This window comes from Desulforadius tongensis, from assembly GCF_016907915.1.
Classification (GTDB): Bacteria; Bacillota; Desulfotomaculia; order Desulfotomaculales; family Desulfohalotomaculaceae; genus Desulforadius; species Desulforadius tongensis.
Window position 1 is genome coordinate 57,672 of record NZ_JAFBCW010000001.1, and the last position, 57,671, is coordinate 115,342.

Genomic DNA, 57,671 nt, shown 5'->3' on the forward strand with positions numbered 1-57,671 from the left:
ATTGCGCTGTGCATTTGCACCCGGCACCTTTTTGGTTCCCGTTACACCTATTTTGTTCGCTCCCACAATAACGATTAAAGACAATGCCGCCAGCACAAAAACCGCCTGGTCAGTGGTAACCACGTTTAATAAATAGGCACTGCCGCCCATAAAGGCACTAATGCAGTAAATAACCAGCACCGCCTGGCGGTGGGAAAAACCCAAAGCCATCAGCCTGTGGTGCAGGTGTTCCTTATCCGGTTTAAAAATAGGCTGATGCTTGCAGCAGCGGCGTACGATGGCAAAGAAAGTATCCAACAGCGGGATACCTAAAATAACGATGGGAATAAACACCGAAATGGCCGCCGCGCTCTTAGTCAGGCCCATAACGGCCAGCACGGAGAGGCAGTAGCCCAAAAACATGGACCCGGTATCGCCCAAAAATATTTTAGCCGGGTAGAAGTTATAGCGCAGAAAGCCCAGAATGGCGCCGGCCAAAATCACCGCCAGCACGGCCACTTCAAAATGAACGCCGGAACCGCCGTAAATAACGCCCTGTTTCCAGGCCACGGCGGCCACCGTCAGCGCGGCAATCATGGAAGTACCGCCGGCCAAACCGTCCAGGCCGTCTATCAAGTTTACCGCATTGGTAACGGATATAATCCAGAACACCGTCAACGGCACGGCAAAAATACCCAGGGTAATTATGCCGCCGGTTAACGGGTTAGTTATAAAATCCACCTGAATGCCAAAGGGTACCACCGCCAGGGCAGCAAGTATCTGCCCCCCCAGTTTCACCTTGGCCGGCAGGCCTTTAATGTCGTCCAGTATGCCCAGCAGCACTATCAGCAGACCGCCCACCAGCAGGCCGGCTAAAGGCAGGCTGAAAGGACGCAGCAAAATCACCGTCAGGGCAAAGCTGAGAAAAACCGCCAGGCCGCCCATGCGGGGCATGGGGCTTTTATGCACTTTGCGTTCGTCGGGTCTGTCTATAGCCTTAACTTTAAACGCCAGGCGCCGTACCCATGGGGTTAACAGCAGCGAAAACACCACAGCCAGCACCGCGGCGACAAGTACCTTCGTCAGCATTTTCTACCCCTCCTAACTGTACAACTGGCACAATCATACTAATTGTACAGCATGTTCAGCTCTATGACAAAGGTAAATTTTTGACATTAACCGATTGGTTAGTACAAGACAAGCCCTTGTATAACCGGTAGCTTCAAATAACTGCCATTAACGACATTTGGGAAACCGGTTTCTACTTCTCCCCAATACCGAACATCAGCTCTGCTTCGGCCGCCAAGTGATCATCCACATAAGCCTTGGCTTTGCTCTTGCCTATCCTGCCCCGCAGTTTGGTTACCTCCACCTCTATTTTCAACTGGTCGCCCGGTACCACCTGGCGGCGGAAGCGGGCACCGTCTATGCCGGCAAACAGTGCCAGCTTGCCTGCGTATTCCGGCATGCTTAAAAGGGCCACCGCCCCCACCTGGGCCATAGCTTCAATGATCAGCACCCCCGGCATCACCGGGTGGCCGGGAAAATGCCCCTGGAAGAAAGGCTCATTAATGGATACATTTTTAATGCCCACCGCACGCTTACCTTCCTCCACTTCGATAATTCTATCCACCAGTAAAAAAGGATACCTGTGGGGCAGTATCTGCTGAATTTTTTGAACATCAAACAAGATAATTACCTCCTAACTTTTATAAAGTCAACCACCAGTTCCGCGGTATGTAAAGCATCGTTTCTTAAACTCCGCACTATTTTATCCAACCGCTCCCGCTCCCCCGGCAGGTTTGACGATATTCTCTCCAAATGGGGCAGCAGATCAAAGTGCCGATCCGTTACACAGCAGGCCGGGGTCAAGTTTAAGCGCTGCAAAAAACGGTCAATTTTGGGATCGTAAGAAATGCCAACCGGCGGCACTCCCGCGGCGGCGGCTATGATTATGGAATGCAGCCGCATGCCCACCAGCATTGTGCAGGCGCTGATAATGCCGGTAAAATCCATCACTGTATAATTGCCCTTCAGTATGGACGCCGGTTTTTCCATCAGAGCGGCAATTTTTTTGCAGGCAGCCACGTCACCGGGAAAATGGAGCGGTAAAAACAGCACCTGCCAGCCCTTACCGGCATAAATATCACAGCAGCGGGCCAGTTCCCTTTGAAAGGCCTCCACGGGGCCTTTCCAATCCCGCACCGACACAGCCAGCACCGGCCTGTCAGCATCCATCCCCAGTTCCCACAGTATTTCTCTACCCCGCTGCCGTTCTTCCCCGGATACCTTAACCCCCAGCACCGGGTCAGCGGTAACGGTAATGGGCGGCTTGTTAACCCCCATTGCCAGCAGGTCCTCCTTTGACTGCTCATCCCGGACGGTAATTACCTGCACCCGGTTAACCACCATCCTCATCATCGCCCGGCCCGCCCTGCTGGTAACCGGGCCGATGCCCTGGGCGTAAAAGAATACCGGCTTGCCCAGGCCGCGGGCCAGCGTTATAACGCCCAGGTAATAGCCCAGGCTTTTTAAACCCGTTACATCCTGCAGCAGGCTGCCGCCGCCGCTAATAAACAGGTGGCAGTCTTTAACAGCCGCCGCCACTTCACCCGGCCGCCAGCGGTTAACCGCTTTCACCCGGTACAGGCACTCCGTCCGGGCCGGATTGTTTGACAGCACCGTTATTTCCAGCCCCGGCTCCTTATCCCTTAAAGCCTGGATAATGCTGAACAATATAGCTTCGTCACCGGTGTTGTCAAAACCATAATAGCCGGACAGCACAACTTTAGCCATGCAGATACCTCCGAGCGCCGCCCCGGGCGGCTTTATAAATTAATACAGCCAGTACTCCTAATAGAATGCCCAACCACAGGCCGTGGCCAAACCTGATTATTGATATTACCAGCGGCGTGTGGATATGAGCAAAGGTGTTCACCAGTGAAATCTGGCCGATAACACCCAGTATCAACAGCGGCAGGAACCTGTTATCCCGGTAGCCGAAATACAATAGCGCCAGCATGGCCGGGTGGCCCAGTAAAAACTCCTTGGTGCGGGGTCTGACCCCCAGCAGGTTGTCCAGCATAGATCTAAACTGCAGCTCCAGCGGGGAAACCGCCACCCCATCGTTGCCCGTTCTAACAACATATACGGCCACCGCCAATAACAGCAGCCCGGCCACCGCTGCGTAACCCCACGAAACAGGCCGGTTCAGCAGGTTGGAAATTCTTTCCCGGGGACTTTCCCCCGTTGTTCCCAGGTAGCCGAAATAAAGGGCAGCAATGGCCAGCGGCACCACGTGAGCCAGTTTAACACCGGCAAACTGGTCCAGTTTTAACATGAAGCTGGTGTCGGCCAAAAGCCCCACCATCAGCAGTGCCCCCACCAGCGATAAAAAGGACATGGCTGCCAGGCTCATTACCGCCCGGCCCAGCGGCCGCTCCTTTCTATCGATGAAAATCAGTACCGACAGCGTGGGGAACACCATCACCGCTGCCAGTGCCATCAGCTTTCTGGCCAAAACAGGCTGCAGGTACAAAAGCCCGGCCCATATAACCAGTGCGGCTGCAAATAAAGGCATGGTTCCTTTTTTAAAGCCCAGCCGGCGATACAGCAGCAGCCCGCCGCCTATCACACCCAGGCCCACTAAAAATATTACCGGCTTGGATACCGGAACGGCGGGAAACCGGCTGGCTTCCCCCAGCTCCAGACCTTCCTGCTGCAATGCCGCCGTCAACCGGTCCAGAAACCGCTCCTGGGAGGCCAGGTTAACCGGTATAAACGGTCTCACCAGCAGCGCCCGGTGGTTTCTCTCCGCCGCCGCCAGCACAAACCGGTCTATGGCAGTCTCCGGGGTGTATTTTCCCATTTCCTTCTCAGCAATGGAATGAAGCCTGATTATCTTTTTATCCAGCAGCTTTCCTAAACTGGTCAGCCCCTTTTGGGGTAAAAATTCCACCACCGCCACGGTGGCCCGGGGTGTTTGTTTTATCTGCTCGGCCACCACCGGCAGCAGATGCTCGGAATAACCGGGCACGCTTTCATCGTTAAACAGCACCGCCGAAATACGGGGAATATTTTTGATCGGCTCAAAAACCGTTTTCAAATCTTCCACCGTGGCCGCCGAAACCTTGGACCAGGAACGAATCTGCACCATGACGTACAGGCCCGCCTGATCCACCAGCTGTATTTTATCCGCCGGAAAACCCAGGCCGATGTTTTTATCCTTTAAGATATTATACGCCATGGGTATTTCAATTAAGTAGGTACCGGCACCGGTATAGGTATTGATGCTTAAACTTTTCAGCTTGGCGACAAGCTGCTTTTTCACCCTGTCAAAGGCCGCCCGGTTATCAAAAATAAGATATGTATGATCCGCCCGGATATTGTTGGCCTTAACCAGGCCTTGAATTAAAGGATTATCAAGCCATTTTAATTCGGCCCCGGGCAGCGCTTCCCCTTTACTGCGCAGGTTTTCCACGGTGGGTTCCTTAAACAGCACGGTGGTTAAGCCGTGCTGTTTAAGCCTTTTAAGCGTTTCCGCTTCGGGCAGGCCGGCCCAGCTGCTGATCTCTTCTATATCTCGATATGTGATAACAATTTCTGTGCGGGTAAAATTCTTTTCATGCTGGTAGCGGTTCCAAAAAGCCAGGTGCCCCGCCGCCAGCACCCCTGTGATTACCGCGGCAATGAGCACGATAATTACCGTCTTTCTAGCCACAATTATTTAGCCCCCTCTTTAATCTACCTGCCGGCCTGCTGAACGTAGTTCTTCAGCAGTACAAAGGCAGCCCCCCGGGTTATACCTTCATCATTTTCTACAATCTTTTCCCATACCGGCTGCTTCTTAATCCATTTTTCAGAGAAAATATCTTCTAAATCGTCAACGGTTAACTCTTTATCCACACCGGCATACCGCTCTATTTTTTCCGGCAGGTCAAAGTTATAAATTTCCCCCAGCTTGAGCAGTATTTCTGCAAATTCCGCCGCGGTTACAGGCTCATCCAGGCGGTAATCATTAAAGTATTCTCCGCTGGCCAAACCGTGCCGGCGCACAAATTTCAGCCCCTCATAGGCCCAGTGCTCCCGCAGCGGGGTTTTAACTGCAAAGGGTTTAATATCCATTCCCTGTTTATTTAATATATCCTGCAGATCAGACATGATATATTTTTTCTGGGCCATTTTTCTAAAGGATATGTCTTTATCAATACTGATGGCAGCAGCAGCCCCGGCGGCCTGGCCGGTGGCCATGCCCACCGGAATAACCCGGGCACTGCCGTGGGCCAAAGAGTCAAAGCCGGCTGACCTGCCCACCACCAGCATGTTGTCTACTTTCTTGGGAACCAGGCAGCGGAAGGGAACGGCATACTGCTTGGGATTGCCCACTACAAAACCGGTGTTTTCCCGGTCTGTGGCCTGCACGTCCACCGGGTAAGAGCCAAAGGCCACCCGGTCATAAAAATCCCTGTTTTCCAGCACGTCGTCCACCGTCAGGCGGTATTCGGCATAAATATGCCTCGACTCCCGCACATACAGTTCCGGCGCCACCTCCGCCAGGTAGGCATTTTCAAATCCCGGCACATTTTCTTTTATATATTCCACCAGGGCGGGCAGCTCTTTCAAAGCTATAAGCCTGGCCTCTTTACGGGCTTCGGGGTCCAGCGGGTCTACATGGTAGATGTGCAGCGCGTTTATCAGCACGCTGCCGTCATTCTGCCGGCCGATGTTTAACCCCCGCACCCCCAGGCGGGGATTTTTAAATTGATATTTTTCCATTATTTCTTTAAATCCCCAGGCGCTGACGCTGTTGGCCCCGGTGTGTATGTCGTCATCGGTATTTAAGACCCGGCGTATTTTCAACCAGTCCCGGTCGGTAATTCCCGCCAGCTTAAATACCAGCGTCACGGCCATGGTTTTACTTTTATAACCCATATCCTCCTGGCCGAAGCTGAAGGGAACCCCTGCCCGGGCCGCAATGTCGGCATCCTGGGTGGCATCAATCAGCCTTTTACAGTAATACCTCTCGGTTTCGCCCTCTGCGTTCACCACTTTAATCCCTTCAACCTTCGCCCGGCGGTATTTTTTAGTAACTATCGGCTCAATCTGCCGCGCGTTCAGCAGCAGCCGGAGATTATCTTCCCGGGCTATCATGCGGTTAAAAACCCGCCGGGCGGTGTTAACGTCAAAGGAATCCCCCTCTACCTGCTTATAAAACTCCAGAAAGATACCTTTGTTCAGTATTTCATACTTGGGGCCATAGGGGTTGGGGGCGTAGTTCATATCGATGGTATTCAGCCAGCCCCTGGTCATCAGCCCCCCCACTTCCGGGCGGGTATCCACCAGCAGGGTGTCCAGCCCGTTCCTGGCCCCGGAAATCGCCGCCGCGATTCCCTCCGGATCACTGCCCACCACAATCAGATCATATTCATGCTTGGCCCCTTCAACGGGAGATATACTCATCGCCAGCAGCATCACCGTACAGAGCATTAAAATGCCGGTGCTAACTGCAATTCGTCTTACTGTCACCACTTAACACCTCACCCGCCTCTATATAATGCTTTAAAATCATATAAGCTGCACCGCGGGTTATTTTCCCGCCATGGTTTTCCACATTCTTCAGCACCTGCCGGTCAAAGAAGTTTAAACCCCTTAGATACCGGTAGGCTTCTTTCTTGGTCAATTGTTTTCCCTGATATTGAGTAATCATATACGAAACGTCTTCTATGGTCAGGGCGTTGCCTTCGGTATAAAGCACCGGTTTTTCAGCGCTGTCCCGCCCGGCAAGCCTGGTTATCCATGACAGCAGGTTGATAAAATTTTGTTCCGGCATTTCTTCATCCAAATTATACCGGTTGGAGTAACCGCCAAACACCAGGCCGTAACGGCGCACAAATTTTAAACCCTCATAGGCCCAGTGACCGGCTTCGGGGACCGGGTAGGAAAAGGGTTTTATCTCCATTCCCTGCCGATTCAACCTTTCCCTTAACTGGGTGATTAATTCCCGGTTATAGCACATATCCCGCAGGCTGGTGTTCTTTTCCAAGCTCAGCGCCGCTGCCGCCCCGGCGGCCTGACCGGTGGCCATGCCCACCGGAATAACCCGGGCACTGCCGTGGGCCAAAGAATCAAAGCTGGCTGACCTGCCCACCACCAGCAGCCCGTCCACTTTTTGGGGAACCAAGCACCGCAACGGAATGGCATACTGTTTGGGAACCCCCACCACCGCCCCCTTAAATTCCCTGCTCACCGCTTGAATATCAATGGGATAGGACCCAAAGGCTATGCCGTCGGCAAAATCCCTGTTTTCCAACACGTCATCCACCGTCAGCCGGTATTCACCGTAAATATGCCGGGACTCCCGCACATACAGTTCCGGCGCAGCGGCCGCCAGCTGAGCATGTTCCAAGCCGGGGATGTTCTGCCGCAAAAACTGCACAACACGGGGCAGTTCCCCTTCTGCCACCCGGCGGGCTTCCTGCAGCTGCTGTTCATCCAGCGGGTTAATCCCGTATACATGCAGGGCATTAACCAGCAGCGTGCCGTCCTTCTGCCGCCCGATGTTTAATCCCCTGATGCCCACCTGCTCGCTGGATGACCGGTATTCAGCCATTATATCGCCAAAGCCCCAGGCGCTGACCATGTTTATTCCGGCCCGTTCACCGGAGGCCCTGTTAGAAGCCAAACTAAACCCCATTTTCAGCCAATCCAAAGCGGAAACGCCCTTTAACTGGAACACCAGCGTAACGGCCACATACCTGTCTGTATAGCCCATGTCGCTTAAAGCAATACTGTAGGGCACACCGGCTGCCGCCGCTATGTCGGCATCCTGGGTGGCATCTATTACCACCCGGCCGTCAATTTTTCTAACGGTATTATCCTTCTCCACCACTTTAATGCCTGTTACCGCCGTTTTACCGGCGTTCATTACCGGCTTAATTTCCTTTACATCCAGCAGCACGCTTAAATTATCTTCATTTTCCACCATACGGTTAAAAACATTGAGCGCAGTGTTAACATCAAAGGAATCTCCCTCCACCTGCTTATAAAACTCCAGGAAGATACCTTTGTTCAGTATATCCCCGTTGGGGGCGTAATTCATATCAATGCTGTTTAACCATCCCCGGGTCATCAACCCCCCCAGCACCGGGCGGGTATCCACCAGCAGCGTGTTCAGCCCGTTTCTGGCCCCGGAAACCGCCGCCGCGATCCCCTCCGGGTCGCTGCCCACCACTATCAGGTCATATTCCGACAGCGCGGCAGGGGGTTTTTCCGGCGGTTTGGCCGCAAAAAATTTAGGTTCCGGCCTGTCCGTAAGATAAAACATGCCAAAACCCAGCAGCATTATCAGCAGCACTATTAAATAGCGTTTCATTTTTTATACCTCACCCGTTTAATTACCCTGCTATTCAACAACCCCGGTTCCCCTGTACATTATAATTATGGCGGTGTCTGCTTTTAACCCCCGGCCGTCATTTCTGGGAATTACCAGCAGGTGATTGGGGGGCACCTTCTGCCCGTTGACCACATTACCCCCTTTGGTCAGGTCTAAAATACCGCTGGTGGTGGGGTCTATGCAGGTGGCCTTTCCCGAGCGCAGCACCACTTCGGTACCGCTTCCCCCTTTAAAAACACCGCCGGGCTTAATTTCTTTAATCAACCACTGCCCGGCCCCCTGGCCCAGCTTTTCATTTACATATTTTTCAACATAACTTTTGGTAACCAGGGGGTCTGCTGAAGTACCCGGTTCCCCCGCACCGGCCCACAGCATTCCGGCATAAACAGTAACCAGCAGAACAGCCAAACCGATTACTACTGTTAGTCTTCGCGGTGACTTTAATTTATACAATTTTTATAGACCTCCCCAGTGAACTTATTTATGTATAAGACGGAACTATACATCCTTTCGTTTCGACGAACAGTTGAAAAAACCTGCCATTATTTACATAAAGTAAAATAAAAACCCCCTGAATGTTTGTTAATGTACTTCAGGGGGTGGTTTTTTAGCCCGCGCTATTTGTTTTCTTTAGCCTGAGCATTTTTAAGCAGTTCTACAATTTCGGTATGCCCTCTACTGGCCGCATAATCCGCTGCCGTTTTTCTGATTTCGGTTTTTATATTCACGTCGGCGCCGTTATCCAGCAGCACCTGTACAATTTCCCTGTGCCCTTCTGTGGCCGCGTAAAACAGCGCTGTTTTACCCAGGTTATTTTTAACATTAACACCGGCACCCTGTTCTAACAACTTTTTCACCGTTTCTACATGACCTTTTTTAGCAGCAAAAATTAATGCCGTATTACCATTTTCATTTTGAACATTCGGTTCCATGCCGGCCTTTATAAACAGCTCTATATTTTCCGCTGCCCCATTAGCCCCCTGCTCTATAAAGGACTCTTTAGTGTAGGAAATATTTTTTTCCTCCAACTGTTTTCGGGCATCTTCAGGTTTTTCCCCGCAGGCTGTCAGTAAAACCAGCGCTAAAACCATTACCAGCATCATTTTTATACTTAATTTAACTTTCATCTTACTGCAACTCTCCCCTTTAATTAAAAGTTTTATTTTTAAGCAGCCATTTTTCAATTATATACCCGCTGATTAATAATTTCTACACTGTATATCTTCCATTTATTGCCTATTTTAGTTAACCCGTATTTTTCAGTAACTTCAACCTGCAGAGAGTCCCCGCCCTTTAACTTAACCTTGGTTTTACCGGTTACCTCTGCCAGCCTGCCGCTTTTAAACTGCACTTCCGGCTCCTCGGCCTGCCTTACATATTTGATACCCGCATTTAAAGGAACCGCTTCAAGCAAACCCAGGCCGCCCTTTTCCAAAGCCAGCGCCGCCCCGCCGGTGGTGTGGGGTTTCAGGTCACTTAAGCTGCCGTCACCCGCCATAACATCTTTTAAATCTTCAAAGTAATCCTCCACCACAGCCGTTAAATCTTCGTCCTCCGGCGGGTTTGAACCGGCACTCTTTAGAAAACGGTGCAGAATCACTATCACTTCCGCCCTGGTGGCTTTGCCGTGGGGTTCAAAGGTAGAAGCGGTGCGGCCGCTGATTAACCCGGCCTTTTTAGCCTGCAGCACAGGCTCTGTATACCACTTACCCATTGGAACATCTACAAAAGACAGTGTATACGGGGGAATAGGTTTTTTTTCCACCGCGTTCATTATAATGGCGGCAATTTCCGCCCGGGTGATGTTTTTATGGGGCTGAAAATACATCTTACCGCCGGGACCGGGCACACCGTTTACTATTCCATCGGCTTTGAGGGCAGCCACCGCCCCCCTGGCCCACCGGGGAACATCCTGCCAATCGGCAAAATCCGGCTGGCTGTCTACCGCCTCCAACTGCAGGGTTTTGGCCATTAAAGCGGCAAATTCCACCCTGGTAATGGGTTTGTTGGGCTTAGCATAATACCTGTTGTTAACGGCATAACCGCTTAAAATATCCAGGTTAATCATTGCCGTCAGTTCCTCTTGGGCCCAGTGTTTTTCTATGTCCGCAAACTGGTGCGGCAGCGCTGCCGCCGCCATGCCGCGGGCAGGCACAGCAGTTATTAAACTAACCACCAGGAGCACCACCGGCAAATATCTGCGCATGTACATTCCTCCACCGTCATAATTAAACGACTATAAATATTCGCCGGCGGTGCCGTTCTCCCTTTAGTTAAATGATGGTTCAATTGCTAGTTCTGCTCAGCTTCAGGTTGATTTCAAATGTCCGGTTCCACGGGAAGCTGACAGTTAATTTTTCAATGTTGAAATCCTTTAAATAAGCCTCGGCAAACTGCAGCAGCCTGTATTCCACTTCACTTTTCACCAGGGCGCCGTTGGCCCCCAGGTTAAATTTATTCACATTTGAAGAGGCGATAACCTCCCGCTGTACTTCACCCCGCACATTGGCCTGGTAACCCCAATCATCCAGCAGCCTAACGGCCAGTATATTTAAAACATCTTTTTCATTCATATACTGCGCCAGTATTCCCTGGCCCAGGGCATAGCCCAGGCTGTTGCCGGCGGTGTTCCACCCCGCGTAGGCCGATATTTTATTTAACAAACCGCCGTGGGCCAAAGCGGCCATTAAACCGTTATCACTGCCGTTGGCATAGGAAATATCCGCCACGGCCACTTTTTTCCCCCCGGCTATGTCTGCCGCCATTTCTTTTACCAGCGAGAATACCCCCCAGGTGCTTTCCGCTGCATTTTGTTCCGTTCCCGCTTCCCGGGTGACACCGTTTACCGGGGTGTTCACCGCCAGAATCAAATCGGCATCCTCCGGGGAGTACGCCGGCACGCACCCGGCGGCATTTAAATGGTCTCCGACGTTTTTCCACACCTCGTAATCTTCATACTTGGGGATGGTCATGCCCCCTACCCCCCTGGCATAGCGAACAAAAACAGCGGGCTGGGCGGCATTTAAATCGTTTACAGCCCGGGTTAAAAGCACCAGCCCCACTTCATCCGCCCCGGATAAAGATGTAAATTTACCGGCCGGCAGGTTATAAGTTTTTGCTGATAACAACCGGAACTCCCTGCTGGACTGGGAATAGTAAGAGGTATCATCCCGGCAGAGAACAAAATGGTCTATTACACCGGCAGCGGTTTTGTCCAGCAGAGTGCTGTTAACGGAGAAATTCTTCGCTCTCCGGTTCATGTAATCGTTCAGCACATCCTTGGGGACATCTTCCAACAGCTCTCCCAACTGCATCTTCTCCCCCGGGGAAAGCCCATCAACCTCATCTTTATCCCGCAGGGCGGTAATCTGATAAATTTTTTTTCCATAGGTACCGTAATAGTCAGGTTCCGCCAGGCTGGTATTCTGTTTATGAGTGCGCATAATAGTGCTAAAAACATACAGCTTAACTTCCGGGTTTAACTCTTTAATCCGGTCAAAGTTTGACAGCAAATTATCCAGGGTATTTTTATCCAGGTTATGGATGCGAGAAGGGGTTAAACCGCCATAAATCATGGTATCGGCAGATAAAACAATATAATCCGCCCGGGGGCAGTTTTCAAAAACCCACTGCCACAGCTTACCGGTATGGCCCGGCGTTTTCTGCCGGGGCAAATATTCCACCGGGGGAATAAGCAGGTTCTCTCCGGTGGCATTTATAATTTCCGCCGCATAGTCCAGGTTGACCGGCCGCTCGTCCAGCGGTACATAAAGGATGGTGCTTACTTCCTTCCCGCTGGTATCATCCGTACAGGCTATAACAAGCAAACAAATTACCAGTAAGGTATAAACGGTTCTCTTCAACTTTTAAGCCTCCATTGCAAAATATCTAATTAAAAGCCCAGGCCAAAGTTTGCCTGGGTAAATATTTATTTTATATACCGGTGTTTGCCGGCACGGCAGCGTTTTCCGCCACATCTTTACCTGCCTCATCCTGCTGGCCGGAATTGGTTGGTACGGGCTGCTGCCCATCTTCAGAATCCTGGGGCAGCCACGGTGCGGCATCACCGCTGCTGCCGGTATTATTATCCTGCTGATTACTGCTCTCCTGCTGGCCTGCGGCTGCATCTGCACCGGCTTTACTTTCATCCGGTTCACCCGCCGCCGGGCTGCCCGACCCGGTATCCTGCTGTTCCGGCCCGGTATCCTGCTGCTGCTCACCAGCGGCGGTATTATCTTCCCTTTCTTCTGCAGCCGGTTCCTCCACAGCCTCTTTTTCAGGCTTTTTGGTATTCTTTACAATGGTACCTCCCTGCACCACATCCATCGTTTTGCCTTCAAAAATCGAAGCCACTGCCTTTTGAGCCACTTCCGGTTCCACATGCCAGTAACTGATGCCGTCTATAGTCATAAATTGACCGGGCAGGGTTTGGGTTATAATTTCGGCACTGCTTAAATTACGGGCCGCCTTGGCCAGGCTGGCCATCTGCACCAAACCCAGGTTGGTATCCACCGCCCTGTTAATGCTGGGCACCAGCTTATGCAGCTTGGTTACCGTGCTGGGCTGCAGCACCTCTTTAGCCAGCGCCTTTAAAAACTTCTGCTGGTGAACGGTGCGGTCGATATCGCCCCTTACATACCCCCGGTAACGGACATACTGCAGCGCCTTTTCACCGTCCAAACGCTGCCGGCCCTTTTTTAAATCGATCAGGGTGCCGTCAGCGGGGTCTTTGTAGCGCATGTCCTGCTCCACATCAATTTTCACTCCACCCACGGCATCCACTATATCTTTAAAACCGTCAAAATTGGTCAGCACATAATAATCTATGGGTACGTTTAAAAGTTTGGATACCGTTTTACTGGCCAGTTCCGGCCCGCCGTAAACATTGGCAGCGTTAATTTTATCCACGCCGTGACCGGGTATCTCCACCCTGGTATCCCGGGGAATGGACATCATGGCAATGCGGCCGGTTTCTTTATCTATACTGACAAAAATCATGGTGTCGGTGCGGGCCTTGGTTTCACCGGGCCGGGCATCCATACCCATTAATAAAAAGTTCAGCCGCCCTTCAATATCCGGTATATCTTCGTCATCCTTACCAGCGCCGGCCGCACCAACTTCTTGGGCCGGGTTGGGCAGCAGAAGTTTACTGGCCAGCGCGTAACCCGATGCAAACAAAGCCGCCAGCAGTATACAAAAAATAACCAGCGGAAGTTTTCTTTTTAATTTGCGTCTGCGTTTTTTAGCCATTATTTCACCTCTCTACCAGGTCAATTTTATCGCAGGTCAGTTAACAATTCAACTGGTAGTTATAATCAGCCTTATATATAATGACGGGCAGCCACGGAAAATAGTTTCTAAAAATTTAAAAAAAGGCCACAAAACAATGTGGCCTTCTATTTAAACCAAATAACGCCGCAGTACCAGCAGGGCAAACTTGGGCAGCACCAGCTGCCGCTTAAAACGGGAAGGTTCTTTAATCAGCCGGTACAGCCATTCTATTTTTAACCGCTGCATCCACCGGGGCGCTCTCTTTTTGCGGCCGGAAATCACATCAAAACTGCCGCCCACACCAATGGCCACCGGCACACCTATCCGGGGCTGGTACCTGGCAATCCACTGTTCCTGCCTGGGGGCACCCAGGGCCACAAAAAGAATATGCGGCCCGGCCCGGCGAATCATTTCCACAATCCGCCCGCTTTCAGCGTCGGTAAAGTAGCCGTGATGGGTGCCGGCAATTACCAGGCCGGGATTCTGCTGCTTTAACCTTTCCGCCGCCTCTTCGGCCACCCCCGGTGCCGCCCCCAGCAAAAACACCCGCCAGCCTTCATACCCGCCCCGGGCACACAGGTGCAGCATCAGGTCAATACCGGTAACCCGCTCTTTTACCGGGCGGCCGGCAATCTTACAGGCCCACACTATACCCGTACCGTCAGCGGTAACCAAATCGGCACTGTTAACCAAATCCAGCAGTTCTCGCCGGGCCTGCGCCCGGTACAAATACTCGGGATTCAAAGTTATCACCCGGTGAGGCCGGCCCGAGCGTATGAACTCTGCCGCCTTTTCCACCGTTTCATCCATATTTAAATCATCAATGTATGCACCCAATAATTCTACCCGCACTACAACAACCTCTTTATACTGTTTTATCTAATTCAGCCAGCAGCCTTTCTTGATAGTAAGAAGCATACATTTTATTATATTCACTATACAGCTGCCTTTGGAACTGGCGGTAAGCCTGTCCACCGTCATAAATTACTCCATCCAGCAGAGTTTTTTTCTCACCTATCTCGTCACCGCGTTTAAGAACAGTTTTTGCCGCATACCGGGATAAATTTCTGCTGTAGGCATCTCCCACCTCGGGATCCTGCCGGCCACCTTTTGTTTTATGCCAGTGCAGATTGGGTACAAACACCTGCCACACCACTTGGCCGTCTTTCCCTAAAAATTTCAGCATGCTGTCTTCAATCTTCCGCCCGTATACATCTGTAGAACGGCTGACCCCTTCTGTGGGCTTAGTTAACTTATACCCTTCTATTCCGGTATCTGGCAGAGCATTAGGATTTTCCAGCAGCTTTTTTATGTATTCGTTGTCTGCTTCATAAAATTCTTCTCTGCTTTTATAACCAGAGCGATCCGGTTCTTTAAGATATATTGTTTTATTCAGCACAGAATTAAATGAGTCATTAGTACTTTTTAAGCTTTTGGTAGAAATACTATTGTTATTAACAGCTGATTTATTATTTGCAGCAGCTGCCATATTACCATAAGTAGTGCTCATAATATCCCCTCGTTGACCTTTATATTATACTATTTGCACCTGAAAATCACATTAAAACTGCCGCTATAACGCCAACGGCCCCAGCACCCCTTCTTGTGCTGGCACTCAAGAAATCCACTGCTCCTGCTCAGCATGCCCAGAGCCTAAAATCATCTCTACTTTCCACCGTAAATATTTATATAATAGTTAATAGTATCCCTAAGCCCATCATCTAAAGACCAAACTGGTTCCCAATGTAAAATTTTTTTAGCGTTGGTATTATCTAAACAGCTGTGCAGAATATCCCCTTTCCGGCTCTCAGTATATATAGGCTCTTTCTCTTTTTTTGTTAAATATTTAATTCGCTCAAATAATCCTTGTATTGATATTTGAGTCTTTGAGCTAATATTTAAAACAGCATTATCACCTTTCTCCAACGCCATTATATTTGCATGAGCTGCATCTTTTACAAAAATAAAATCTCTTGTTTGTTCTCCATTTCCAAAAATAAATAAATCTTTATTGCTCAAAAGCTTATTTATAAATATGGCTACAACCCCACCTTCTCCCCCCGCATCTTGACGCGGCCCATACACATTTGAATACCTCAATACAGTATAATTTAAACCGTACAGCTGGTGATATATCCCTAGATATCTGCTCATTACTGATTTTGTAAGACCGTACCCCGATTCGGGATTAAGAGGATGGTTCTCATCTATGGGTAAATACTTCGGTTTTCCATATACAGCAGCTGATGATGCACATACTATTTTCTTAACATTACTTTTTACACAGCATTCTAGTACATTGAGAAATCCCAGTATATTTACTTTTGCATCAAAAATGGGATCTTTAATAGATGCTTGAACATCTACCTGCGCAGCTTGGTGAATAACATAATCAGGCTTCTCTTTAGTAAAAACACGTATCAAACTGCTATCTACTATATTCTGCTCATAGAACTTTGCTTTGGGGTTAATATTTTCTTTTTTGCCCGTCGATAAATTATCAACTATCACTGCTTCATAACCTTTACAAACTAATTCATCTACAATATGAGAACCAATAAAACCTGCCCCACCGGTAACTAAAACCTTCATCCATTTATCTCCTTTTCCCTTACATGTACTCTTTGGGTATAATTCTAAAAGTTTTTCGATCTTGCTGTAAAATAACTTATTTTTATTAAAACTTCCTCACTGACTGTAAATGTTCTACACACTTCCTTTTTTTCCTCTAAAGTTATCGTGCAAATGATGTAACCCTGTTGGTTTACCAGTCCCACAGGGGTACTAAAAAGTTTTAGCTGTTTATTCCCATAGCAATTGGGATATTTTTCCCATTGACATTGAGACGCCCATTGGCTATTATTATTATGCAATGTTTGTTGATACAAACATACAAACATGATAAAAAATTCCCCTGCTGGTATACAGCAGCATTAAACATAAACTCATCACTTTGGGTAGCTGCAGTGCCATAGTAACCTTCATAACCTTGTGCCAATTTATACTGAAGCTGTCCAAATTGAAGTTTATAAATGCTGCGTACCAGCAGGGGATTTATATTTTGCTGACTAATTTTCACCTTCGGTTATAATTATAACGGTTTTAGTATCACTTCTCCATTCCACTTCAGCTCCAAAGGCCTGAGCTACAGCGCGCAGCGGCACCATTACTCTACCGTTATAAACATGAGCTGCTGCACCCGTTTCAATTTTCTTACCTGCTGCATAAACTGCATTTTCCCCCAGCTTAACTTTAATTTCCGTGTTATTTTTATATAATTTAGCTGTCTGGCTTTTTTTATCCCACGAAATATCAGAATCTGCACCCAATGCAAGCCCTGCATATCTTAAAGGTAAAAATGTTCTACCTTGATCAACACGTAAAGAAGAGTCCATTTTATATATTTTATTATTTACATAATAGAAGTTTTTCCCAAGTTGAAATACTACAACCCTCGTGTCAGGTATGTTCTTTTTTATTTCAAGATTTACTGCTACGACAGCGTTAGCGGTACCTGCTGCCCACTCTGTGCCGCTATTGTTCATTTCTTTTACTGCTGGTCCTCCAATTTTTACTTTTACATCTCCATCCGGTGCCGCATTATCTATATCATATTTTATATTACTAATTTTTATTGTACTGGCTGAATAACTAGATACATTAATAGGAATAACCAGCCTTTGTTTTTCACCCAGCTCTACAACTTCCGGTTCACCTATTACCAAGTCACCTGAGGTAACATTAACTGATGGAGTTTCACATAAAGAAACGTGATCCGGGAACTCCAGCCAAAGCTCTCTTGCCAGCAGGGCCTGACCAGCAGTTTCTTTAATTTCGATATCACCTGCCTGCTGTCCCTGCTGACCTAAAGTTAGTTCAGGCTTACTTAACGAAACTGCAGTAAAAGGCACACTTACAGTGCCCACTGTAAGCTCCCCAGATGCCCCAGCTCTCCCGCCCACAATAATTTTTAAGTCTCCTTGGGCAGTCATGTCGACACTAACTTTAGGTTTTTTTATTATTACCTTTGCTGGTTTGCTTTTACTTTCTTTTTCAATATAGAAGCGGGCAACCCTTCTATCGTCATCTGTAATAATTGCTTTACCGGCACTTAAGCCCAGCTCAAGCTCTGTTGTACCTTCAATTTCAACGTACGGCTCCTCTGCCCACTGGGCCCAGGAAGGAAGTACAAGATCTACATACCTGCCGCCGTCAATTAACGCCCCCGGTGCGTTTTCTTTAATTGTAATTTCCGCAATTTCCTGGTCAACTAACCCTGGAGATAAGTGCTTAGGACTTCCTGCAGATACAGATACTTTTTGTTCATTATAATCAGCTACCTTTAAAGTATCTTTATCCGGATCAGAACTTCCTGATATCTGAACCTTGACATCCCCGTATGACGCAATATCTTCGTCCACATCTACATCACACTCAATTCGTAATGTTCCCCTATGAGTTGATTTCTCACCTATTAATTCTACTTTAAGAACAGAACGCCCATATTTATTTTTATATATACTCACTTTATAGTCACGCTCTTCTACTCCATCCCCGTCGTAGTCACGAACAAGTCCCAGCCCGGGATCTATAACTGCAGAGTCCTCCCATTCAAATCCAGATGGCAGACTAAATTCAATATAATCAAATGCGCGGCTCATATTCTCTGAAACAACAATGGGACCAATTCTTTTATCCACCACAATGTAAGGTACTTTTTCAGCACTTACTTTTAACTCACCCTCAGCAACTTTGGCAATCTTTGCCTTTCCGTCAGAGAAACCTGAATAATCACCGCGCTCAATTGTAACGTAAACATCCCCTGTGTAGCCGGGTACCACATATACGTTATTAAAGTAAAGTATAAGTTCAGGTTTTTCCCCATCTGCACCGGACTTACTGTTTACTATTATTTCAAAACCATTATAATAACCAGGATTGTACGGGTCCTCCGAAATAGGATGTATAGTTACGGCAGACGGGTCATCTAACCCTCGTACAACTCTAAACACTACGCCGCAGTCATCGTCTGCACTGCCATAAAGCCCCGCCGATGTAATATAACAATCGGGGGGAAGGCGAAATTCGGCCCTGTCATTTTCCCCGGAAAAAGTTAAAGTTGTTGTGCCTGTTATCACAATCCTGCCCATTTTTACAAACTGTCCATCCTTAACAGTACTTATACCCACCGAGCTGTATTTTGTATCCGCTTCCACCGGCGCTGCCCCGAAAAAAACAGCAAAAACAAATATTAAAGCACCCAGCTTTAACACTTTTTTAATCATCTATTTCCCTCCATTAAAATAATTACTAGTAAATTATACCACATGATATATTCAAAATTAACCTTTATATGCCAAGTGTTGACAATTTTTACTTAACAATTAGCTTTTTGCTGTTGCGTTTGTGATTTTTTTCATGTAAATTTTAATTATATAAGGGTTGATGAAGATATTGACCCCGGCCGGTGGATAAAGGGTAAAACCTATGAACATACCACCCAGCTTGATTTTAGCGACCTGCCGGAAGGTCAGTATCGTTTGGCAGTGGGAATTATAAACACTAAAAAACAGCCTAATTCAGGAATAAAGCTGGCCGTCAGAGAACCCAAAATAGAACATGATAATAATTACTGGTATTTAATCGGCAGCTTAAAGAAAGTACATAAAAAACAGCCCCAACATGTTGAACTTTTAGTGAATGGAAAGAATTTAAATTATAGGCATGCTGTATATGCAAAATATATTAACGGAAGAAACTGCTGGCAGGATGCTGTATCGGCATCAAAAATTGTTTCCATCAATACACCAGAACCTAAGTAAGCCCTGGTTTTTTATTGCAGTCTTCGGTTGCTGAAGTTTTTATATAGATGCATAACCAATAAGTTAATAAGTTAGGTGTTTAGCACCGTCTCCTGATGTTACAAAGAATCACTAATGAAATTTTAACTACCAAGGATGTTGGCAAAAAAACTACATTTTTTATTGCCATTTCATGCAATTTTTACTTGCCAAATACATTGGATGAAGAAGAACAATGAGATACGTTTTTTATATGAATAAGGTTGTGGATAAAAATTAATATAATTAAGAAGGTGAATTAATGATAGAAATAATAGGAGAAAAATTTTTAAATTTATCCAGTAAGATTGTTGAAGAAAAAATTATTGAAAAAATCAATAATTTTCATAATATCAAAGCATGGTGTAGAGCATTCGAAAAAGCTGTTATATACTCAGAAGAATTTGAACCAGGATTTGGAAACGAATTAGCAACACATCGTACTATGATGAGATTTTATTATGAAACGTTTGACATAAGTAAAGAAAAAATCTCATTTAATGACTTTGTTTTATCAATTGGAATGGAATTTTTAGATTTTCAATTAAAGATTCCTCCTGAAGTTACTATATCTTTAGCTGATGCAATAGTTAATAATTGGTATAAAGAATTACAAACAAATAAATCCTTAAAAAACAAACTAAAAACTGTAAACAAGCAACTTCCTGAAATAGAAGATTGGGATGTAGAAGAACTTAAGTTAATACTAAAAGATCATGAAAAAATGAGAAGAGCTTATTTTAAAAGTTTCGAACATGTTAACGGGGTAAAGACTATAAGAGTTTGGTATCCAGCTCCAAATGAAAATTGGATAAGATGGGATGAAAAATATAGTATTGATATAAAGGTAAATCCAATGTTAGGAATGGCTCTAGGATTTTTTAGAAAAGGTTATGATTACTCTTTAATTGAAACAGATAAAACCCATAGACTAAAATTTGCAGCAATATCATCTTCAAAGGAAAGAGAAACCGCACAGTTTAAAACATCAACTTTATGTATCGGTGAAAAAGGCGGAAAAGTATTCTGGGCATGGTAAGTTTAACCTATTTACACAAAATAATTTACACTCCCAATGCATACCCAATAAGTTAGGTGCCTGGCAATGGCACCGGCTCACCGGCTCACCGGCTCACCGTCTCACTAGCAAATGCCTGCCAAGCGATGGTTTTGAGCTTTCTCAAGGGCCGCAGAAATTAGAATCCATGGGGAATGTTTACTCCAGCCAGATATGAATAAACTTGAACCGTTTTCGGTATGCAGAGAAACTTCCTTTAGAAGAAAAAACCCGTACTTCTTTTTAGAAGTACGGGTTACAACTTTCATTTTAAAACCTATTGAACATCCACAGTCAGTTCATAAAGTCCAACTGTTTCATTTGAAGCATTTAGTACTTTAATTATAATTGTACCGGAATCATTTATAGCAGGATCAGTTTCTGTACCACTCTCTCCATATATAATATTCCCACTATCATCAAGTTCAACACTTGCCCAATCTACGGTAACAAAACTAACTTCACCTACAGTTAAGCCAGAACCATCAACTTTAGTATTTACTGTCCCATCATTTTGTAGATAGAGATCATTACCATTTTCATCTTTTATTTCCGTAATTACATTGCTTAGTGAATATGCGCCAGCTTCTGTAATAGCTGCTGTATCATCAAATGTAACAGATGTTAAAACAGGAGTTGTATTAATAACCTGAACTTCATAAGTAGCTCTTGTAAGAGCACCTTCCATAATTTTTATTGTAGCAGTTCCTTCAGCTTCAGCCTTTACTGTTATATCACCATTTTCAACCAAAACACTAGCCACTTCATCATCACTACTAACTACTTTATAAGTTTCAGTACTGTAATCAATAGCATCTTCAATGTCAGTCTCTTTCGCAATGAATTGCCCCTGGTCGTTATACTGGTTATAATTTAATACGATTTGATTATCTGTTGCGCCAGGCTTGGCATCAATTACATTATCTTGAGCAGTTGTTTCCAGTACTCTGTAAGCCACTGCGCTTCCATCGCCTACTGTAACAGGAATAGTTAGTAAGGTCTGATCATTATCCTTAACTAAAAGGGTTCCTTGTCCGGTATTAGTACCTTCGGGCTTAACAGTAATTGTCACAGTAGCATTCCCTTCGGAATCTATTGTAGCCGCTACAGGGTCTACAGATAAAGTAATATCTTCATTATTCTCATTTTGTACTGCAACTATCTCAGATAAATCAGCTTTAATAGGATCCCCAAACTGATCTTTCAGAGTAAGTATTACATCTATACCCGAAGAAGCAGTAGTCATATCGATACTTGCTTTGCCAGCTGTAACATTACTTACATATCTATCATTAGCATCATCTACTACTGTATAAGTTACTTCTTTAACAGCATTGCCGGCAGTAATTTTAAATGTAACTTGCCCCTCAGATACGGGAGTTATTCTACCAGAAGAATCTATTAAAGCAACAGTTTTATTTAAAGATTCAAAAGACTCTCCAGCAATTGGTTGTTCAGTTTTTCCATCGACAAGTGTACCTTCTACAGCATCCAGAGTTGGAGTTTTATCGTTCATTTCAATAATTCCACTATTTACTACTACATCAGCATCAATGGTAAGTGTGACCTTATCTATAGTAGCAATATCACTACCATTCAGCACATTTACACTCTTGGTTTCTGAAGTTGCTACATCTACACCGTCTTTGCTAACAACCACCTGGTATTCAAAGGAACTAATGTTACTTCCTAAGAAATCGCCCTGTAAAACTGCACCGGTTGTATTTGTGTTAACTTTGTTTCCGTTTCCGTCATCCAATACATCTTTGTTAGTCAAGAAAGTAACAGTGTATCCAGCCTTTTCTAGAGCAACCAGGTCAGCTGCTTCTGATTCTCCATTTATTGCAAACTCAAGCACCTGATCTGCTGTATTGTTGAAAACATTTTCGGTAATAGCACTTACAGATTCAACTGTTAAAGCAGCAGTTACCCTTTTAGAAACTGCAACCGCATCCTGCCATGTGCTGCGGCCGTTTTCATCTTTTGCATAAACAGCAATAACATATTCTTTACCCGGTTCTACATCCAGAGTTTGAGTAGCTGCAGTGCCATAGTAACCTTCATAACCTTGTGCATCAGCATTGCCAAATGCTCTCCAGTCTTCAGGAGTACCCGGAGTTGGATCAACCCAGAATTGATAGTAAGGATTAGCGATATTAGCAGCTTCTGCTGTAATGGTAAGCTTGCCATCTGCGTATTCAGCAGTGAAATCTACTGAACTGCCTACAAAGAATACGGAACGTGCAAAAGCATCACTCTCTACAGCATAAGCGTCCACAACATAAGCGCCCGGCTGAACATTTTCCAGTACCACAGGCTGTTCTGGAGCGCTTACACCCTTCCAGCTGTAAACACCATTTTCTTTAACCCAAATTTGGGATTGAACATCGGTTTCAATAGTTACGTTTTCACCTGCTGTAAAAGCTTTTCTCACGTCATTTCCTTGGCCGTTAATGGTCAAGGTTACGCCATCGGCAAATGCTGCCACCGGTAGCATCAGACCGACTATCAGCGTAAGTACTAGTAAAATACTCAGCTTTTTATATGCTTTTACCATACTACAACTAAAACCTCCTTAAATTAGTCTTCGTGGTTGTGATATTCATCACTTTTTTCCGTTTTGCTCCTTCCAGGTATCTTTACGTGGGTCCTGGTTTGTCTGAAAGTAATACCTGAGAGCACTTTCTACAATGGCCCCCTGGCTGACACCTGTTTCATACGATTTTTTTGCTAATTCTTCTTTAAGTTCAGGACTCAGCCTCACCTGGAAAGAAACATAAACCTTGGGGCGTTTTACTGTTTTAGTCAAGATCTACCACCTCTCACCTCCTTAGAAATATCATCTCTATAGACATCACCCCCCTAAATAATCGTATTGTTTATTTTTGTTAATAAAATAACTAACTACTAAAGTAAAATACATTAGTAGTTAAGTCATTCTACGCATATATTCATTTTCCTTCATTTTTTGTTAATTCAATTATTTAATTTAATAAATGTTTGTATATTTGTATATATAAATTACATACTACAAAATTTTGGTTTTCCCTGCAAAAGCAGCAAATTTTTTAATATTTCTTTTCATTTTCCATGATGCACCAGCCCCTAAACATTTAGATGCATATTCCTGCTGTTTTGTTCCCCCGTAAGTTTAAAATATATGCTCTCATAAGCAGCTGTCATTCTTTCCCGGTCAAACTCCGTTTCTCCTTTTTTATGTGCTTTTTCAGCCATGTTGAATATGTCACTTCTATTATTAATGAGATATTGGCACTTGTCTACAAAAACTTCAATTTCGCCACTGGGTATTAAAAAGCCATTAACTCCATCGTCAACCATTTGATCCCACCCGGGCACTTTAGAGGCAACAATAGGTACTGAAGCAGCTAAAGCTTCTATACCTACCACCGGCAGCCCTTCTCTTTCAGAAGGTGCTAACAAGACATCAATATCATTAATAAGAAGACTGGCAGCATCATCCCTAAAGCCAAGCATTTTAATATGCTCATTAAGCTTATTCCTGTTTATGTAGTTCTGAACTTCCGTACGCATTTCCCCATCGCCAATTATTAAAAATCTCAAGTCTTCCTTTAAATTAATAAGCCGGTGGGCAATTTGCAAAAACTTTATAGGCTGCTTCTGCCTGTGAAGCCTGCCAATAAAACCAAAATTTATTTTACCGTCAAGTATCCTATTTACTTTATGCTTTTTTAATTCCCGGGGAAAAGGTTTCATGTTTATACCATTAGGTATAACTACTATGCGCTGCGCTTCTTCATTAAATTTATTAATCAGAAGATCTTTAAAATAATTTGTTAGAACAACTCTTACATCTAAATATTCTTTAACCAGATCACTAACCCTGAAATAATCCCATGGCTGGTTTGGTTCATCCATGTGCAGTGTGTCTATAATTTTAACTTCCGGGTAGTACTTTTTAATTAATGGAGCCATGTAATAACCAAGTTTGGAATTGGATATATGAACTATTCTAATAGACTTATAAGCAATAAAGTCGAGAATAAATTCTTCCGCTTTTTTATAATTATCTATAAAATAAGGCAGGTGAAAAACACCATCTGCCTTATTTAAAAACTTATCCTTCCATAAATTTGTCCCATGCAGGGTAGTTATAATATAAACATTAAACCTGCTGCGATCAAGACAGGACAGCAGGTTATAAAAAACCTGTTCTACCCCGCCCACTTCCAGCCACGGTAATAATATCAGTACCGGTACTTTGTTTTTTTTAGATATTTTCCTGGGTTCAGCATGCAATTTTTTATTGATATTAATTTTTTTTTGATACCCTGTCATACTTATATAGTGAACGTCTTTTTCAAAACGCACCGCTTTAAAAAACACACCGGAAAGTCTATTAAATAATTTAGGCATCGGCAGCTTAGGTATCAAACGGTTTTTTAGTACATAATAAAGCATTTGTACCTGTATTAAAGGATTTATATAAGCAGATCGGTGTTTCTTCCTAATATATTTAACAATCTCACTGCGGTGTTTGTTGCTTTCATTAAGCATGGAAGGCCCGTGCTTTCGATAGTAAAATAATGTGTCTTTAATTCTCTTTCCCTTAAACCCATTTAACCCTAACCTAATCCAAAATTCCCAGTCTTCGTACCCCTTTATCATATTCTCGTCATAACCGCCCGCTTTTTCCCATGCTTCTTTACGCACCAAAGCTGTGGCAGGTATATAATTATACAGCAGCAGTTCAGGAAAGTTATAGTCACTGGTGTACCATATATAGTCCTGCTCACCGAATAATTTGACATCACTGTATACAAAGCTGATGTCCGGGTTTTTTTCCATCAGCCAGGTGGCTGTTTCTAAATAAGTGCTGGCAATTATATCATCGGCATCCAGGGGCAGCACATACTTCCCGCGGGCAGATTTAAAGCCCGCATTCCTGGCCCCGGGAAGTCCCCTGTTTTCTTGGTGAATAACAGCAGCCTCTCTTTCCAGCTCTTTTAGTACTTCTAATGTAAATTTGTCGGTAGACCCATCATTAACCACAATAATTTCTATGTTCGGATATGTGGAATTAAGAACACTATACACAGCCTCTCTTACATAACGGCCGTAATTATAACAAGGTATAACCACAGATACCAGCGGAAGCTTTTCTTGAATGTCCATATACTCCCCCACTACTTAAAAAATTCCTTTATCTTACGGAAGCGAGTTGCCCACTTCCATGCTTTTGAATTATAGATATTGTTTAATTCGTTAGATAACTTATACGCCTTAATGTGTGCATCATAAAACATTTTATCTTTTTTTACCAGTACCTGTGGTAAATTTTCTTGATACGTGTCCAGGTGATGTTCAATAACTTTACTGACCAAAAATTCCCTGTACTCCTGCGAGCTGCTCAGCATACTTCCCTGCCCGTGCTGGCGGTACAAAAACAGAGGTTCTTTAACGCACCAGCCTCTCCAGCCGTGCTTTGAAAGGGCTATCCAAAAATCCCAGTCTTCAAAACCATAAACCATGTCTGTATTATAACCGCCGACCTGGTCAAAGGCATTGTGCCTAAATAATGATGCCGCAGTACATAGATTGGTTACCAGCAGATGAACATGGTCATATTCAGGCGTCTGCCAAATCCCATCTGCTGCCCCAAAATATTTTACCCAGGTATAAACAAAGCCCACATCCGGGTGATTATTTAGTATATCTACAGTTTTAGATAAAAAATCTTTTTCTAGAAGATCATCCGCATCAAGGGGTAAAATATATTCTCCTTTAGCTTTATTTATACCGGCGTTCCTGGCTGCCGCCAGGCCGCTGTTTTCCTGGTTAATCACTATAACATCCGGTTCAGCATTGGAAATCTCTTTTATCACATCAAGAGTATATTTATCTGTAGAGCCGTCATTAACCACAATAATCTCCGTTTTTTTATATGTTTGTTCCCTAACGGTATTTATAGCATCTTTCAAATATTTCCCATGGTTATAGCAGGGTATCACAACAGATACCAACCCTTTTTGGTATTTCCCTAAATCAAGTCTATTTTTAGGTTCCATACTATGATTCTCTGATATTTTTTTAAAATATTGTTCTTGAGCGGTAACCGTTTTAGAATAATTAAATCTTTCCCGAACCTCATAATATGCATTTTCTGCCATCGTAATGCGTTCTCTAAATGTTTTCTTAAAAAACATTTTTAATTTATCGTACAGATCTTCTGCATTCCCTGATTCAAAACTTATCCCTGAACTGCCTTCGGTTATCATCTCCAGCATACCGGTATTGCTGCCGACTATCACCGGTACCCCCGAAGCCATAGCCTCTAAACAAACGTTGGGGAAATTTTCAAATAAAGAGGGCACTACACAGCAGCATGCTTTGCTGTACTCATTAAGCAGATCCTCCCGGGGAATACGATCAACAAAAATTATACGTTTTTTTAGGTTTTGGGGTATAAATTTCTGCAGGTGCTCTTTCATTGATGAATTGTTTGGGCCGGTATCCGTATCTCCGCCAATGAGTTTAAGCTTTAGAGAATCTTTTTCTTCCAGCAGGGGAACAGCTGCTTTAATTAAAGTCTCAACACCTTTTCTTCTCTCCAACCGGCCTACATATAAAAGGGTATTAGAATTCGGATCATAGTTAACTTTTTCCGGGAAAGAATTAAAATCCAATGGATGAGGCAGAACTTCTATTTCAGGTTCCCAGTTTAATTTTCTTTGAACAATATCTGCTAAAATCCTTGTGGGCGAACAGATATAATCTGCCATGAGCATAGTATCTATTTCATAGCTGCTTAAAATTTGATATTCGGCACTATCTTTTTTGTTGTATTCATTCAGCACAAAAAGGGGCGTATGCAGGCGGACAACAAAAGGTAATGAAGCAAATTCACCTTTATTGTGCTTCGCTTTAAAACAAGCCCATCCTTCACCCCGGTAATCAGGCCATTCTACAACATCCATACCCTTGTGAATTTCTTTTAAAAGATGATATACTTTCCTGCTGTACAGCTGCCAATAAAATAATGTATACTGGTTATGAGGTTTCTTGTTTAAATTTTCTAATTCTTCATTGGTAATGCTTATGCGATAAACATTAACCCCGTTTTCAACCTCATAAGCCGGCAGGTTCCCTGGATTAAAGGTTATAACTGTGACTTTGTGTCCTTTTTGGATCAATGCATTAGCTATATTATAAACATAGGTGCCGATACCACCACCATACTGAGGCGGGTATTCGTATGATACATAGCATATGTGCACGATTAGTCTGCCCCCTTACTCTCGGATGCCATATTTATTCAGCAGTTCTTTAAAGCGCTTGTTTTCTTCTTCAATGCGTTTTATATATTCAGTATGAACATTTATGGTATGAACATGCTGTGTCCAGGCGTCAGCCAGCCTTTTATTCTCTTCCAAAAGTTTTTTATTTTCTTCGTAAAGTTCTCTATTTATTTTTTCCAAGTCCTTATTCCTTTGGTTAATTTCTTTAACATACTGGCTGTAGGTGTTTAAAAAAGCTGTACAGGGTTTTATATTAGGCAGCTCATAATTTGAACAAACAGCCAACCAAGTATCACAATCTGCCATTTTTTTCTCGTCAACACCAAGAATATAACCCTGTCCAGGCAGACTGCTCCCCGCCTGCCTTGTCAGTTCATTATAGGTTATAATGCTTGTTCCCAAAATATTATTCTGTGAATATAATTTTACTTTCTTAAATCTGCTCTTTAAAATTTCATGAAATTCTTCTAAAGTAAACTTCTGCAGGTGGTAAGGATTATCCGGGTTGAAAACAAAATCATTGGGGCATGATATAATTAATAAACCATCTAATTTTAGAACCCTGGCTATCTCTTCAATAAAAATTTGTTCATTAGGCAGATGTTCAATAGTTTCAAAAGATACAACTATATCTACAGTATGATCAGGTAAAAATGACAGATCGCATACGTCACCTTCAATAAATTCTACGTTTTTCAGTGAATAATTCTGCCGGCAGTATTTAATTGCCTCCGGGGAAATATCTACCCCCCACACCTTTTCCGCACTGCCCTGATCGGCCAGATAATGGGTTCCATAACCATTCCCACAGGCTGCATCTAAAATTTTTTTATTTTTTACCAGCTGAGCTGCAAAAACATACCGTCCTAGATGCTCAGGATACATTAAATCATTTCTATGTTCCTTTGGATCAATACGCTCTAAAATATCCATGTACTACACCTTCTTACGGCTTTTTTCATACACATTTATTTCCATGGGCAGCAGTACCTTTGTCCATACCCTGGTATTTTTTTTCACCCCAACATGCAGTATTTTGGCATTGTTTACCCAATCATAATATGATGTATTCCATGTTCCGTCAGGTTTTATTTCCCCAATGGCCGCAGTTAAAGCATAACTGCCGGGTTTAAGAAAAAAATTTTCTACAGTAAAATCTACGTAAATAAACGATCCCGGCTCCTGTGGCGGTATAGGGTTGTTTAAATTAAGGGAGTCGTTTCCTAAAACATCAACCCCAGAACTGTCGCGCCACAATATTCCAATATTAGTATGCGGAACAGTTCGATGAAATAAAATGCCCAACCGAACGGTAATTTTGTCACCAAATTCAATGCTGTCAACAATGTTTCCTTTTTTATCTATGAAATCTATAGTAACAAACTGAGCTTCTCCGCTGCCATGGCGATCTCCGGTTTCAAAATTACATTTTAAGTCTGCAGTATTTACTATTTCCAGCCGCTTTTTAATTTCTTTTTCTTTTTTAACATTCTGTTCCAGGTGAATGGACTGGTAATACTTGTTGACAGCAGTTTCTGGATCTCCTTTATATACCACAGTTCCTTTTTCTAGAAATACTGCTTCCTGGCAAAAACTTTTAACGGCATCAGTATCATGACTTACAAAAAGAATGGTAGTACCTTTATTCTGCAAACTCTTCAGCTTGCTGAAGCACTTGTGCTGAAATGCAGCATCGCCAACACTTAAGGCTTCATCAATAATTAAAATCTCCGGTTCCATATTTATGGCTACAGCAAAGGCTAACCTTACCAGCATCCCGGAAGAATACGTTTTAACAGGGTAATTAATAAAATCGCCAATATCAGCAAAGTTTACAATATCATGATATTTCTTTTCAATTTCTTTTCTGCTGATACCCAACACAGCAGCATTTAAATAAACATTTTCCTTACCTGTGAACTCTAAATTGAAACCTGCCCCCAGTTCCAGCAGGGCGGCAACTTTCCCTTTAACTTCAACTGTACCGCTTGTCGGTTGAAGGATGCCGGCAACTATCTGCAGTAAAGTTGACTTTCCTGAACCATTGCGGCCAATTATTCCCACTGTTTTCCCCTTCTCAATAACCAGCGATACATTGTTTAGAGCGTTAAAACTTTTCTTTTTATTTTTCTTAAAAAAGTGTGTAATTGGATTTTCGTATATATAATACGTCTTGCTGACATTATTAACAATAATGGCCGGGTCAGATGGCATCAGCAAACATCTCCTTACTGCTGCAGAAAAACTTGTACCCAATAATAAAGATCACAAGTGAAATAAAAAGGTGTAATACATACCCTGTCCACACTGGTGGTTGAGCATTTAAAATAACATTCCTGCTGTTTTCAATGACACTGGTGAGTGGATTAATATACATTATAGTTTGAAATTTTTTAGGCACCGCACTGACAGGATAAAATACCGGCGACATGAAGTATACAGCATTGATTAAAATGCTTATAAAATTACTCATATCCCTTATATACACACCCAGTACTGCAATCACCAAAGCAGTTCCTGCAGTTAATAAAATAATAGGAAGCAGTACTAATGGAAGGTAGATGACTGTTAAGGATAGGTGCCCCATCACCAAAGCAGCAGCAAGCAGCACAATAAAAGCAAAACATGAATTTATTAATCCAGACATAACTATACTGATAGGAAGTACTTCTGCCGGGAAAACAACTTTTTTTATTAAATTGGGCTGGCTGGTAATAATTGTAGATGCCCTGTTTACTGGTTCAGAAAATATCTGAAAAACAATCATTCCTGTAAATATGAGCAGTGAAAAACTGGGCTGATCTGACCCAGCAAAAGCCCATTTGGCCTTAAATACCTGTGTAAAAACAAAAGAATAAATTGCAAGCATAAATAAGGGTGTCAATAAAGACCAAAGCACCCCCAAATAAGAACCTTTATAACGAATATGTAAATCCCTAAGTGTAAATTGTATTATTAAGTCTTTTTGTTTCCATATTTCCAGCGGAATATAATAAAACTTCATCTGATGCTACCTCACTGCTAGGAAGTCTGCACTGCTTATACTATCATAATACAGCTGTTTATACGACAATTTAAAATGACTAATATCAAATTTCGTAACTGCCAGTTCTCTCCCCTTATTTCCAAGCCTGTGCCGGAGTTCGATGTTATTAATTAACCTGCTTAAAGAATGAACCATTCTTTTAGCGTCACCTTGATCATGCAAATACCCGTTTACTCCATCCAGGATGCATTCAGATATACCACCAACGTTATAAGATACTACAGGAAGACCACCTGCCATAGCTTCCAAAAGCACTAACGGAAAACCTTCCCACTTAGATGTAAGTAGAAATATATCCGCTTTTGATAGAAGGTCAGGAATGTCCTTTCGGCAGCCCAACAGCCGAATATGCTTAATTAAACCCCGTTTTTCAATTTCTTTTTCTATCTCTTTTCTTAAAGGTCCATCACCTACCCAGGTAAAGCGTACCGGGGTATTAACTGCCGACAGCGTCTCTTCAACAATATCCAACCACGATAAGGGGTCTTTTTGAACCGACAACCTGCCGACAGTTATAATTTCCACTACTTCGGACGCTCTTTCTTGAGAGCAGCACTTGAATTTTTTAGTGTCTACACCGTTGTGTATCACAACACCTTTAATATTATCATGAAAAATTTTTTTGTTTTTTCCTACTATATAATCATTCACGCTTACAAATATAAGCTTATCTGTTATTGCCGCTAATATCCTTTCTAAGATTTCATAAAAATATCTAATCAAAAAGTTTGAGGCCGAGTAAAAACTCCACCCATGCACGGTAAAAAATACTGTGGGAACGCCTGCCAAAAAAGCTGCCGCTCGACCCAACACTCCAGCTTTTGAGCTGTGGCAGTGAACAATTCTGTATTTCTCCCTACGGAACAATTTGAACAGTCTATAAAATGCGAGCATATCTTGAAGCGGATTAATCGGACGGTTAAGGCCTCTAATACTGTGTATCTTTACTTCGGGAAACTCAGTATTCAATTTATTTATTAATTGACCTCCCGGACGGCAGGCCAAGTGTATTTCAAACATATTATTGTCAAGGGCCCGTATAATATCTAGTACTACGTTCTGCGCGCCGCCTGTTTCCGAAAGAGTAATCAACTGAAGCACTTTAATCTTGGGGTATTTTGTTTTTTTCAATTTGCTTAGTACCCCCCAAAGCTCCTTATGTAGAACTTTTTTTAATAAATACTACTTTAATGGTCTGCAGCATTAGTTTTAAATCCAGCCAAATAGAATGGTTTAAACCATACTCTAAATCCATAATTAATTTATCTTCAGGGCTTGTACTATAACGTCCATTAACTTGGGCAAGGCCCGTAATGCCAGCTTTAAGTTTATGACGCAAACTATAACCAGGCACGTTTTTTTCAAACTGTTTTATAAAGTACGGCCTTTCAGGCCTGGGTCCCACCAAACTCATATCTCCTTTAAGAACATTAATTATTTGGGGCAGCTCATCCAGCCTAAGGGCCCTTAAAACCCTGCCAACCTTTGTAATCCTGGGATCCCCGTCTCTAGCTTGAACCGGCCCCGTTTCTTTTTCCGCATTATTATACATAGTTCTAAATTTGTATAGAGAAAATATTTTACCACCAGCTGTAACTCTTTCTTGTTTATATAATATTGGACGGCCCGTTTCCAGGTATATACAGGCTGATACTACAATACTAATTATTGCTATTAGCGGCAGAGCAGCTGTAGAAATCGTTATGTCTATAGCCCGTTTTAGAACTTGACTGCGCAGGGTAATGTTTTCCGGATTAACCTCCATCAATTTCATGTCCTCTACTTGATTAACTAACGATAATTTTAGCGCCATGTCATACATGTCAGGGATTACATAAACCTTAAGACCTTTAGTCAATGCTTGTATAAGCAGCTGCTTCCGCATCCCCGGGGATAATGATCTCCCGAGCAGCAGTATATCTAATTTTTCGTCCGATAATATTTCGTCCAAGTTTATTTTACTGTCTGCAGCATGATGCTCACCTGCTACAGTCCAATTGTACTGCTTAAAAGGTATCCTTGATTTTATCAATTCAGCTTCATCTGATTTAGCTATTATAAAAATTTTTAGAGGACTGCTGTGTTTATTTTGATATTTCCACAGCAAACTGCGCCATAATAACAACAATAATAATTGAGGTATAACCTGCATCAGCAGTACAGTACGTGGAAATGCAAACTGCCTGCTGAAGTATGATAAAGCCATAAAAAATATATTATAAAGCAGTATCGTAATTGCAATTGATACAACCATATCCTGCCAGCGGATATTAAATTTTGCAGGCAGCAAACCATACACATATAGAAGAAAAACTGCAATCATTAATGCCCAAGGAAGCATATTAATATATGCTTGGAAATTATAATGGGGGATACTGCCTGAAAACCTCAGTGCAAAAATCAATACAGTGGCTGTGTTTATTAACAGAAGATCAATTACACCTACAGTTAAACATTTTAATAACTCTCTTACTGCTTGTGTCAAATTTTTTCCCATTTTTCAACACCTAGAGCACATTTTTGCTTAAATTTTTTTATGCCAGCGCCAAGCATCCTCTATAATTATCTCCAAATCATTATACTGGGGTGCCCATTTTAACATGCGCTGGATTTTTTGGGAAGATCCCACCAGCACTGGTGGGTCGCCCGGCCTTCTTGCTCCTTCTACGATTTTTATTTTTTGACCAGTTACTTTTTGAACAGTATAAATTACCTCTTTTACAGAGTATCCCTGTCCATTTCCCAAATTAAAGGCCTCAGAATCTCCACCGTTTTCTAAGTACTGCAATGCCAATAAATGTGCATCCGCCAGATCATTGACGTGAATAAAATCCCTTATGCAGGTACCATCTTTTGTATCATAATCAGTTCCAAAAATGGTTATATAAGGTCTACGCCCTGCTGCTGCATCCAAAACCACTGGAATGAGATGGGTTTCAGGATTATGCTTTTCCCCAATCTCAGCAGAAGGATCTGCACCTGCAGCATTAAAATATCTTAACTTAACACTTTTCAGCTTGTAAGCACTGTCAAAGTCATCTAATATCTTTTCAACCATTAATTTACTCATTCCATAAGGATTTATCGGAACCTGGGGATGCTGCTCATCAATTGGAATGCTGACAGGATTTCCATATGTGGAACAAGTTGACGAAAATACTACTTTTAACACCCCATGGTTAACAGCTGCTTCCAAAAGATTAATTGTACCAGTTACATTATTGCGGTAGTATTTTATAGGGTTTTCCACTGACTCACCTACGCAGCTGAACGCAGCAAAATGCATAACTGAATCAATACAATATTTTTTAAATACTTCGTTTAACCTCTCCCGATCTAACAAGTCTCCTTCTTCAAAAGGCCCCCATTTAACAAATTCTCTATGACCGTATACCAAGTTATCATAAACCACAGGTTCATAACCGGCTTCAGCTAAAACTTTACAAGTATGAGAACCTATATAGCCAGCTCCCCCTGCCACCAGTATTTTCTTCGTCATGTGTTACCCCCCATGTTTTATATGTTTAACGTTTTCTTCATCTGTTCACCTTTTTTTACAGTTTCTTTTAGTCTGCCGCTAACATCCAATATCGGCATTTGGTTATAAATTTTCCAAAGCTTTAACTCTACTGGGGTAATACTTTTTGCTTGGGCAAGTACCATGGAAGGTACTTTTTTCAGCTCATTTAAATATTCTATGCTCTTTTTAGTGTCACCCTGACCAGCAGATATTTCAGCAGCTTCAAGCAGCACCTCTGCATAAATTTCATATACTTCTATATTCAGCGGCTGCAGTTTTACAGCCTTTTTCATTTCCAGCACTGCCCTATGGTGATTCTTTTCTTTCATTGCTAAATTCACCATAAGAATTCTATTGCCAATACTATATTCGCCCTTTTCAACTGCTTTTTGTGCTTCACTTTTCGCTTTTTCAATGCTGCCAACCAGCATATGTCCTTCAGCTAACATATTATAATAAGTATCATCAAACGGGTTATATTTTACTGCTTTTTGAGCATGGTATACAAATTCATGGTAATTGGTGCTTTGTTTAGCTTTTCTAGCTTCTATTATACTGGTATAAGACATAAATGCTGAAACAAACACCAGCAGCGTTAGTGCGATAACTGCTGTTCCAAACCCTTTATTGACAAAAGCCGACTTTTTGTTCCGGAAAGGAGCCCCTGCAGCAGCAGCCAGCATGAGCATTTGGACAGCTACAGATGCACATGACATATTAAAATCTAAAGTACTGTGCATTAAAACAGCCAGTGCCCCAAGGCCGGCAGCCAGTATCAGCTGCTGTTCTTCATTATTTTTTTCTTGAAGCCGGTGAAACCAACTTTTAAATAACATCAGTATAAACGCAGCTATTCCTATCAGTCCAATTATGCCTGATTCAAGCCAAATTTGTATAAAAAAGCTGTGGGTTTGGCGTGAGATATAACCGAAGCTTTGAAATGCATGATAAGCCTCAATCCATCCTCCACCACCCCAGCCAAGCAACGGGCGCTGGGAAATCATAGTTAAAGCGTCCCGGAAAAAATATAATCTAGAAAGCAAATTGTGAAACCGAAGCTGCAATATACCATTATTCTGGCTGACTAAATAACTTTCAATTCCACCAACTCCACTAAGCATAAGTGTTATAACTGCAATGAACACAAAAAATACACTCATGATAATATATAAACATTTTCTAATTTCTAAGCCTATCAACAGCCTGCCGCGATTCCTCAGCATTACTAAGGAAAGCAGAACAAATAAAAGCACTGCTGTTAAAAGAATAATGCCAGCTAAATACAATTTACCAATGGAAACAAAGTAACTAAAATAAAAACCGGCAAATAAACCGCCTACTAGATAAAAAAGGCCCAATTGGACAAAACGGTTTCGTTCTCTGCCTCCTACCAGCACAAACCATAACGCAAGTACAGCAGTCAAAATTATTATTCCGCCATTTGAGCGAGTAGCTCCTAAGGCTGTAATTATCACAGCATTACCTGCCGCCAGCAGATACAGATTAGCCCTTTTAATACTGCTGGCAGAAAACAGCAGGTGAAGTCCTAACATAAATGGGGCTATAAGGTAGCAAGCTGTAGCATTAGCATACTGAAAAACTCCATACAACCGGTTCCCCATAAATGCATGATTAACATCTACTAAATGCAGGGCCGACAAAAGGGATATAACAGCTGCTGTGACTCCCGACAAGTAAATGCCAGCCGCTAAATATGTACGTGTTTTTTTGTCTTCAACCAACTGACTAAGCGCTGTAAATATCAGCAGGTACAAACACCACAAAACTATATCACGAACTGCATAATTCATATTCACCGCATTAATTGAAGCTAACATATAAGCTGTAATAACTATAAATATACCCCATGCGGGCTCGGGAATGCAAAAGCTTTTTTTATACATACTGTAAATAACAATACCTACCAGTACAGGCGATATAAGAAGGGCAAAAATCACCTGATCTTCAATAAAGAATAACCCTTGATGCAGTGTACTTAACGCATAAACTATAAATACATATAGAAAACTAACAGCCTTATAATATGAATTTGCTTTAATGTGACCCATAAAATAGTACTCCTTATAATTGTTATTAAATAATATGTATATTTCTACAAAAACCACAAGTGTCCTGCTCTTTGTAAAAAATACCGTTTTACCTGCTGAATTCTAAGTTAGTTGTAATAACTATAATTTTAACCTTAGTTATATTTGACAGAAATCCTTATAATTTCATAAAGGAGTCGGTAATTTATTGTCGAATAAGTTTAGGTCAGGTAATTGAAGTTAGTTAGAGTACAATTAAAATAAATAACAGGGGAGGAATAGCATTGCATATCTTTAAAAAATTAATAGTACTAGCAGCAATAACACTTCTGCTCTTCGCAGTTTCAGCTTGTGGCAAATCGGATGAATCTAAAAAAGATGCTGACAAACCTGTGGAAAAAACAGAACAGGTAAACAAAAACGAAAATGATCAGGTGGTATATGAAACAGATCTGGTAGAACAGGCGAAGCATGAACATGTCTGGTTAAGGGATATTAAGCCGGTAGTTTTTAAAATCAATAAAGCTTATAAGAGCTGGGAAAATGGTAAAATTACCAGACAGCAGTTAAACCGTGAACTGGAAAACCTTTATGAACAGTTTAAGCCCATGTATGATAGTTATATGCATTATTATGAAACGCACCGGTTATCCGACGCTGCTCAGAATGACGAAAACTACAAATTGGGGCTTATACACAGTAAAGAATTGCATTCTGCAGTAAATAACTTTTTGTACACAGCTACTAAAGGTGTAATTCACAAAGACGACAATGAAAATAAGTTAAGAAAGCTCTCTGACGAACAGCTTAAAAGCGCTTACGATAAATACATGGTAAAGAAATATGCAGAACTGGAAGCTAAGGTTGAAAAGGCTGTAAAGAATATTCTTAATAGCTAAGACTATTGTATAAAGCAGGAGGAGCGGTTGATAATTTAACCCGCTCCTCTATTTTATTAATTATCTAACTAACATTAGTTATTTCCATTGTGCTGTTACTTCCGTTCCACATTACACTGCAGCCAAAGCTTTCTGCTACAAAACGCGCCGGCAGCATTGTACGCCCGGAATGGATTTCCGGCATCACATCTATTTCTTTTACCTCTCCATTAACGGTTATTTGCGGCTTTCCAATTGTTAATTCTAATTCTGTATCATCTTTTTTTAATGATACCTTACCACCGTTATAACTGATATTGTCATCCGCTATGCCCAGGGCATGGGCCAAGTACCTTACCGGAACGTAAGTACGATTATCTTTTACGTAAGGTGCAGCATCTATATCTACACGCTGATCATTACACTGGTACTGTTTTTTTCCCACTGTAAAAAGAACCTTTAATTTTTCCTTAGGCTTTTGGCCTGTTTGGACTGCCGGTTCTGTTTTTTTATCTTTTTTACTGATAGATTTAGTTTCATTATCGTCCAGCGCACTTTCCAGTAAACTGCTGTCAGTGAGTCTGTCCAGCGTCATAACTGCCACTTGATAGTTAGCCTCTAACTCAGTTTTTTGAGCCTGCAGTCTGGCTAATGCAATCTTGGCTTCCAATACTTTATCCAGGGTAATTGTACCAACCTTATAGCTTGCTTCAGCAATTCGAACAGCCTCGTTGGCCTGTTCTATAGCATTCATAATTTGTTGATGGCCTTTATCCATTGCTTCTATGCCCAAACACAACTCCCTGACCGTTTTACGCAGGGTGTCTTTAGTATCATCAACCGTCATTTCAGCAGCACGCTGTTCCCGTTCTCCCTCATCATAATACTTGGCAAACAGTTTAGTTGTCTTTGCCAACTCGGCTGCTTCTTCTGCCGTCCATATTTCAAACGAGCTGCTCAGCGCCAAACCTATCAAACTATCAATATTACTTACATCAACTTTAGCGTAGTGAGTACTGTCTGTCAGCTTTGGTCTTTCATCTACATTATAACCAACAAGAACGTTCAGCTCGGCATATGCACTGTCTAATTCCTGTTGGCTTTTTTTAAGATCAGCTTTAGCCCCTTCCACCTTTGTTTTAGCTTCTAATAAATCAAGATTATTGGCCATCCCAACATTAACTTTGGCACTTACCTGCTTCAGTTCAATATCGGCTTTGTTCAGCGCAGCTTCTTTTTCCCGCACGTCAAGCTGTTTAGCCAGCACATCATAGTAGGCCTTATAAACGTCAATTACCAGTTTCTTTTTTTCATTTTCCAGTTCTTTTTTGGCCTTTCGATATTCAAAGTCCGAGCCGTAGTAATATCGGAAAAGGTTTGTTTCACCGGGCTCAAAACTGCGGTCAACGGGAGTATATCTTAACAGCTGGGCTGCATCATCACGATACCTTTCTTTGGTGTCAATGTCATCTTTAATTTTTTTAAGTTTGTTATTATAATGAAACGCCCTCTCTACGGCTTGATCAATGCTTAGGGTCTTAACATCTTCCACTGCCGCTGCCACCGCTGTAAATGCAAACAGCAGCAGTATAAAAACCGTACACGTGATTAAATTACGCTTTTTCATGATATCTGCACCTCATTCAAGGTAAAAGTAAACACCGAGAGCCTAGGCCGCGATAGAAGCCTAGGCTCTCTTTAGTTATTGCTTAACTGCTTGCTTAGTTATTATCTACTCCATGGAGATAACAACTTTCTTTTCTGCAGGAACGAAACCAACTTTTGCTCCGAAAGCTTCAGCTACGAAGCGTGCAGGCAGCATGGTGCGGCCGTTGTTGATTTCAGGAGCTATATCCATGGTGGAAACCTGACCGTTAACAACCAGCTGGTTGGAACCAATGGTCAGCTCAACGGTGGTATCTCCTTTGGTCAGAGTTACAACCTTGTTAGCGTAGTCAACTTCTGCACCCAGAGCATTAGCTAAGTAACGAATAGGTACATAGGTGCGGCCTTCTTTTACGTAAGGAGCAGCATCTGCTACCTTGTAGCTGCCATCAGCCAGGTATACAGGTGAACCGATGGTGAACTCAGCAAAGCCGCCTTCTTTGTTCTCAACAGGAGTTACCAGGTTGGCTACTACAACTTCAGCTACTTTAGTTTCATCAAAGTTTTCACTGTCTTCTTCTGCATCTTCATCGTAGTTTTCAGCAAAAGCTTCACCTTTAACTTTTGCCTTGATCGGACCATAAGGTACGGTGCGGTCGATGGTTACTTTAATGTCAGAAATCTTAATTGCAGAAGGCTTGCTGCTTTGACTGTCTACAGGAATGATCAGGATCTCGTCATCAGTATCAATGTCGTTGTCATCCAGTTCGAGGTTACCTTCGATTACCTCAACATCCGGAGTGCCGTCCCACTCAACGCCGTCCGGCAGCTCAACAATGATGTTTTTGCCATCAAAGATAGCTTCATCTTCAACTTCGGTAATTACAATGTCGCCCAGCTCTTGAGTTTGAGTACCTAAAGTGGTGTCTACTGCTTCAGCTTCAACGGTTACCGGTGCAACAGCCTTACCAAGTACCAGTTCACCTTCTGCACCAGCGGAACCGCTGATCTCAGCTACGATGTCACCGGTGAAGTCAGCAGCAATAGATACTTCCAGGGTAATTTCCCACTCAGTAGCATTCTTGCCATCATTATTTACTGTCCAGCTGGCTTCATTATAGTCGTCACTATCTCTGCCGCCAGTCAGATCAGCATTACCATCTTTCTTGTCGATGTCAATGCTGTGAATTTTAACCCCTTCGGGCAGTTCCAGGTCAATGGTGCGGCCGTCAATTAAGCTTTCAGCCATGTTTTCATCAATTACAAAGGTAGCCAGTTCTTCTTCATTGTGACCGGCAATAACTGTGGGAACATCATCAATTACTTCTAAAGTTACATCCCAGTCAGCATACTCAGCAACAACAACGTCTACCTGATCGAAGTCGTCACCTTCTACGCTGATTTCTACTTCACCGTAGTCAGCATCCTTGTCTACGTCAACAACCGGGGTGATTTCAACGATACCGCGCTCGGTACGGGATGTGCCAAGACCAGTTAACTCAATTGTAAGGTCGCGGCCATCTTTCTTGGTTATAGTAGCTGTTTTGCCTTCGAATCCACCAAACAGCTCTATTTTGCTGTTGTCCATACCACTGCCCCATTCAAAGTCCTTAGGCAGCTTCAGTTCGATTGTTTCGTCATCACCCAAAGAGTTCAAGGAACTTTCAGTGATGCGAATAACACCGCATACTTCATTGTTGTTTTGGCCGATGGTTTCGGTATCAACAACGGTTACTTCAGCATCGTCGCTGGAGGTACGACCAACAACATAAGTACCGCTGGTTACACCGGAATCCATACCGTCAACAACTGCTTCAATGTCGCCGCCTTCAAAATCATCGAGGTCAGCATATATCTTAATGCTAACTTTGTCAACAGCATCATCTTGAACAGCGGGGAATTTCAGATACAAAGTATCCTTTGAGAAACGAATGTCATCTGGAGCAGGTGTACCGTATGCAAAAGTTACAACAGTTTGATCTTCATCCCACTCTGCACCTTTGGTAAGAGTGATTTTAAAAGTTTTGGTATTTAAGTCACTTACAAAATCTTCATCTTCTTGAATAGTTAAAGTTCCCAGCGGTTGTACCCCATCATCATCAACAGCTGGTACAGAACTTACATGACCCTTGGTGTAAGCAAAGGCCGGAACAGCCATAGCAAATACTAAAGCCATGACCATCATAAAAATAGAAAACTTGCTTTTCAACTTTGCTTCCTCCTTTAGTATAATATGTTTTTCTTTTGAAACTAGGAATCTGTTAGGCTTGGATTGCTAATCCTAAACCTCGCAGGCATTCCCCCTTTCAAAAAAGTTTAATATCAGCCCATTTGTTAGTCAGCTTATTGAATAACGTTCCAGTAAGCGGGCTTACAAGATCTATATTATTCTACAATAATCTCAAAAAACCTCTTCGATTTACACGTTTTTTATCTATCAACTTATTGTTATAGACGCAGTTCTTATTAATAAGTTCCATATTTTATTGCTTTTCCAGCTGTTTTTTAGCTGAATTCTTATCATCACAATAAGTTTGACGTAATACTTTACTTTTATGTTCCGCCTTTTTAAAAATTTTTTATACCCTATTCTAATTTTGGGCCTGCATAGTTATAGACGGGGTATTTTTTAAATAAGTTCCACTTTACTTTTCTACCATACTGGTCCCTTTTTTTGATTTCGGTGCAGGCACTTGATTTATAATGTATCTGCTGCCATCAGTTTTCAAAATTATATGCTGGTTAAGCGTTTTATAAACTAAAATATTCCTTTGCTGCAGACGTTTTAGCACTTCTTCTGCAGGCTCATTTTCTTGATCGCCAGTGCTTACACTAATAACTGCTGCTTGTGGGTTAACTTTTTCCAGCAATTCTTTTGACGTAGATTTATCGGATCCGCCGTTGGCCACTTTAAGGACATCAGCTTTAATGCCCCCGACAAGATTTTTCTCCTGAGCTTTTAACATACCGCCGGTAAATAATACTTTAACTTTCCCGAACTTAAAGTAAGCCGCCACTGAATTAGCTTTGGCATCATTGTAAAACCTGGGTTGGGTTAAAATTTGCACCGTTCCTTTGTCAAATTTAAAGGTTTGGCTGGCGTGGGTCTGCCTTAAAGCACCTGTCATTTGGACTAAATATTCATATTCCCTGTAAGCATCAGAATGGTCATCATAGCCGCTGTCTACAATATTTTTCACCGGAAAAGCCTTTAATACCGCCGGCACACCACCCATGGCCCCGGCATCGGTGTGGGTGATTACGAGCAAATCAATATCATCAACATTATGCTGTTTTAAATACTCCACTACTTTATCACCATGTTCTCTATCGCCGGTATCAATTAAAATATCCTTATTACCGGGCAGCTGGATATACGCGGCTTCACCTCTGCCCACATCAATAAAATGAACCCAGGCATACTTATCTTCCGGTTTAACGGCCACACCGGTAAGCACCTCAGCCCGCCCGGTTGTATGGTTTATCTTTACATCATAGTTAAAGGCCCGGCACACCAGTTTAACCGGTACTAATATGTCCTTTCTGACACCGCATATTTTTACTGCCGGTTCCGGCAGTGTTACAGGCTTACCGTTTAAGTAAGCAGTTTTAGAACCCGCCGTTACCTTAATTGTATTTACCGTTTCGTACAGGTCATTAAGCTGCACTTTTGCAGTTATGGTGCGGCAGTGTTTTGACGCAGCTGCTTCTCCGCCAAGCTTATTCACTGTTTCTGCCAAGGGAACCATAAAGGTACCCTTTGAAATCTGGGGTGGATTAATAAAATTCAATTCCACATCATCCACCAGCAGTTTAGGAGTACCGGAACCTGCATAAGCAGGTATAACAAAAAGAACACATGCCAGCAAAGCGGTAATTAATACAACCGTCTTTTTTTTCAAAGTAATCCCCCCTGAAATTATTCATAAATAATGTTTTGCTTTTAAAGCCGATGGCTTTATGCTGGTAAAAAATAAGCTCTTACTTTTTCGCTCTCCTAACCGCCTTTTTACAAATTTAGGGAAGAACATTTCTCACGTTCTTCCCCATTTTTACCGTTTACCCCATTACTTTTTTAAACAGTTTTTTGCTTTTCGGATTGGGCAGCACGTTCATCATGGCCAGCGCTTTTCCGGTGCCCTGGGCCACACAGCTGATGGGATCTTCGGCCACGTACACCGGCAGGCCGGTTTCCTCGCTGATCAAGCGGTCGAAGTTGTGCAGCAGCGCGCCGCCGCCGGTCATTACTATGCCCTTGTTTACAATGTCTGCCGCCAGTTCCGGCGGGGTGTGCTCCAGCACTTCTTTTACCGCCCCCACCACCGCTTCCAGCGGTTCCGTTATCGCTTCGTATACCTGGCTGGTGGATACCGTGATGGCTTTGGGCAGCCCGGTTACCAGGTCGCGGCCGCGGATTTGGGTGCTGCGCTCGCTGTCCACCAGGGCGCTGCCCACTTCTATTTTTATTTCTTCGCCGGTTCTTTCACCAATCATCATGTTAAATTCTCTTCTGATATAGCGGACTATGGCCTCGTCAAATTTATCGCCGCCCACCCTTAAGGAACGGCTGCATACAATGCCGCCCAGGGAAAGCACCGCCACGTCGGTGGTGCCGCCGCCGATATCCACCACCATAGAACCGCTGGCTTCGGATATATCTATGCCGGCACCCAGGGCGGCGGCCAGGGGTTCCTCTATCAGGTGGGCCTGTCTGGCACCGGCCTGCAGCGCCGCCTGGCGCACCGCCCGTTCCTCCACCCCGGTTACGCCGGAGGGAATGCACACCATTACCCGCGGTTTTAAAAACCACTTTTTAGCCTTTACCCTGTTGATAAAATAGCGCAGCATTTTTTCCGTAACGTCGTAATCGGCAATAACGCCATCTCTCAAGGGGCGGATAGCCACGATGTTGCCGGGGGTGCGGCCGAGCATGCGGCGGGCCTCCGACCCCACCGCGATGATTTTCCCGGTATCTTTATTTATAGCCACCACAGAGGGCTCCTGCAGAACAATCCCCTTACCTTTAACATATACCAGGACACTGGCCGTGCCCAGGTCTATACCTATATCGGTTGAAAATCCCAGAAATCCAAACATTTGTTGCGTTTCCTCCCCAGTTCTTTTTCGGGTTTGTCCATTTCTTTATAACAAATATGCCGGTAAGGCATGTATTTTATTGAATCTTATTGACATTTCTACTTTTGGGGAAGAATTCCTCTATATTTAGTATATAAAATTAGATTAATACATATTTTTGTATTTTTTCCTGGTGGCTTCTCCGCCGCGGATGTGCCGCTCGGATTTATTTAATTCCAGTATTTTTTTTACTTCCCTGGCCAGTTGTTTATTTAAAGAAGGTAAACGCTCGGTCATATCTTTGTGCACGGTGCTTTTGCTCACCTGAAATACCCGGGCGGCCTGCCGCACGGTGGCCCCGGTTTCCAGGATGTAAGCACATATTTCCAGTACCCGCTTTTGTATATAATCCTGCATCAACCTACCCCCCGGACAACTGTGACATGTTAGGATTAATTAGTTCATATATATGCGGGCGGGGGGATTTAATACCTATATTGATTGTTTTGGACAGGTTGGTAATAATTGCATTAACGGCAGCGGGTGTATTCCGCCGGATCAACGGGGCAGCCGTCCTTAGTGAGGGTGAACTGTACCACCGGCTGTCCCGCGCTGCTGCAGGTGCCCAGAATTTCTCCCCGCTCAACCTGCTGGTTGACGGATACCCGCACGGTGCCCAGGCCGCTGTATGCTGTCCGGCAGCCCCGGCCGTGGTCCACGGTCACTTTAAAACCGGTGTACTCACCGGCTTCAACCGCCGCCACTTTCCCGGCCAGCGCCGCTTTAACCGCTTCTCCCGGGGCAGCCTGCAGCTGCAGGCCGCTGCTGAAACGGTAGTCGTCGTAGATCTCGCTGTAGTACGGCTGGTTGTATTTAAGCAGCACCCTGCCGCTTACCGGCATGGTCAGCCGGCTTAAATCCGCCCCCGGTTCCCGCCGGGGCTGCTGTTTTTCTTCTACCGGTTGATCTTTTAGTTCGTCTGCTTCGGGCCGTTCTGCCTGTACTTCCGCCGCCGGTCCGGTTTGATTTATTTCCAGCGCTTCTTCCGCCGCCGGCATCATAAAGCGGGCGGCCAAAAGGGCCCCCGCCAGCAGCAGGGCCGCCCCCGCAGCGCACAGCCCGGTGCTTTTAAGAAACCATTTTTTCAGCCACCGGCGGTATTTTTGTATGCCGTCCTGGTTTTTTAACTTTTCTTTCAGGCTGTTGTTGAAAGGCCACATCTTTTTCACCTCTTGCTCCTTACTTTACTGATAGTGTGGCCTTAGACCGGTTTTTTTATACCTCCGCCGGGTCCGGCAGGGGTTATTTTTCTATCTTCAGCTCTTTAAGCTCCGTTCCCGGGTAGTAGTGGGCCAGTATCTGCTGATAGGTTTTTTGGTGTTCCGCCATCCCTTTGGCCCCGTACTGGCACATGCCCACCCCGTGCCCGTAGCCCCTGGTGGTAAAGGTTATTTTATTTCCTTCTATTTTATAGGTAAACAGGGTTGATCTTAGATTCAGCAGATCTCTCAGGGCGGTGGCTTTCATTTCCCTGCCACCTACCTGCAGCGTCTTCGGCCTGCCGGTGGTGGTGGTTTGGGTTACCTTTATTATTTCTTTTTTTCCGCCGGCTGAAACAGGCACTGCTTTCAGGTCCACCTGCAGCCGGGCAGATACTTTGTCCAGCGGGTAGGTTACACTGCGCACCGGACGGGGATCGGCGCAGTACGGGCAGGGTACGCTTTTCAGGTAGGGCAGGCTCACCTGCCATACCTCGCCGGAATTTTCGGTGGCCCCACCGCCGCAGGATGCGTGGTAAACGGCGTTGGCCAGCTGGTTGTTGTACGTGAGCACCTTGTTTTGGGTGCTTTTTACCGCCCACTTAATCTTCAGGTAGTAATGGGGGTATTGTATGCCCCAGCGCTTTTTCATTTCTTGTTTTGATATCCAGGCCTGCCCCTGGCGGTGATCGTCGCTGACGTCCGCCCCGGGAATGGTCCGGTTTGCTATACCGCCGGGCACCAGCCTCTGCGCTGTGTAGGTACGGGCCGCCACCGCCTGGGCCTTCAGGGCCTCCATGGGGAAAGAGGCGGGCATTTCCGCCGCCACCACACCCACCAGGTATTCTTCCAGGGGAAGGGGTTCTATTTTCCCGCTGGCATGGTGGTAAAGGCGCACCTGCCGGCGGTTTATCTGCACATCACCGCCGGTGTTCAGCCAGGGCAGGCGGTGGGCCAAACCCGCCAGCGCCACCGTTACAAGGATCAACCCCAGGATGAAGAGAGGGATTTTTCTGCGCATATACATCATCTCCCACGGATTTTTTTAGATATGCCCGTAAGTACATGTATATGCGGGAATCACCGGTAATATTACCGGTCCCCAGCATTTATTCTCGTTATGTCTGCCCCGATGGATTTTAATTTTTCTTCAATCCTGTAATAGCCCCTGTCTATGTGGTTGATGTTTCCCACTTCCGTTTCTCCTTCCGCCGCCAGGCCGGCTATTATCAGGGCCGCCCCCGCCCTCAGGTCGCTGGCCTTTACCCGGGCCCCCGTCAGTTTTTCCGTGCCGTATACGATGGCGGTGTGTCCTTCGGTTTTTATTTTCGCCCCCATACGCTTCAGCTCGCTCACGTGCATAAAGCGGTTTTCAAACACCGTTTCCGTTATTACGCTGGTGCCCCGGGCCACCGTCATCAGGGCCATCATTTGGGCCTGCATGTCGGTGGGAAAACCCGGGTAGGGCATCGTTTTTATATCTACCCCTTTTAACCGCCCGTTGGAGCGCACTCTGATGCCGCTTTCTTCCTCCGTTACTTCCACCCCCGCCTCCTGCAGTTTGGCCACCACCGGCTTAAGGTGGTCTGCAATTACGTTGTTCACCAGCACATCGCCGCCGGTGATGGCTGCCGCCACCATGTAGGTGCCCGCTTCTATGCGGTCCGGTATTACCCCGTGGGCGGTGCCGTGCAGTTTTTCCCTTCCTTCTATACGAATTACCTTGGTTCCGGCCCCTTTTATTCCGGCTCCCATGGAATTTAAAAAGTTGGCCAGGTCGACGATTTCCGGCTCTTCGGCGGAGTTCTCTATGGTGGTAACCCCCTGGGCCAGCGCTGCGGCCATCATGATGTTCTCGGTGGCCCCCACGCTGGGAAAGTCTAAATACACGCGGCTGCCGATTAGTTTTTTCGCTTCCGCCTCTATGCAGCCCCGGCCGTATCTTATTTCCGCCCCCAGGGCATGGAAGCCCTTCAGGTGCAGGTCGATGGGCCTGGTACCGATGGCACAGCCCCCGGGCAGGGATATTCTCGCCTTCCCGGTGCGGGCCAGCAGCGGTCCCATTACCAAAAACGACGCTCTCATGCGCCGCACGTACTCGTACGGGGCTTCTGACGATTTGATCTCCGCCGCGCTGACCCGCAGTTCATCGTTATCTATTTCCACCGCCGCCCCCAGGTTCTGCAGCACCGCAGCAATGGTATACACGTCCGTCAGTTTGGGAATGTCGCACACACGGCACTGTTCCGCGGTGAGCAGCGTGGCCGCGATAATCGGTAATACGGCGTTTTTAGCCCCGGAAACCTTTATTGTTCCTTTTAACGGATTGCCGCCTCTTACCAGTAGTTTTTCCATAGGATACCTTTCTGTTCACACGGGTTTTGTAGTTAGTATTGCCGTTATCTGCCGGTGTAATACCAAAAGGAAAATTAACGCTTTAAAGCAAAAAAGGCCAGGGTATATTTTCCCTGACCTTTTATGTTTCCGTTTAACTTTTATTATCTGCCAGCCGCTTTCAGCCTGGCTATGGCACGCTGCAGGGCCGCTTCCGCCCGGGCCTGATCTATGCCTTCGCCGCCCTTGGCCAGGCGTTCTTCGGCCCGCTTTTTGGCAGCCTCTGCCCGTTCCACGTCAATTTGATCTTCTCGCTCAGCTGTGTCTGCCAGAACTATCACACGGCTGTTTTTAACTTCCACAAAGCCGCCGCTGATGGCCACTTTGTAGGTTTTTCCATCCTGCTGTACCCTTAAAACACCGGTTTTAAGGGCGCTTACCAGCGGGGCGTGCTCGGGAAGGAAGCCCAATTCACCTTCAACCCCTGGGGCAACAACGAATTCAACTTCTTCACTGCACACCACTCTTTCAGGGGTGACAATATCCAGGCGCTGAGTTTTGGCCATATTATGCACTTCCCTCTAAGATTCTCTTACCTTTCTCTACCGCTTCTTCAATGGTACCTACCATGTAGAAGGATTCCTCAGGCAGGTCGTCGTGCTTGCCCTCCAGAATTTCGTTAAAGCCGCGGATGGTATCCTTCAATGATACGTACACACCGGGTGTACCGGTGAAGGCCTCGGCCACGTGGAAGGGCTGGGACAGGAAGCGCTGCAGTTTACGGGCCCGGGCAACGATTAACTTATCTTCTTCAGACAGTTCGTCCATACCCAGGATGGCGATGATGTCCTGCAGGTCTTTATAGCGCTGCAGCACTTTTTGCACCCCGCGGGCGCACTCGTAGTGTTCCTTACCCACCACGTTGGGATCCAGAATCCGGGATGTACTGTCCAGCGGGTCAACGGCGGGGTAAATACCCAGCTCGGCAATTTGACGGGACAATACAACGGTGGCGTCCAAGTGAGCAAAGGCGCTGGCCGGAGCGGGGTCCGTCAGGTCGTCCGCGGGCACGTAAATGGCCTGCACGGAAGTAATAGACCCTTTCTTGGTAGAGGTAATACGCTCCTGCAGCTGACCCATTTCTGTGGCCAGCGTGGGCTGGTAACCAACCGCGGAGGGCATCCGGCCCAGCAGAGCGGAAACCTCGGAACCGGCCTGGGTGAAACGGAAAATGTTGTCGATGAAGAGCAGCACGTCGGCTCCCTCATCACGGAAGTACTCACACAGCGTCAGACCGGTGAGCGCCACGCGCAGACGGGCTCCCGGCGGCTCGTTCATCTGGCCGAACACCAGCATGCATTTATCCAAAACGCCGGATTCTTTCATTTCGTGATACAGGTCGTTACCCTCACGGGTACGTTCACCAACACCGGCAAAGGCGGAGATACCACCGTGCTGTTTAGCAATGTTGTTAATGAACTCCATAACGATAACCGTTTTACCTACACCGGCACCGCCGAACAAACCAATTTTACCACCCTTAAGGAAGGGAATCATCAAGTCAATTACCTTAATACCGGTTTCTAAAATTTCTGTCTGGGTAGACTGATCTACCAGCTTGGGAGCCGGGCTGTGAATGGGTCTTTTTTCATCGGATTTAACTTCGCCCCTACCGTCAATGGGCTTGCCCAGCACGTCCAGCATCCGGCCCAATACCGGTTTACCCACCGGTACGGCAATGGGCTCACCGGTATCCACTACTTTCATGCCCCGAACGAGACCATCGGTACCGGACATGGCGATGCAGCGCACCCTGTTGTTGCCCAGGTGCATGGCTGCTTCCAATGTCAGGTCCCACTCACCGTAGTCACGGTCCTGGTCTTCGGAACGTATTTTTAGCGCGTTGTATATATCAGGTACCTGGCCCGGCGGGAACTCAACGTCTACAACCACACCGGTAACCTGAATTACCTTGCCAACGTTCATGTAGTTCTCCGACCTCCTTGCGTGTCGAGATATTACTGCCAATTATTACTCCAGCGCCGCGGCGCCGCCAACAATTTCGGAAATTTCCTTTGTGATGGCAGCCTGACGGGCACGGTTCAATGACAATGTCAGTTTATGAATCATTTCCTTAGCGTTGTTGGTTGCGGAGTCCATAGCGGTCATGCGGGCACCGTGCTCACCGGCCTTGGCCTCCAGCAGGGCCCGGAAGATGCTGACCTCCACATATTTGGGCAGCAGCTCGCCCAGAACTGACTCGGCGTTGGGTTCATACATGTATGAAACCTGGGCCTTTTTGTCTTCCGCACCCTCCTTTTTTTCCTCTGCCGGTGCTTCTATGGGCAGAAGCTTAACCGTTGTGGGGCGCTGGGTTAAGGTATTCACAAACTCACTGAAAATCAAATAAACCTGATCGTACTCACCGGCGGTGTACTTATCTATTACAAACCGGGCAATTTCCTTGGCTTTGCCGAAGGTGATGTTTTCGCCCAAATTGATAAACTCTGCCGCTATTTCTGCCCCACGCCTTTTGAAAAAGTCGCGGCCCTTACGGCCGATGGTAATCAGGGCAGGGTTTTCATACTGCTGCAGCTCTTTTGCCGCACGCCGGATAACGTTCGCGTTGAAACCACCACACAGGCCTCTGTCGGCAGTGATAATGATGTAGGCGGTCTTTTGAGGTTCTCGCACTTCCAGCAGCGGGTGACTGACAGAACCGCCGGCTGCTGCACTAACTCGTCCAAGCACATCAGTCAGTTTGGTGGCGTATGGCCGGGCAGCAGTAACTGCTTCCTGGGCACGGCGCATTTTTGCCGCAGCTACCATTTTCATAGCCTTGGTAATCTGCTGGGTGCTTTTAACACTCTTAATCCGGCGCCTAATATCGCGCGCACTAGCCAATACTTTTCACCACCTTACTCTTTATACTGCCTATACAAAGGTCTTTTTAAACTCTTCTATGGCCGCCTTCAGTTTTTCTTCAATCTCCGGTTTTAACTGCTTTTCTTCCCTAATGGACTTGAGAATTTCCGCATGCTCGCTCTTCACGTACTGCAGGAAACCCTGTTCAAAGGGGCGTACCTTTTCCACCGGCAGGTCATCCAGGTAACCGCGCACGGCAGTAAAGATGGATACCACCTGCTCTTCAACGGGCATGGGCTGATACTGACCCTGCTTCAGGATTTCCATGGAGCGGGCACCGCGGTTCAAACGGGCCTGGGTGGCCTTATCCAGGTCGGAACCGAACTGGGCAAAAGCGGCCAGCTCACGGTACTGGGCCAAATCCAAACGCAGTGTACCGGCCACCTGCTTCATGGCTTTAATTTGTGCCGCACCACCAACCCGGGATACCGACAAGCCCACGTCAACCGCCGGCCGCATACCGGAGTTGAACAGGTCTGAATCCAAAAAGATCTGACCGTCGGTAATAGAGATAACGTTGGTGGGAATGTACGCTGACACGTCACCGGCCTGGGTTTCAATAATGGGCAGGGCGGTCAATGAACCGCCGCCGTACTCGTCGCTCATCTTAGCTGCCCGTTCCAGCAGGCGGGAGTGCAGGTAGAACACGTCACCGGGGAACGCTTCACGTCCGGGGGGACGGCGCAGCAGCAGCGACAGTTCACGGTAAGCGTTGGCCTGCTTGGTAAGGTCGTCGTAAATTACCAGCACGTCCTTACCCTGCTCCATGAATTCTTCACCGATGGCACAACCGGCATAAGGCGCGATGTACAAGAGCGGTGAAGGTTCAGAAGCGTTAGCGGCCACCACAATGGTGTACTCCATGGCGCCCTTGGCTTCCAGCACGCTGATTACGTTGGCCACGGTGGAAGCTTTCTGGCCCACGGCCACGTAGATACAAATCATATCCTGGCCTTTTTGGTTGATGATGGTGTCCACCGCGATGGCGGTTTTACCGGTTTGACGGTCACCAATGATTAACTCCCGCTGGCCCCGGCCGATGGGAATCATGGAGTCGATAGCTTTCAGACCGGTCTGCATGGGCTGGTGAACTGACTTACGGGTAATAACACCTGGAGCAATACGTTCAATGGGACGGAATTTATCAGACTTAATTTCTCCCTTACCGTCGATGGGCTGCCCCAACGGGTTGACAACCCGGCCGATCAGAGCGTCACCAACGGGAACGGAGATAATACGACCGGTGCGCTTAACGGTGTCACCCTCTTTAATGTGTGTGTATGGGCCCAGGATAACGCAGCCAATGTTGTCTTCTTCCAGGTTCAGGGCCATACCCAGGGTGCCACCGGGGAATTCCAGCAGCTCACTGGCCATACATTCTTCCAGGCCGTATACACGGGCAATACCGTCACCAACCTGAATAACGGTGCCAACGTCGGTAGCCTCAATCTGGGCCTGGTATTTATCGATCTGCTGCCTGATAATAGAGCTGATCTCTTCAGGTCGCAAATTCATCTACTGGTTCACCCCTATCTACTAACTAGTTTTGGACATCAGGCTCTGCTTAAGGGACTCAAGTTTATGTTTAACACTGCCGTCGATAACTTTATCCCCAATGCGTACCACCAGGCCGCCAATTAAAGAGGCATCCACCTTGTATTCCGGGCTCACCTCTTTACCGGCCAGGCGGTTCAATACTCCGGCCAGGCTTTTCTTCTGCTCCGCAGTGAGTTCTTTGGCAGATATTACCTCTGCATCAACCCTGTTGCGGGCTTCGTTGGCCTGGTTGATAAATTCTTCCACAATATCACTTAAATAGGCTTCGCGATGACGATCAACGATCAGGTATAAAAAGTTTATTGTAGTTTCAGAAACGCGGCCTTCAAACAGCTGGGAAACAACCTGCTTTTTCTCCGCCGTGGTAATTTGGGGGTGAAAGAGGATTTTCTGCAGACCCTGTTCCCCTTCAATGACCGCGTTTACCGCCTTCAACTCTGCTTCTAATGCATCCAGGCCATTGTTTGCAACGGCAATTTCATAAAGGGCCTGGGCATATCTTCTTGCCACAGCCCCCCTTAACATGGCAACTTACCTGCTTCGTCAATAAACTTTTTCACCAGATCGTCCTGCACGTCATCGGTAATTTTTTCAGAAACAACTTTATTGGCAATTAAAATTGACAGGCTGGCCACTTCATTTTTAAGCTCGGCAACAGCCTTTTCGCGCTCCATTTGAATATCCTGCAGGGCGCTTTCTTTAATACGGGTTGCTTCAGATTTAGCTGATTCAACAATTTTGGCCGCTTCTTCTTCAGCGGACTTAGTGGCCCTTTGTATGATAGCCTGGGCCTCTTCTTTCGCCTTGGCCAGCTGGGCATCAAGTTCGGCCCGCAGCTTTTCGGCCTCCCGGCGGTCTTTTTCTGCAGCCGCGATGTCGCTGCCAATCTTCTCTTTACGTTTTTCAATTACCCCGATCAGCGGTTTCCAAACAACAACACGCAGGAAAATTAACAGTATTACAAAGTGAAAAATCTGGGCTAAAAGGGTGGCGTTAAACAGCAGCGGGCCGCCGCCCTCCGCAGCTGACCGGGCAACTTCAATGGCTTGCAGTTCCACTTGTTCCCCTCCTTCCATCATCAGCGGGACAAATTAAGGCGATAGCAGGTTTGTTGGCCAAACCTGCTATGGCGCCCTTTGCTTATAAGCAAGAAATAAGTACAATTAAGCAGCTTTACCCATCAGCATGAACGCGATAACAACTGCGATAATGGGAAGGGCCTCGATCAAACCTACAGAGATGAACATGGTGGTTTGCAGTACACCTCTTGCTTCAGGCTGACGAGCGATACCTTCTACGGTTTTACCGGTAACCAGACCGTCACCGATACCGGCACCCAGAGATGCCAGACCTACAGCCAGGGCAGCACCCAGAGCAGCAGCAGCATTTAATTCCATTTGCATTCCCCTCCTTTCAAAAGTAAAATCTTTTAAACTTCACCTTTTTTTAGTGGTGCTTGTTAACGGCTTGTGATGTGTAAATAATGGTTAACATGCTGAAAATGAAGGCTTGGATAGTACCAACAAAGATACTGAACGCCAGCCAGATAACAGAGGGAATAAACCCGCCCATCAGCGATCCGCTTAACGGTATCAAGCCCAGCAGCACCGCGATCAGCACCTCACCGGCGTAAATGTTACCGAAAAGACGGAAGGCCAGTGTTACCGGCTTGGCCAGTTCCTCCACTATCACCAGCGGCAGGAAGAACGGGAAGGGTTCAACAAAATGCTTAAAGTGACCCAACCCCTTATCCTTCAGGCCAAGGAACTGTGTGGTAAAAAACACCATTAAGGCCAGCCCCATGGTTGTATTTACATCCGCCGTGGGCGACATCATAGTGGGCACTAAGCCCAGCATATTGGCAAACCAGAGAAAGGTAAATAATGTAACAATAAATGTAACCATGGAAGCGGCGCGTTTATCGCTGGTGATGTTGTCAAAAATTAGTCCCTTTAAGTATTCGTAGACCGACTCGTATACCACCTGCAGCCGGCTGGGCTTATCCATGCTTAAATTCCTGGTGGCCAGCACACCAACCAGCGCCACAATAGCCATTACAATCCAGGTCATCACTATTGTTTTAACGTTGACATCAATGGAATAGCCCGCCACCGTACCCAGGTGAGTGGGGCCGTGGGCTGCTTCCCCTAAAATTTTCTCCCAGAGCACTCCTATTTCCTCATGGACCTGCTCTAAACTCTTCATATTCTCCCCCCTTTCACGCTAATTTTTATTTTTTAATACCAGGTAAGCTTTGTAATCATTCAGCAGGCTGATGTTAAAATCTATCATTGTTATCATGGGGGCCACAAATATACCGAAAGCCACCCCGTATATATCCAGCGCATCGAACCTGATGGCCAGGAAAAGCACGGCCATAATCATTAAAAGCCGCATGAAAAAGCCCATGCGCATAAAGGCCACCGCCTTTTCAAAGGGCATATCGGCAATATGCTTCATGCGGTTGTATATCAGTACCGAATTTACCACCCCAACCACCGTGCCGATAACCAGCCCCCACCTAAAGGGAGAAGAGGGTTCTAAAATCAAGCCCAGGGAAAAAACGAATCCCACTATACCGGTAAACTTAATGGTGCGGGCCAGCTGCACGTTTAAGCTGCGGGCTTTGTGCAAATCCAGCATTTCACTTCACACCCTTGTCCTGTTTATCTTTAAAAAACGCATTCAGTGTATTAATTATGCCCATTACACCAACGGCCAAACCCGCCAGCAGGCCGATAATCAAAAACACCGGGGCGGTATCCAACCTGTGGTCTATGTACCTGCCGCCGTAGAACCCCAGCACCGAGGTAATGGCCAGCTCCATCCCGATGGTGGTGGTTATGGCCAGGGCTTGTAAAGGTGAACCTTTTTTCAATCCATTTTTATTTGTACGCTTATCCCGGTTATTTATGTCTCCATTAACTCCTTTTTTCACAATTTAATACCATTAAATGGATAATTTGTAAGCCAAAGGGCCTTTATATTTATCAGAACCTTCTGTTTCTGACAAATCAGAACTTTTGACAAGAGACAAATTCTACATTAATTAGATTATTCCTTCCGCCGAGGTAACTAATTTTTATTTTTTTACGAAATTTATCGACTATTTTAACAAATTCTAATGATAGTGAAATAATCTTCTAGTTTTTACAATTATTTTTAATAATAAACTGCTCCGGCGGCCTGCTGGATATGTTCCATTTGTAACAAATAGCCTGGGTTATTCTGGCCGATGCCCTTCCATCCCCGTAGGGGTTTACTGCCTCTGCCATGCTGTTGTAAGCCTTCGGATTGTCCAAAAGTTCCCTGGTCTGCCTGCTTACACTTTCTCTGGCCGTGCCAATCAACCGCACCGTTCCCGCCCGCACCGCCTCCGGCCGCTCGGTGGTGTCCCTCAGCACCAGCACCGGTTTGCCCAGCGCCGGGGCTTCCTCCTGCATGCCGCCGGAATCGGTAAGCACCAGGTAGCAGCGCTGCATGAGATTGATAAAAGGTTGGTAATCCAACGGTTCGATTAGATGAACCCGCGGTAAATCTCCCAGCACATCCCTTACCGCCCGGCGCACGGCCGGGTTTTTATGCATGGGAAATACTATTTCCACATCGGGGTAATCGCTGACTATTTCCTTTAAGGCAGCGTATATGTCCCGCATGGGACGGCCGAGGTTTTCCCGGCGGTGAGTGGTTACCAGCAGCACCCGGCGGCGGGCAAAGTCTATGCCGTCCAGTTCGGGAATGTTGAATGTGTAGTTATCCCGCACCGCCGCTTTCAGGGCATCGATAACGGTGTTGCCGGTGACATATATTTTTTCCCCGCTGACCCCTTCCCGCAGCAGGTTTTCCCGGGCGGTTTCCGTGGGGGCAAAGTGTATATCCGCCAGCACCCCGGTAAGCCGCCGGTTCATTTCCTCCGGGTAGGGGGAGTATTTGTTGTTGGTGCGCAGACCCGCCTCCACATGCCCCACCGGTATCTGCCGGTAAAAGGCGGCCAGCGAAGCAGCAAAGGTGGTGGTGGTGTCACCGTGCACCAGTACCAGGTCCGGCCGAGCCCGGTGCATTACCTCCTGCAGGCCGGCCAAAGCCCGGTTGGTGATATCAAACAGCGTCTGACCGGCCTGCATAATGTTCAGGTCGTATTCCGGTTTGATGCGGAAAAGTTCCAGCACCCGGTCCAGCATTTCCCGGTGCTGGGCGGTAACGGCAACGCTGCATTGAATGCCTTCGGTTTTCTGCAGTTCCAGCACCAGCGGTGCCATTTTTATAGCCTCCGGGCGAGTTCCGAATATGGTTAATACTTTTAGCATTTTATTTCTCCCCTGCCGCCTTTATTTCCCTGGTGGTGCCGCCTGCAGCCTGGGTATCCACAATGTAACCCTTTCGTTTTAATTTTTCCACGTGTTCCTGGTGCAGCGCGTCTATATCCACACCGTACTGTTCTTCCAGCACAAACATCATGGACACCGCCGTTTGGGCTACATCCAGCAGTTCTCTGGAAATCACCTGCATAACCTGTTTTTCATCCAGGCGGGAGGCTTCACCGCTCATTCCCCGCAGTTTGCCGATGGCCTGAGCCAGCTCCCCCGCCTCCTCCATCAGTTTCAGGGCGGTGGATTCCAGGGTCGGTGAAAGGTTATTCAGCTTGGGCAGCGTCACTTTTTTAGTCTGCATTACCTTCACCATCTCATCTATTATTTTCCAGTTAAGTTTTAAATATACAGGTGCCGGGTAATTAATTCTACTTTAAAAACGAAATTCCTGCCGCAGCGCTCACTTCTGCCCCCGGCTGCTTTATCGGGCATGGAACTGTACCAGTTCTATCCCCGCTTCTTTAAACATTTCCAGGGATAGTTCATCGGGGTAATCGCCGGCGAACACCACTCTTTTTATCCCGGCGTTGATAATCATTTTAGCGCACAGCACGCATGGTTGAGTGGTGGAGTAAAGGGTGGCGCCTTTTATGGCCACCCCGTGCACCGCTGCCTGGAGGAGGGCGTTTTGCTCCGCGTGCAGTCCCCGGCACAGCTCGTGCCTTTGACCGGAGGGTATGCCCTGTTCCCGGCGCAGGCATCCCGTTTCCAGGCAGTGTTTCAGCCCGGAGGGGGCACCGTTGTAGCCGCTGGCCAGTATGTGGTTGTCCTTTACCAGCACCGCTCCCACCCTGCGGCGGAGGCAGGTTGAGCGGGAAGCCACCACCTTGGTTATATCCATAAAATATTGATCCCAATCCGGGCGCATACTATCCACCCCATCACTAACTACCACCGGTACAGCGGGTACTTTTGGCACAGGCCGGCGGCCAGTTCTTTGGCTTCTGCCACTGCTTCCCGGTTGTCTTTCTGGTTGATGGCTTTATCTATAATTTCCGCTATTACCTTCATGTCTTCTTCTTTCATTCCCCGGCTGGTTACGGCAGGGGTGCCCAAACGAATGCCGCTGGTTACGAAGGGTTTTTCCGGGTCAAAGGGAATGGCGTTTTTGTTCACCGTTACTCCCACTTCTTCCAGCAGTTTTTCCGCCTCTTTACCGGTTACACCGTTGGCCCTTAAGTCAACCAGCACCAGGTGGTTGTCGGTGCCGCCGGATACCAGGTTGAAGCCCCGTTCC

Annotated in this window: 51 protein-coding genes (2 of these 51 cut by a window edge); 3 read left to right on the forward strand and 48 right to left on the reverse strand. The window is 45.4% G+C overall.

All coding sequences use genetic code 11. The features are described from left to right. The 15 genes from JOC37_RS00265 to JOC37_RS13535 all read right to left on the reverse strand — a co-directional run. Positions 1–1,068, reverse strand: partial view of a glycosyltransferase family 4 protein gene (locus tag JOC37_RS00265; RefSeq protein ID WP_204614840.1) — the 5' portion only. Its footprint begins 12 nt before the window's first position; the window shows 1,068 of its 1,080 coding nt (coding positions 1–1,068); its start codon is at positions 1,066–1,068; the stop codon falls past the left edge of the window. Positions 1,069–1,240: 172 nt separating this feature from the next. After that, the gene (fabZ, locus tag JOC37_RS00270) at positions 1,241–1,669 is read right to left on the reverse strand and encodes a 3-hydroxyacyl-ACP dehydratase FabZ (protein WP_204614841.1); all 429 of its coding nucleotides are present in this window, start codon (positions 1,667–1,669) and stop codon (positions 1,241–1,243) included. A gap of 5 nt (positions 1,670–1,674) precedes the next feature. Next, positions 1,675–2,775 carry a polysaccharide pyruvyl transferase CsaB gene (csaB, locus tag JOC37_RS00275; protein ID WP_204614842.1) on the reverse strand — a complete coding sequence of 367 codons (1,101 nt, stop codon included), beginning with the start codon at positions 2,773–2,775 and terminating at the stop codon, positions 1,675–1,677. Beyond that, positions 2,768–4,699 (reverse strand): DUF5693 family protein, encoded by a 1,932-nt coding sequence (locus tag JOC37_RS00280; RefSeq protein WP_204614843.1) that lies wholly within the window; start codon positions 4,697–4,699, stop codon positions 2,768–2,770. The genes csaB and JOC37_RS00280 overlap by 8 nt, the downstream gene beginning before the upstream one ends. Before the next feature lie 23 nt (positions 4,700–4,722). Further along, on the reverse strand, positions 4,723–6,504 hold the full coding sequence (locus JOC37_RS00285) for an FAD-dependent oxidoreductase (protein WP_204614844.1): 1,782 nt from the start codon (positions 6,502–6,504) through the stop codon (positions 4,723–4,725). Beyond that, positions 6,479–8,350 carry an FAD-dependent oxidoreductase gene (locus JOC37_RS00290; protein WP_204614845.1) on the reverse strand — a complete coding sequence of 624 codons (1,872 nt, stop codon included), beginning with the start codon at positions 8,348–8,350 and terminating at the stop codon, positions 6,479–6,481. Before JOC37_RS00290 ends, JOC37_RS00285 begins: the two co-directional genes overlap by 26 nt. Positions 8,351–8,380: 30 nt before the next feature. Next, a complete protein-coding gene (locus tag JOC37_RS00295) occupies positions 8,381–8,824 on the reverse strand; it encodes a hypothetical protein (protein WP_204614846.1) in 444 nt (147 codons plus the stop codon). Positions 8,825–8,988: 164 nt separating this feature from the next. After that, the gene (locus JOC37_RS00300) at positions 8,989–9,498 is read right to left on the reverse strand and encodes an ankyrin repeat domain-containing protein (protein WP_204614847.1); all 510 of its coding nucleotides are present in this window, start codon (positions 9,496–9,498) and stop codon (positions 8,989–8,991) included. Positions 9,499–9,551: 53 nt separating this feature from the next. Continuing rightward, positions 9,552–10,577, reverse strand: a complete 1,026-nt coding sequence (locus JOC37_RS00305; protein WP_204614848.1) for an S-layer homology domain-containing protein — start codon at positions 10,575–10,577, stop codon at positions 9,552–9,554. A gap of 79 nt (positions 10,578–10,656) precedes the next feature. Further along, positions 10,657–12,234: a DUF4127 family protein gene (locus tag JOC37_RS00310; protein WP_204614849.1), complete on the reverse strand. Its 1,578-nt coding sequence runs from the start codon at positions 12,232–12,234 to the stop codon at positions 10,657–10,659. Positions 12,235–12,304: 70 nt separating this feature from the next. Then, positions 12,305–13,621 carry an LCP family protein gene (locus JOC37_RS00315; protein ID WP_204614850.1) on the reverse strand — a complete coding sequence of 439 codons (1,317 nt, stop codon included), beginning with the start codon at positions 13,619–13,621 and terminating at the stop codon, positions 12,305–12,307. A 150-nt stretch (positions 13,622–13,771) separates the two neighbouring features. Continuing rightward, complete coding sequence (locus JOC37_RS00320) at positions 13,772–14,494, reverse strand: WecB/TagA/CpsF family glycosyltransferase (RefSeq protein ID WP_204614851.1); 723 nt, start codon at positions 14,492–14,494, stop codon at positions 13,772–13,774. Between the two features lie 13 nt (positions 14,495–14,507). Beyond that, on the reverse strand, positions 14,508–15,152 hold the full coding sequence (locus JOC37_RS00325; RefSeq protein ID WP_204614852.1) for a hypothetical protein: 645 nt from the start codon (positions 15,150–15,152) through the stop codon (positions 14,508–14,510). Positions 15,153–15,307: 155 nt separating this feature from the next. After that, complete coding sequence (locus JOC37_RS00330) at positions 15,308–16,234, reverse strand: NAD-dependent epimerase/dehydratase family protein (RefSeq protein ID WP_204614853.1); 927 nt, start codon at positions 16,232–16,234, stop codon at positions 15,308–15,310. A gap of 476 nt (positions 16,235–16,710) precedes the next feature. Beyond that, positions 16,711–18,858 carry a stalk domain-containing protein gene (locus JOC37_RS13535; protein WP_204614854.1) on the reverse strand — a complete coding sequence of 716 codons (2,148 nt, stop codon included), beginning with the start codon at positions 18,856–18,858 and terminating at the stop codon, positions 16,711–16,713. 324 nt (positions 18,859–19,182) lie between these two features. Here JOC37_RS13535 and JOC37_RS00340 point away from each other — a divergent pair, with 324 nt between their 5' ends. After that, the gene (locus JOC37_RS00340; protein ID WP_204614855.1) at positions 19,183–19,464 is read left to right on the forward strand and encodes a hypothetical protein; all 282 of its coding nucleotides are present in this window, start codon (positions 19,183–19,185) and stop codon (positions 19,462–19,464) included. Positions 19,465–19,744: 280 nt separating this feature from the next. Next, positions 19,745–20,521, forward strand: coding sequence for a hypothetical protein (locus JOC37_RS00345; RefSeq protein WP_204614856.1), 777 nt, complete (start codon positions 19,745–19,747; stop codon positions 20,519–20,521). 295 nt (positions 20,522–20,816) lie between these two features. On the opposite strand, the gene JOC37_RS00350 is transcribed toward JOC37_RS00345, so the two are convergent. The 11 genes from JOC37_RS00350 to JOC37_RS00400 all read right to left on the reverse strand — a co-directional run bounded on the left by JOC37_RS00350 (position 20,817) and on the right by JOC37_RS00400 (position 36,451). Beyond that, positions 20,817–23,096 carry a hypothetical protein gene (locus tag JOC37_RS00350; RefSeq protein ID WP_204614857.1) on the reverse strand — a complete coding sequence of 760 codons (2,280 nt, stop codon included), beginning with the start codon at positions 23,094–23,096 and terminating at the stop codon, positions 20,817–20,819. Between the two features lie 48 nt (positions 23,097–23,144). Further along, a complete protein-coding gene (locus JOC37_RS00355) occupies positions 23,145–23,348 on the reverse strand; it encodes a ribbon-helix-helix domain-containing protein (RefSeq protein ID WP_204614858.1) in 204 nt (67 codons plus the stop codon). A 296-nt stretch (positions 23,349–23,644) separates the two neighbouring features. Beyond that, complete coding sequence (locus tag JOC37_RS00360; protein WP_204614859.1) at positions 23,645–25,693, reverse strand: glycosyltransferase; 2,049 nt, start codon at positions 25,691–25,693, stop codon at positions 23,645–23,647. An 11-nt stretch (positions 25,694–25,704) separates the two neighbouring features. Beyond that, complete coding sequence (locus tag JOC37_RS13540; RefSeq protein WP_204614860.1) at positions 25,705–27,795, reverse strand: glycosyltransferase; 2,091 nt, start codon at positions 27,793–27,795, stop codon at positions 25,705–25,707. A 15-nt stretch (positions 27,796–27,810) separates the two neighbouring features. Beyond that, positions 27,811–28,749 carry a class I SAM-dependent methyltransferase gene (locus tag JOC37_RS00370; protein ID WP_204614861.1) on the reverse strand — a complete coding sequence of 313 codons (939 nt, stop codon included), beginning with the start codon at positions 28,747–28,749 and terminating at the stop codon, positions 27,811–27,813. A 3-nt stretch (positions 28,750–28,752) separates the two neighbouring features. Beyond that, the gene (locus tag JOC37_RS00375; protein ID WP_238480671.1) at positions 28,753–30,030 is read right to left on the reverse strand and encodes an ABC transporter ATP-binding protein; all 1,278 of its coding nucleotides are present in this window, start codon (positions 30,028–30,030) and stop codon (positions 28,753–28,755) included. Further along, on the reverse strand, positions 30,020–30,820 hold the full coding sequence (locus JOC37_RS00380; protein WP_204614863.1) for an ABC transporter permease: 801 nt from the start codon (positions 30,818–30,820) through the stop codon (positions 30,020–30,022). The genes JOC37_RS00375 and JOC37_RS00380 overlap by 11 nt, the downstream gene beginning before the upstream one ends. Positions 30,821–30,826: 6 nt before the next feature. Continuing rightward, complete coding sequence (locus JOC37_RS00385; RefSeq protein ID WP_204614864.1) at positions 30,827–31,993, reverse strand: glycosyltransferase family 4 protein; 1,167 nt, start codon at positions 31,991–31,993, stop codon at positions 30,827–30,829. Positions 31,994–32,018: 25 nt separating this feature from the next. Next, a complete protein-coding gene (locus tag JOC37_RS00390) occupies positions 32,019–33,359 on the reverse strand; it encodes a sugar transferase (protein ID WP_204614865.1) in 1,341 nt (446 codons plus the stop codon). 27 nt (positions 33,360–33,386) lie between these two features. Next, entirely contained in the window at positions 33,387–34,361 is a 975-nt protein-coding gene (gene galE, locus JOC37_RS00395; protein ID WP_204614866.1) for a UDP-glucose 4-epimerase GalE, read from the reverse strand. A 17-nt stretch (positions 34,362–34,378) separates the two neighbouring features. Then, entirely contained in the window at positions 34,379–36,451 is a 2,073-nt protein-coding gene (locus tag JOC37_RS00400; RefSeq protein WP_204614867.1) for an O-antigen ligase family protein, read from the reverse strand. Between the two features lie 263 nt (positions 36,452–36,714). On the opposite strand from JOC37_RS00400, the gene JOC37_RS00405 reads away from it, so the two are divergent. Further along, positions 36,715–37,329, forward strand: a complete 615-nt coding sequence (locus tag JOC37_RS00405; RefSeq protein ID WP_204614868.1) for a hypothetical protein — start codon at positions 36,715–36,717, stop codon at positions 37,327–37,329. Positions 37,330–37,393: 64 nt separating this feature from the next. Here JOC37_RS00405 and JOC37_RS00410 read toward each other — a convergent pair whose 3' ends face one another. The 22 genes from JOC37_RS00410 to glyA form a co-directional block, all read right to left on the reverse strand. Beyond that, positions 37,394–38,935 carry a stalk domain-containing protein gene (locus JOC37_RS00410; protein WP_204614869.1) on the reverse strand — a complete coding sequence of 514 codons (1,542 nt, stop codon included), beginning with the start codon at positions 38,933–38,935 and terminating at the stop codon, positions 37,394–37,396. Positions 38,936–39,040: 105 nt separating this feature from the next. Next, positions 39,041–40,825 carry a stalk domain-containing protein gene (locus tag JOC37_RS00415; RefSeq protein WP_204614870.1) on the reverse strand — a complete coding sequence of 595 codons (1,785 nt, stop codon included), beginning with the start codon at positions 40,823–40,825 and terminating at the stop codon, positions 39,041–39,043. Between the two features lie 733 nt (positions 40,826–41,558). Then, positions 41,559–42,815, reverse strand: a complete 1,257-nt coding sequence (locus tag JOC37_RS00420) for a stalk domain-containing protein (protein WP_204614871.1) — start codon at positions 42,813–42,815, stop codon at positions 41,559–41,561. A gap of 157 nt (positions 42,816–42,972) precedes the next feature. Continuing rightward, positions 42,973–44,010 (reverse strand): rod shape-determining protein, encoded by a 1,038-nt coding sequence (mreB, locus tag JOC37_RS00425; RefSeq protein ID WP_204614872.1) that lies wholly within the window; start codon positions 44,008–44,010, stop codon positions 42,973–42,975. 144 nt (positions 44,011–44,154) lie between these two features. After that, entirely contained in the window at positions 44,155–44,406 is a 252-nt protein-coding gene (gene spoIIID / locus JOC37_RS00430) for a sporulation transcriptional regulator SpoIIID (RefSeq protein ID WP_204614873.1), read from the reverse strand. A gap of 113 nt (positions 44,407–44,519) precedes the next feature. Then, positions 44,520–45,209, reverse strand: a complete 690-nt coding sequence (locus JOC37_RS00435) for a M23 family metallopeptidase (RefSeq protein ID WP_204614874.1) — start codon at positions 45,207–45,209, stop codon at positions 44,520–44,522. 82 nt (positions 45,210–45,291) lie between these two features. Continuing rightward, entirely contained in the window at positions 45,292–46,269 is a 978-nt protein-coding gene (spoIID, locus tag JOC37_RS00440) for a stage II sporulation protein D (RefSeq protein ID WP_204614875.1), read from the reverse strand. A 71-nt stretch (positions 46,270–46,340) separates the two neighbouring features. After that, complete coding sequence (gene murA / locus JOC37_RS00445; protein WP_204614876.1) at positions 46,341–47,603, reverse strand: UDP-N-acetylglucosamine 1-carboxyvinyltransferase; 1,263 nt, start codon at positions 47,601–47,603, stop codon at positions 46,341–46,343. 143 nt (positions 47,604–47,746) lie between these two features. After that, positions 47,747–48,148, reverse strand: coding sequence for a F0F1 ATP synthase subunit epsilon (locus JOC37_RS00450; protein WP_204614877.1), 402 nt, complete (start codon positions 48,146–48,148; stop codon positions 47,747–47,749). A 1-nt stretch (position 48,149) separates the two neighbouring features. Then, a complete protein-coding gene (gene atpD / locus JOC37_RS00455; RefSeq protein ID WP_204614878.1) occupies positions 48,150–49,568 on the reverse strand; it encodes a F0F1 ATP synthase subunit beta in 1,419 nt (472 codons plus the stop codon). A 45-nt stretch (positions 49,569–49,613) separates the two neighbouring features. After that, positions 49,614–50,486 carry an ATP synthase F1 subunit gamma gene (gene atpG, locus JOC37_RS00460; protein WP_204614879.1) on the reverse strand — a complete coding sequence of 291 codons (873 nt, stop codon included), beginning with the start codon at positions 50,484–50,486 and terminating at the stop codon, positions 49,614–49,616. 30 nt (positions 50,487–50,516) lie between these two features. Then, a complete protein-coding gene (gene atpA, locus JOC37_RS00465; RefSeq protein ID WP_204614880.1) occupies positions 50,517–52,022 on the reverse strand; it encodes a F0F1 ATP synthase subunit alpha in 1,506 nt (501 codons plus the stop codon). Between the two features lie 21 nt (positions 52,023–52,043). Then, positions 52,044–52,589 carry a F0F1 ATP synthase subunit delta gene (locus JOC37_RS00470; RefSeq protein WP_204614881.1) on the reverse strand — a complete coding sequence of 182 codons (546 nt, stop codon included), beginning with the start codon at positions 52,587–52,589 and terminating at the stop codon, positions 52,044–52,046. Further along, positions 52,583–53,122, reverse strand: a complete 540-nt coding sequence (atpF, locus tag JOC37_RS00475) for a F0F1 ATP synthase subunit B (protein WP_476580491.1) — start codon at positions 53,120–53,122, stop codon at positions 52,583–52,585. Before atpF ends, JOC37_RS00470 begins: the two co-directional genes overlap by 7 nt. Before the next feature lie 105 nt (positions 53,123–53,227). Then, complete coding sequence (atpE, locus tag JOC37_RS00480) at positions 53,228–53,461, reverse strand: F0F1 ATP synthase subunit C (RefSeq protein WP_204614882.1); 234 nt, start codon at positions 53,459–53,461, stop codon at positions 53,228–53,230. Positions 53,462–53,510: 49 nt separating this feature from the next. Beyond that, positions 53,511–54,269 carry a F0F1 ATP synthase subunit A gene (atpB, locus tag JOC37_RS00485; RefSeq protein WP_204614883.1) on the reverse strand — a complete coding sequence of 253 codons (759 nt, stop codon included), beginning with the start codon at positions 54,267–54,269 and terminating at the stop codon, positions 53,511–53,513. Positions 54,270–54,287: 18 nt separating this feature from the next. Further along, on the reverse strand, positions 54,288–54,707 hold the full coding sequence (locus JOC37_RS00490; RefSeq protein WP_204614884.1) for an ATP synthase subunit I: 420 nt from the start codon (positions 54,705–54,707) through the stop codon (positions 54,288–54,290). A gap of 1 nt (position 54,708) precedes the next feature. Further along, positions 54,709–55,002: an AtpZ/AtpI family protein gene (locus JOC37_RS00495; RefSeq protein ID WP_338017307.1), complete on the reverse strand. Its 294-nt coding sequence runs from the start codon at positions 55,000–55,002 to the stop codon at positions 54,709–54,711. Between the two features lie 205 nt (positions 55,003–55,207). Then, positions 55,208–56,371, reverse strand: a complete 1,164-nt coding sequence (gene wecB / locus JOC37_RS00500) for a non-hydrolyzing UDP-N-acetylglucosamine 2-epimerase (protein ID WP_204614885.1) — start codon at positions 56,369–56,371, stop codon at positions 55,208–55,210. A 1-nt stretch (position 56,372) separates the two neighbouring features. Next, positions 56,373–56,735: a MazG-like family protein gene (locus JOC37_RS00505; protein WP_204614886.1), complete on the reverse strand. Its 363-nt coding sequence runs from the start codon at positions 56,733–56,735 to the stop codon at positions 56,373–56,375. A gap of 120 nt (positions 56,736–56,855) precedes the next feature. Beyond that, positions 56,856–57,302: a deoxycytidylate deaminase gene (locus JOC37_RS00510; RefSeq protein WP_204614934.1), complete on the reverse strand. Its 447-nt coding sequence runs from the start codon at positions 57,300–57,302 to the stop codon at positions 56,856–56,858. A 20-nt stretch (positions 57,303–57,322) separates the two neighbouring features. After that, positions 57,323–57,671, reverse strand: the 3' portion of a protein-coding gene (glyA, locus tag JOC37_RS00515) for a serine hydroxymethyltransferase (protein ID WP_204614935.1). 878 nt of this gene lie beyond the right edge of the window; the window shows 349 of its 1,227 coding nt (coding positions 879–1,227); its start codon lies beyond the right edge, outside the window — the gene reads right to left on this strand; it ends in the stop codon at positions 57,323–57,325.

Excerpts from the sequence above, each read along its gene's own strand:
- atpB (WP_204614883.1), bottom strand. The coding sequence starts at position 54,269 with ATGAAGAGTTTAGAGCAGGTCCATGAGGAAATAGGAGTGCTCTGGGAG.
- JOC37_RS00510 (WP_204614934.1), bottom strand. The coding sequence starts at position 57,302 with ATGCGCCCGGATTGGGATCAATATTTTATGGATATAACCAAGGTGGTG.
- murA (WP_204614876.1), bottom strand. The coding sequence starts at position 47,603 with ATGGAAAAACTACTGGTAAGAGGCGGCAATCCGTTAAAAGGAACAATA.
- JOC37_RS00490 (WP_204614884.1), bottom strand. The coding sequence starts at position 54,707 with ATGCTGGATTTGCACAAAGCCCGCAGCTTAAACGTGCAGCTGGCCCGC.
- JOC37_RS00400 (WP_204614867.1), bottom strand. The coding sequence starts at position 36,451 with ATGGGTCACATTAAAGCAAATTCATATTATAAGGCTGTTAGTTTTCTA.
- JOC37_RS00410 (WP_204614869.1), bottom strand. The coding sequence starts at position 38,935 with ATGAAAAAGCGTAATTTAATCACGTGTACGGTTTTTATACTGCTGCTG.
- atpD (WP_204614878.1), bottom strand. The coding sequence starts at position 49,568 with ATGAACGTTGGCAAGGTAATTCAGGTTACCGGTGTGGTTGTAGACGTT.
- JOC37_RS00450 (WP_204614877.1), bottom strand. The coding sequence starts at position 48,148 with ATGGCCAAAACTCAGCGCCTGGATATTGTCACCCCTGAAAGAGTGGTG.
- atpE (WP_204614882.1), bottom strand. The coding sequence starts at position 53,461 with ATGGAATTAAATGCTGCTGCTGCTCTGGGTGCTGCCCTGGCTGTAGGT.
- galE (WP_204614866.1), bottom strand. The coding sequence starts at position 34,361 with ATGACGAAGAAAATACTGGTGGCAGGGGGAGCTGGCTATATAGGTTCT.
- JOC37_RS00370 (WP_204614861.1), bottom strand. The coding sequence starts at position 28,749 with ATGGATATTTTAGAGCGTATTGATCCAAAGGAACATAGAAATGATTTA.
- JOC37_RS00325 (WP_204614852.1), bottom strand. The coding sequence starts at position 15,152 with ATGAGCACTACTTATGGTAATATGGCAGCTGCTGCAAATAATAAATCA.
- JOC37_RS00305 (WP_204614848.1), bottom strand. The coding sequence starts at position 10,577 with ATGCGCAGATATTTGCCGGTGGTGCTCCTGGTGGTTAGTTTAATAACT.
- JOC37_RS00390 (WP_204614865.1), bottom strand. The coding sequence starts at position 33,359 with ATGGGAAAAAATTTGACACAAGCAGTAAGAGAGTTATTAAAATGTTTA.
- JOC37_RS00505 (WP_204614886.1), bottom strand. The coding sequence starts at position 56,735 with ATGCAGACTAAAAAAGTGACGCTGCCCAAGCTGAATAACCTTTCACCG.
- JOC37_RS00290 (WP_204614845.1), bottom strand. The coding sequence starts at position 8,350 with ATGAAACGCTATTTAATAGTGCTGCTGATAATGCTGCTGGGTTTTGGC.
- JOC37_RS00470 (WP_204614881.1), bottom strand. The coding sequence starts at position 52,589 with ATGTTAAGGGGGGCTGTGGCAAGAAGATATGCCCAGGCCCTTTATGAA.
- atpA (WP_204614880.1), bottom strand. The coding sequence starts at position 52,022 with ATGAATTTGCGACCTGAAGAGATCAGCTCTATTATCAGGCAGCAGATC.
- JOC37_RS00315 (WP_204614850.1), bottom strand. The coding sequence starts at position 13,621 with ATGGCTAAAAAACGCAGACGCAAATTAAAAAGAAAACTTCCGCTGGTT.
- JOC37_RS00300 (WP_204614847.1), bottom strand. The coding sequence starts at position 9,498 with ATGAAAGTTAAATTAAGTATAAAAATGATGCTGGTAATGGTTTTAGCG.
- wecB (WP_204614885.1), bottom strand. The coding sequence starts at position 56,371 with ATGCTAAAAGTATTAACCATATTCGGAACTCGCCCGGAGGCTATAAAA.
- csaB (WP_204614842.1), bottom strand. The coding sequence starts at position 2,775 with ATGGCTAAAGTTGTGCTGTCCGGCTATTATGGTTTTGACAACACCGGT.
- JOC37_RS00350 (WP_204614857.1), bottom strand. The coding sequence starts at position 23,096 with ATGGTAAAAGCATATAAAAAGCTGAGTATTTTACTAGTACTTACGCTG.
- spoIID (WP_204614875.1), bottom strand. The coding sequence starts at position 46,269 with ATGCGCAGAAAAATCCCTCTCTTCATCCTGGGGTTGATCCTTGTAACG.
- mreB (WP_204614872.1), bottom strand. The coding sequence starts at position 44,010 with ATGTTTGGATTTCTGGGATTTTCAACCGATATAGGTATAGACCTGGGC.
- JOC37_RS00375 (WP_238480671.1), bottom strand. The coding sequence starts at position 30,030 with ATGCCATCTGACCCGGCCATTATTGTTAATAATGTCAGCAAGACGTAT.
- spoIIID (WP_204614873.1), bottom strand. The coding sequence starts at position 44,406 with ATGCAGGATTATATACAAAAGCGGGTACTGGAAATATGTGCTTACATC.
- JOC37_RS00360 (WP_204614859.1), bottom strand. The coding sequence starts at position 25,693 with ATGGACATTCAAGAAAAGCTTCCGCTGGTATCTGTGGTTATACCTTGT.
- JOC37_RS00435 (WP_204614874.1), bottom strand. The coding sequence starts at position 45,209 with ATGTGGCCTTTCAACAACAGCCTGAAAGAAAAGTTAAAAAACCAGGAC.
- JOC37_RS00380 (WP_204614863.1), bottom strand. The coding sequence starts at position 30,820 with ATGAAGTTTTATTATATTCCGCTGGAAATATGGAAACAAAAAGACTTA.
- JOC37_RS00330 (WP_204614853.1), bottom strand. The coding sequence starts at position 16,234 with ATGAAGGTTTTAGTTACCGGTGGGGCAGGTTTTATTGGTTCTCATATT.
- JOC37_RS00345 (WP_204614856.1), top strand. The coding sequence starts at position 19,745 with ATGATAGAAATAATAGGAGAAAAATTTTTAAATTTATCCAGTAAGATT.